General features: G+C 63.9%; 54 protein-coding genes, 1 other RNA gene and 1 pseudogene (1 of these 56 cut by a window edge). 11 read left to right on the forward strand and 45 right to left on the reverse strand.

Annotated features, from left to right (window positions below; translation table 11 throughout):
- A pseudogene (locus BLR71_RS17885) lies at window positions 1–357 on the forward strand (hypothetical protein); the annotation flags it as partial.
- A gap of 135 nt (window positions 358–492) precedes the next feature.
- Here the strand turns inward: BLR71_RS17885 and murB are convergent.
- From murB to BLR71_RS07190, 9 genes are read right to left on the reverse strand one after another with little or no spacing between them, the layout of a single operon-like run.
- A complete protein-coding gene (gene murB, locus BLR71_RS07150) occupies window positions 493–1,527 on the reverse strand; it encodes a UDP-N-acetylmuramate dehydrogenase (RefSeq protein ID WP_092524579.1) in 1,035 nt (344 codons plus the stop codon).
- Window positions 1,524–2,000 carry a low molecular weight protein-tyrosine-phosphatase gene (locus BLR71_RS07155; protein ID WP_092524581.1) on the reverse strand — a complete coding sequence of 159 codons (477 nt, stop codon included), beginning with the start codon at window positions 1,998–2,000 and terminating at the stop codon, window positions 1,524–1,526. Before BLR71_RS07155 ends, murB begins: the two co-directional genes overlap by 4 nt.
- 1 nt (window position 2,001) lies before the next feature.
- Window positions 2,002–2,823: a 3-deoxy-manno-octulosonate cytidylyltransferase gene (gene kdsB, locus BLR71_RS07160; protein ID WP_092524583.1), complete on the reverse strand. Its 822-nt coding sequence runs from the start codon at window positions 2,821–2,823 to the stop codon at window positions 2,002–2,004.
- Window positions 2,820–3,041, reverse strand: coding sequence for a Trm112 family protein (locus BLR71_RS07165; RefSeq protein ID WP_092524585.1), 222 nt, complete (start codon window positions 3,039–3,041; stop codon window positions 2,820–2,822). The genes kdsB and BLR71_RS07165 overlap by 4 nt, the downstream gene beginning before the upstream one ends.
- Window positions 3,041–4,102 (reverse strand): tetraacyldisaccharide 4'-kinase, encoded by a 1,062-nt coding sequence (gene lpxK / locus BLR71_RS07170; protein WP_092524587.1) that lies wholly within the window; start codon window positions 4,100–4,102, stop codon window positions 3,041–3,043. The genes BLR71_RS07165 and lpxK overlap by 1 nt, the downstream gene beginning before the upstream one ends.
- A complete protein-coding gene (msbA, locus tag BLR71_RS07175; protein WP_092525071.1) occupies window positions 4,099–5,835 on the reverse strand; it encodes a lipid A export permease/ATP-binding protein MsbA in 1,737 nt (578 codons plus the stop codon). The genes lpxK and msbA overlap by 4 nt, the downstream gene beginning before the upstream one ends.
- On the reverse strand, window positions 5,835–6,263 hold the full coding sequence (locus BLR71_RS07180; RefSeq protein ID WP_092524589.1) for an ExbD/TolR family protein: 429 nt from the start codon (window positions 6,261–6,263) through the stop codon (window positions 5,835–5,837). The genes msbA and BLR71_RS07180 overlap by 1 nt, the downstream gene beginning before the upstream one ends.
- Window positions 6,260–6,922 carry a MotA/TolQ/ExbB proton channel family protein gene (locus BLR71_RS07185; RefSeq protein ID WP_175491627.1) on the reverse strand — a complete coding sequence of 221 codons (663 nt, stop codon included), beginning with the start codon at window positions 6,920–6,922 and terminating at the stop codon, window positions 6,260–6,262. The genes BLR71_RS07180 and BLR71_RS07185 overlap by 4 nt, the downstream gene beginning before the upstream one ends.
- Before the next feature lie 50 nt (window positions 6,923–6,972).
- Window positions 6,973–9,375, reverse strand: coding sequence for a DNA internalization-related competence protein ComEC/Rec2 (locus BLR71_RS07190; protein WP_245696373.1), 2,403 nt, complete (start codon window positions 9,373–9,375; stop codon window positions 6,973–6,975).
- 128 nt (window positions 9,376–9,503) lie between these two features.
- On the opposite strand from BLR71_RS07190, the gene BLR71_RS07195 reads away from it, so the two are divergent.
- Entirely contained in the window at window positions 9,504–10,061 is a 558-nt protein-coding gene (locus BLR71_RS07195) for a DUF2062 domain-containing protein (protein ID WP_092524591.1), read from the forward strand.
- Window positions 10,062–10,157: 96 nt separating this feature from the next.
- Here the strand turns inward: BLR71_RS07195 and BLR71_RS07200 are convergent, their stop codons facing one another.
- Together BLR71_RS07200 and BLR71_RS07205 are read right to left on the reverse strand one after the other, a co-directional pair.
- The gene (locus tag BLR71_RS07200) at window positions 10,158–10,886 is read right to left on the reverse strand and encodes an ABC transporter ATP-binding protein (RefSeq protein ID WP_092524593.1); all 729 of its coding nucleotides are present in this window, start codon (window positions 10,884–10,886) and stop codon (window positions 10,158–10,160) included.
- A gap of 8 nt (window positions 10,887–10,894) precedes the next feature.
- On the reverse strand, window positions 10,895–12,136 hold the full coding sequence (locus BLR71_RS07205; protein ID WP_092524595.1) for a lipoprotein-releasing ABC transporter permease subunit: 1,242 nt from the start codon (window positions 12,134–12,136) through the stop codon (window positions 10,895–10,897).
- Between the two features lie 180 nt (window positions 12,137–12,316).
- On the opposite strand from BLR71_RS07205, the gene BLR71_RS07210 reads away from it, so the two are divergent.
- Window positions 12,317–13,429 (forward strand): agmatine deiminase family protein, encoded by a 1,113-nt coding sequence (locus BLR71_RS07210; protein WP_092524597.1) that lies wholly within the window; start codon window positions 12,317–12,319, stop codon window positions 13,427–13,429.
- Window positions 13,430–13,433: 4 nt separating this feature from the next.
- Window positions 13,434–14,348: a carbon-nitrogen hydrolase gene (locus BLR71_RS07215; protein WP_092524599.1), complete on the forward strand. Its 915-nt coding sequence runs from the start codon at window positions 13,434–13,436 to the stop codon at window positions 14,346–14,348.
- Between the two features lie 226 nt (window positions 14,349–14,574).
- On the opposite strand, the gene BLR71_RS07220 is transcribed toward BLR71_RS07215, so the two are convergent.
- The 4 genes from BLR71_RS07220 to BLR71_RS07235 all read right to left on the reverse strand — a co-directional run bounded on the left by BLR71_RS07220 (window position 14,575) and on the right by BLR71_RS07235 (window position 20,047).
- Window positions 14,575–15,522 carry a Nudix family hydrolase gene (locus BLR71_RS07220; protein ID WP_092524601.1) on the reverse strand — a complete coding sequence of 316 codons (948 nt, stop codon included), beginning with the start codon at window positions 15,520–15,522 and terminating at the stop codon, window positions 14,575–14,577.
- 82 nt (window positions 15,523–15,604) lie between these two features.
- Window positions 15,605–16,828, reverse strand: coding sequence for a bifunctional glutamate N-acetyltransferase/amino-acid acetyltransferase ArgJ (argJ, locus tag BLR71_RS07225; RefSeq protein ID WP_092524603.1), 1,224 nt, complete (start codon window positions 16,826–16,828; stop codon window positions 15,605–15,607).
- A gap of 48 nt (window positions 16,829–16,876) precedes the next feature.
- Window positions 16,877–19,615 (reverse strand): preprotein translocase subunit SecA, encoded by a 2,739-nt coding sequence (gene secA, locus BLR71_RS07230; protein ID WP_092524605.1) that lies wholly within the window; start codon window positions 19,613–19,615, stop codon window positions 16,877–16,879.
- Between the two features lie 87 nt (window positions 19,616–19,702).
- Window positions 19,703–20,047 carry a hypothetical protein gene (locus BLR71_RS07235; protein ID WP_092524607.1) on the reverse strand — a complete coding sequence of 115 codons (345 nt, stop codon included), beginning with the start codon at window positions 20,045–20,047 and terminating at the stop codon, window positions 19,703–19,705.
- Window positions 20,048–20,111: 64 nt separating this feature from the next.
- On the opposite strand from BLR71_RS07235, the gene BLR71_RS07240 reads away from it, so the two are divergent.
- Window positions 20,112–20,615, forward strand: coding sequence for a DUF721 domain-containing protein (locus tag BLR71_RS07240; RefSeq protein WP_092524609.1), 504 nt, complete (start codon window positions 20,112–20,114; stop codon window positions 20,613–20,615).
- 298 nt (window positions 20,616–20,913) lie between these two features.
- Here BLR71_RS07240 and lpxC read toward each other — a convergent pair whose 3' ends face one another.
- From lpxC to rsmI, 17 genes are all read right to left on the reverse strand, one after another.
- The gene (gene lpxC, locus BLR71_RS07245; protein WP_092524611.1) at window positions 20,914–21,825 is read right to left on the reverse strand and encodes a UDP-3-O-acyl-N-acetylglucosamine deacetylase; all 912 of its coding nucleotides are present in this window, start codon (window positions 21,823–21,825) and stop codon (window positions 20,914–20,916) included.
- A gap of 115 nt (window positions 21,826–21,940) precedes the next feature.
- Entirely contained in the window at window positions 21,941–23,116 is a 1,176-nt protein-coding gene (gene ftsZ / locus BLR71_RS07250) for a cell division protein FtsZ (RefSeq protein WP_092524613.1), read from the reverse strand.
- Between the two features lie 33 nt (window positions 23,117–23,149).
- Window positions 23,150–24,421, reverse strand: a complete 1,272-nt coding sequence (gene ftsA / locus BLR71_RS07255) for a cell division protein FtsA (RefSeq protein ID WP_092524615.1) — start codon at window positions 24,419–24,421, stop codon at window positions 23,150–23,152.
- Window positions 24,422–24,635: 214 nt separating this feature from the next.
- Window positions 24,636–25,346: a cell division protein FtsQ/DivIB gene (locus BLR71_RS07260; protein WP_092524617.1), complete on the reverse strand. Its 711-nt coding sequence runs from the start codon at window positions 25,344–25,346 to the stop codon at window positions 24,636–24,638.
- Between the two features lie 6 nt (window positions 25,347–25,352).
- On the reverse strand, window positions 25,353–26,297 hold the full coding sequence (locus BLR71_RS07265; RefSeq protein ID WP_092525078.1) for a D-alanine--D-alanine ligase: 945 nt from the start codon (window positions 26,295–26,297) through the stop codon (window positions 25,353–25,355).
- A gap of 14 nt (window positions 26,298–26,311) precedes the next feature.
- Window positions 26,312–27,724, reverse strand: a complete 1,413-nt coding sequence (gene murC / locus BLR71_RS07270) for a UDP-N-acetylmuramate--L-alanine ligase (RefSeq protein WP_092525080.1) — start codon at window positions 27,722–27,724, stop codon at window positions 26,312–26,314.
- A 43-nt stretch (window positions 27,725–27,767) separates the two neighbouring features.
- Window positions 27,768–28,823, reverse strand: a complete 1,056-nt coding sequence (gene murG, locus BLR71_RS07275) for an undecaprenyldiphospho-muramoylpentapeptide beta-N-acetylglucosaminyltransferase (RefSeq protein WP_245696383.1) — start codon at window positions 28,821–28,823, stop codon at window positions 27,768–27,770.
- Between the two features lie 25 nt (window positions 28,824–28,848).
- Entirely contained in the window at window positions 28,849–30,090 is a 1,242-nt protein-coding gene (gene ftsW, locus BLR71_RS07280; protein WP_092524621.1) for a putative lipid II flippase FtsW, read from the reverse strand.
- The gene (gene murD, locus BLR71_RS07285; RefSeq protein ID WP_092524623.1) at window positions 30,087–31,469 is read right to left on the reverse strand and encodes a UDP-N-acetylmuramoyl-L-alanine--D-glutamate ligase; all 1,383 of its coding nucleotides are present in this window, start codon (window positions 31,467–31,469) and stop codon (window positions 30,087–30,089) included. Before murD ends, ftsW begins: the two co-directional genes overlap by 4 nt.
- Window positions 31,469–32,551, reverse strand: coding sequence for a phospho-N-acetylmuramoyl-pentapeptide-transferase (gene mraY, locus BLR71_RS07290; protein WP_092524625.1), 1,083 nt, complete (start codon window positions 32,549–32,551; stop codon window positions 31,469–31,471). The genes murD and mraY overlap by 1 nt, the downstream gene beginning before the upstream one ends.
- Before the next feature lie 9 nt (window positions 32,552–32,560).
- A complete protein-coding gene (locus BLR71_RS07295) occupies window positions 32,561–33,931 on the reverse strand; it encodes a UDP-N-acetylmuramoyl-tripeptide--D-alanyl-D-alanine ligase (RefSeq protein ID WP_092524627.1) in 1,371 nt (456 codons plus the stop codon).
- Window positions 33,928–35,466, reverse strand: coding sequence for a UDP-N-acetylmuramoyl-L-alanyl-D-glutamate--2,6-diaminopimelate ligase (locus BLR71_RS07300; RefSeq protein ID WP_092524629.1), 1,539 nt, complete (start codon window positions 35,464–35,466; stop codon window positions 33,928–33,930). Before BLR71_RS07300 ends, BLR71_RS07295 begins: the two co-directional genes overlap by 4 nt.
- Window positions 35,467–35,481: 15 nt before the next feature.
- Complete coding sequence (locus BLR71_RS07305) at window positions 35,482–37,212, reverse strand: peptidoglycan D,D-transpeptidase FtsI family protein (RefSeq protein ID WP_092524631.1); 1,731 nt, start codon at window positions 37,210–37,212, stop codon at window positions 35,482–35,484.
- Window positions 37,209–37,526, reverse strand: a complete 318-nt coding sequence (ftsL, locus tag BLR71_RS07310) for a cell division protein FtsL (RefSeq protein WP_092524633.1) — start codon at window positions 37,524–37,526, stop codon at window positions 37,209–37,211. The genes BLR71_RS07305 and ftsL overlap by 4 nt, the downstream gene beginning before the upstream one ends.
- Before the next feature lie 70 nt (window positions 37,527–37,596).
- Window positions 37,597–38,553 carry a 16S rRNA (cytosine(1402)-N(4))-methyltransferase RsmH gene (gene rsmH, locus BLR71_RS07315; RefSeq protein ID WP_175491628.1) on the reverse strand — a complete coding sequence of 319 codons (957 nt, stop codon included), beginning with the start codon at window positions 38,551–38,553 and terminating at the stop codon, window positions 37,597–37,599.
- Between the two features lie 64 nt (window positions 38,554–38,617).
- Window positions 38,618–38,979, reverse strand: an RNA gene (gene rnpB, locus BLR71_RS07320) — RNase P RNA component class A.
- Between the two features lie 64 nt (window positions 38,980–39,043).
- A complete protein-coding gene (gene rsmI, locus BLR71_RS07325) occupies window positions 39,044–39,901 on the reverse strand; it encodes a 16S rRNA (cytidine(1402)-2'-O)-methyltransferase (protein ID WP_092524637.1) in 858 nt (285 codons plus the stop codon).
- A gap of 37 nt (window positions 39,902–39,938) precedes the next feature.
- On the opposite strand from rsmI, the gene BLR71_RS07330 reads away from it, so the two are divergent.
- From BLR71_RS07330 to BLR71_RS07345, 4 genes are read left to right on the forward strand one after another with little or no spacing between them, the layout of a single operon-like run.
- Window positions 39,939–41,816: a penicillin-binding protein activator gene (locus BLR71_RS07330; protein WP_092524639.1), complete on the forward strand. Its 1,878-nt coding sequence runs from the start codon at window positions 39,939–39,941 to the stop codon at window positions 41,814–41,816.
- The gene (locus BLR71_RS07335; RefSeq protein WP_092524641.1) at window positions 41,800–42,168 is read left to right on the forward strand and encodes a YraN family protein; all 369 of its coding nucleotides are present in this window, start codon (window positions 41,800–41,802) and stop codon (window positions 42,166–42,168) included. The genes BLR71_RS07330 and BLR71_RS07335 overlap by 17 nt, the downstream gene beginning before the upstream one ends.
- Before the next feature lie 24 nt (window positions 42,169–42,192).
- Window positions 42,193–42,786, forward strand: coding sequence for a phosphoheptose isomerase (locus tag BLR71_RS07340; RefSeq protein ID WP_092524643.1), 594 nt, complete (start codon window positions 42,193–42,195; stop codon window positions 42,784–42,786).
- 5 nt (window positions 42,787–42,791) lie between these two features.
- A complete protein-coding gene (locus tag BLR71_RS07345) occupies window positions 42,792–43,367 on the forward strand; it encodes a BON domain-containing protein (RefSeq protein WP_092524645.1) in 576 nt (191 codons plus the stop codon).
- Between the two features lie 276 nt (window positions 43,368–43,643).
- Here the strand turns inward: BLR71_RS07345 and BLR71_RS07350 are convergent, their stop codons facing one another.
- The 8 genes from BLR71_RS07350 to zapE form a co-directional block, all read right to left on the reverse strand.
- On the reverse strand, window positions 43,644–44,138 hold the full coding sequence (locus tag BLR71_RS07350) for a ClpXP protease specificity-enhancing factor (protein WP_092524647.1): 495 nt from the start codon (window positions 44,136–44,138) through the stop codon (window positions 43,644–43,646).
- A gap of 50 nt (window positions 44,139–44,188) precedes the next feature.
- The gene (gene sspA, locus BLR71_RS07355; RefSeq protein WP_092524649.1) at window positions 44,189–44,815 is read right to left on the reverse strand and encodes a stringent starvation protein SspA; all 627 of its coding nucleotides are present in this window, start codon (window positions 44,813–44,815) and stop codon (window positions 44,189–44,191) included.
- Between the two features lie 145 nt (window positions 44,816–44,960).
- Window positions 44,961–45,731 (reverse strand): cytochrome c1, encoded by a 771-nt coding sequence (locus BLR71_RS07360; RefSeq protein ID WP_092524651.1) that lies wholly within the window; start codon window positions 45,729–45,731, stop codon window positions 44,961–44,963.
- Window positions 45,731–46,990, reverse strand: a complete 1,260-nt coding sequence (locus BLR71_RS07365; RefSeq protein WP_092524653.1) for a cytochrome b — start codon at window positions 46,988–46,990, stop codon at window positions 45,731–45,733. Before BLR71_RS07365 ends, BLR71_RS07360 begins: the two co-directional genes overlap by 1 nt.
- A complete protein-coding gene (gene petA / locus BLR71_RS07370; protein ID WP_092524655.1) occupies window positions 46,990–47,586 on the reverse strand; it encodes a ubiquinol-cytochrome c reductase iron-sulfur subunit in 597 nt (198 codons plus the stop codon). The genes BLR71_RS07365 and petA overlap by 1 nt, the downstream gene beginning before the upstream one ends.
- 216 nt (window positions 47,587–47,802) lie before the next feature.
- A complete protein-coding gene (gene rpsI, locus BLR71_RS07375; protein WP_092524657.1) occupies window positions 47,803–48,192 on the reverse strand; it encodes a 30S ribosomal protein S9 in 390 nt (129 codons plus the stop codon).
- Between the two features lie 13 nt (window positions 48,193–48,205).
- Window positions 48,206–48,634, reverse strand: coding sequence for a 50S ribosomal protein L13 (gene rplM / locus BLR71_RS07380; RefSeq protein WP_092524659.1), 429 nt, complete (start codon window positions 48,632–48,634; stop codon window positions 48,206–48,208).
- Window positions 48,635–48,812: 178 nt separating this feature from the next.
- A complete protein-coding gene (gene zapE / locus BLR71_RS07385; RefSeq protein ID WP_092524661.1) occupies window positions 48,813–50,003 on the reverse strand; it encodes a cell division protein ZapE in 1,191 nt (396 codons plus the stop codon).
- A 224-nt stretch (window positions 50,004–50,227) separates the two neighbouring features.
- Here zapE and BLR71_RS07390 point away from each other — a divergent pair, with 224 nt between their 5' ends.
- On the forward strand, window positions 50,228–50,668 hold the full coding sequence (locus BLR71_RS07390; protein WP_092524663.1) for a Z-ring associated ZapG family protein: 441 nt from the start codon (window positions 50,228–50,230) through the stop codon (window positions 50,666–50,668).
- A 104-nt stretch (window positions 50,669–50,772) separates the two neighbouring features.
- Here BLR71_RS07390 and BLR71_RS07395 read toward each other — a convergent pair whose 3' ends face one another.
- The gene (locus BLR71_RS07395) at window positions 50,773–51,561 is read right to left on the reverse strand and encodes a Nif3-like dinuclear metal center hexameric protein (protein WP_092524665.1); all 789 of its coding nucleotides are present in this window, start codon (window positions 51,559–51,561) and stop codon (window positions 50,773–50,775) included.
- Between the two features lie 99 nt (window positions 51,562–51,660).
- On the opposite strand from BLR71_RS07395, the gene BLR71_RS07400 reads away from it, so the two are divergent.
- On the forward strand, window positions 51,661–52,893 hold the full coding sequence (locus tag BLR71_RS07400) for a Do family serine endopeptidase (protein ID WP_092524667.1): 1,233 nt from the start codon (window positions 51,661–51,663) through the stop codon (window positions 52,891–52,893).
- Window positions 52,894–53,079: 186 nt separating this feature from the next.
- On the opposite strand, the gene hisD is transcribed toward BLR71_RS07400, so the two are convergent.
- The 4 genes from hisD to BLR71_RS07420 form a co-directional block, all read right to left on the reverse strand.
- On the reverse strand, window positions 53,080–54,402 hold the full coding sequence (gene hisD / locus BLR71_RS07405; RefSeq protein ID WP_092524669.1) for a histidinol dehydrogenase: 1,323 nt from the start codon (window positions 54,400–54,402) through the stop codon (window positions 53,080–53,082).
- Between the two features lie 171 nt (window positions 54,403–54,573).
- Window positions 54,574–55,215, reverse strand: a complete 642-nt coding sequence (gene hisG, locus BLR71_RS07410; protein WP_092524671.1) for an ATP phosphoribosyltransferase — start codon at window positions 55,213–55,215, stop codon at window positions 54,574–54,576.
- 26 nt (window positions 55,216–55,241) lie between these two features.
- Complete coding sequence (gene murA, locus BLR71_RS07415) at window positions 55,242–56,507, reverse strand: UDP-N-acetylglucosamine 1-carboxyvinyltransferase (RefSeq protein WP_092524673.1); 1,266 nt, start codon at window positions 56,505–56,507, stop codon at window positions 55,242–55,244.
- A 13-nt stretch (window positions 56,508–56,520) separates the two neighbouring features.
- Window positions 56,521–56,610, reverse strand: partial view of a BolA family protein gene (locus BLR71_RS07420; protein WP_092524674.1) — the end only. It continues 165 nt past the right edge of the window; the window shows 90 of its 255 coding nt (coding positions 166–255); its start codon lies off the right edge, out of view; the stop codon is at window positions 56,521–56,523.

Here is a 56,610-nt window from a genome sequence, read left to right on the forward strand (position 1 = left end):
AAGCAAGAGGCGCCGAAGCAGGAGGCTCCGAAGGCCGAAGCGCCCAAGCAAGAGACGCCTAAGCAAGAGGCACCGAAGCAGGAAGCGCCTAAGCAGGAAGCGCCTAAGCAAGAGGCTCCGAAGCAGGAGACGCCGCAGGCCGACGCGCCGAAGCAAGAAGCGCCGAAGCAGGAGGCTCCGAAGGCCGAGCAGCCGCAGCAAGCGGCCGGGCCGGAATCCTCTACGCCTGAAACGCCCAAGGCTGAGGCACCAACGCAAGAAGAGCCCAAGGCTCGTCGTCGGCGTCGCGCTCACAACGACCCACGCGAGATCCGTCGTCGCGAGCAGCAAGCCAAAGCCGAAGACGGCCAGTCCTGATCGGATGGCCCGGAAATCCCCGGGCCATCACTGACAGACAGCCAACAAAAACGCCCGCAGGCCAAGCCTGCGGGCGTTTTTTTATGGGCACCGATGGAAACCGCCCCGATTGCTACCCCACTATTCTGACGCTTGTTACTCCCCTTGCGGCTCACTGATACCGACAAGCCTGGGCTCACGCTCGAGCACCACACCAAAGCGCTTCAACACCATTGAGGCGATGCTGTCGGAAAAGTGTAACAGCCCCTCGGCATCGCCGCCGCCATGGTGAACGAGCACCAGGGCCTGGCGATCGTGTACGCCGAAGGCCCCCTCGCGATACCCCTTTAGGCCGCACTGATCGATCAGCCAGCCGGCCGCCAGCTTGAAGCGACCGCCGGGCCGGGAGAAATGCGGCATATCGGGATGGTGTGTCAGCAGCGCTTCGGCCAGTTCGGCCTCGACCACCGGGTTCTTGAAGAAACTACCGGCATTGGCGAGCACCGCCGGGTCCGGCAGTTTCTCCCGGCGCAACGCACAGACCGCCTCGGCGACCTCGAGAGGCGCGGGTGACGGCCCGACACGGCTCGCCAGGTCGCCATAGCCCAGTCGTGGTGATGGTCGAGTGGACAGGCAAAGTTCGAGACGTGTGATCACCACTCGCCCATCGAGGGCACGCTTGAAGAGGCTATCGCGATAGCCAAAGTCGCAGTCGGCGGCCTCGAGCACCTGCTCGCGGCCATCGGCGAGGTGGACGAGATGCACGCGCTCCAGCACGTCCGCCAGCTCGACGCCATAGGCACCGATATTCTGGATCGGTGCGGCACCACACTGACCGGGGATCAACGCCAGGTTCTCGAGGCCCCATAGGCCCTGCTCGGCCAGGCTCATGACCAACTGATGCCAGTTCATGCCGGCATCGACGTGCACCCTTACCGACTCGTCGTCCAAAGTCTCGCAGCGATAGGCGGCGAACTCAGGGTGTATCACCAATCCTGACAGCCAGTCACCGAGAATCAGGTTGCTGCCGCCGCCCAGCACCGTGACCGGCCAGCCGGCCGCGCGGGCCTCCTGTAGCACTGCAGCGAGCTCGGCCGGGGTCGATGGCGCCGAGAAGCGCTCGGCCACGCAGGGTAATCCGAGGGTATTGGCGCCGCTCAGATCATGATGGGCCTGCCAGGTGAGTCTCACGATGTCGAACCCAGCCGCTGGCGCAGGACCTCGACGAGCCCATCGGCGGCGGCCTCGACCAGATCCAGTACTTCGTCGAAGCCGTCGCCACCGCCGTAGTAGGGATCCGGCACCGCCGCACCCGACCGGCCGGCGAAGTCGAGGAAGAGCCCGACTTGGGCATCACAGTCGTCCGGGCGCATCGACAATAGATCTGTCAGGTTGTCGTAATCCATGGCCAGCAGATAATCGAAGCGATCAAAGTCGCTGCGGTCGAGTTGGCGTGCCCGCAGCCCTTTGATATCGATGCCGCGGCCAGCGGCGGCGGTAATAGCGCGGCGATCCGGCGCCTTGCCCACATGCCAGTCGCCGGTCCCGCAGGAATCGACGGCCACGCGCTCGGCAAGGCCTGCCGCCTCGAGCTTGTGGCGCAGCATGCCCTCGGCGGTCGGCGAGCGGCAGATATTGCCGAGGCAGACGAACAGCACGCGCATCTCAACGCTCCTTCTGATTGGGTCGGGTGTTTGCTGATGAGGTGTCTTCTGGCCGGGAAGCGGCGGCGTCCGCGAACAGGGCACGCACGCGCTCGAGGTCGGCCTGGGTATCGACGCCGGCGGGATGCGGCTCGCCGGCCAGGGCGACCTGGATACGGTGGCCGTGTTGCAGGGCACGCAGCTGTTCGAGCTGTTCGAGCTGTTCGAGCGGCGCCGGAGACCAATGGCGATAGGCGGCCAGGAAGCTGGCACGATAAGCGTAAAGGCCTATATGACGCAGCCAGGCGTCATGTTCGAGCAGCTCCGGGCGGCTGGCGAAGGCCTCTCGGTCCCAGGGGATCGGTGCGCGGGAGAAATACAGCGCCCGACCAGCGAAGTCGCGCACCACCTTGACCACATTGGGGTTGAACAGCATCTCGACGTCGCTGATCGACTCGCCCAGGGTTGCGATCGACGCCTCGGGGTCCTCCTCGAGCCGCGCGGCCACCTGGTTGATCAGCGCCGGCGGCAACAGCGGTTCATCACCTTGGACATTGACCAGAATGGCATCATCGTCGAGCCCCAGCCGCTCGGCTACTTCGGCGAGCCGGTCGGTGCCGGAAGGGTGATCGGCAGCGGTCATCACCACCTCGGCACCGGCCGCCTCCGCCGCATCGCTAATGCGCGAATCATCGGTGGCCACCACCACCCTACTGGCCTGGCTGGCCAGGGCCTGGCGCCACACACGCACCACCATGGGCTCACCGGCGATGTCGAGCAACGGCTTGCCGGGTAGCCGGCTGGAAGCGAAACGGGCCGGAATTACGGCGACGAAGTCGCTCATGCCTGCCCCCCTGCCTCGCCACGTTTCGGCGTCGCCTTGCCAAGCTTCTCGTCGGCGTCCATGACCCGTGCTTCCTCGGCCAGCATGACCGGAATATCGTCACGAACCGGGAAGGCCAGGCCATCGAAGTGGCACTTGAGCTCGGCGTGTTCACGGTCGTACTTGAGCTTCCCCTGGCACTGCGGGCAGACCAGCATGGCCAGCAATTCCTTATCCATCATTGTCTTTCCCCTTGCGCGACACGCGTCAGCGCATCCAGTTGCGTGGCAAACCATTCGATAAAGCCAGCCGACGGGCGGGCTTCCACGTCCAGTGCCCAGCAGCGCGCATCGGCGAAGCCACGGCACTTGACGGCATCCTTGGCGGTCATCACCACCGGCGCTTCATCGCCAAACTGCAGATCCTGGGGCGTGAAACGATGGTGGTCAGGCTTGGGGTGCGGCGTCACGCCGAGTCCCAGCCCCTCGAGCGTCGCGAAAAAGCGTGGCGGGTTGCCGATGCCGGCCAGACCATGGACCTGGCGGTCGAAAGGCAGCGGTGAGAGCGGCAGACGCTCGTCGTCGCTCAGCCGCCGCCAGGCAACCGGCGCCAGGGTCATGCTGAAACGATGGGTCGCGGCCTCGGCTCCCGTCACGTCACTACTGTCGGCACCGTTGACCACTAGTGCATCGACGCTTTCAAGCCGGGACAGCGGCTCGCGCAGCGGCCCCGCCGGCAGGCAGCGGCCATTGCCAAAACCACGCTGTCCGTCGACCACGACCAGTTCCAGGTCACGCCCCAGCGCCAGATGCTGCAGGCCATCGTCACTGATCAGAATATCGCAGCCCTCGTCGAGCAGCCGCTCGGCGCCGCGGGCACGCTTAGGGTCGACCACTACCGGCACCCCGGCCTGAGCCGACAGCATCAAGGGCTCGTCACCACAGACCTCGACCGGCGTCTGGGCACTAACCCGCAGCGGATAGTCGGCGCTCTCGCCACCATAACCACGGGAGAGAATCCCGGGACGGTAGCCTCGCTCGGCGAGATAGCGCGCCAGCCAGGCCACCAGCGGCGACTTGCCGGTTCCGCCGAGCGTCAGGTTGCCGACCACCACCACCGGCACGCCGGGATGATGAACCGGCCGCTTACCGGTCTGAAAATCTGCCAGGCGGCGAGCCACCTGGCGGCGATAGAGCGCCTCCAGCGGCCGCAGCATGCCAAGCCAGGCGGCATCGTTGTACCAGGCGGCCAGCAGCGCCTCACCGAAGCGCTCGCTGAACCGATCCCAATAGTGCTTCATGACGTTTCCTGAAACTGCAGCTGATGCAGCGCCGCATAGGCCCCATCGCGGGCGAGCAGCTCAGCATGACTGCCCTCCTCGACGATCTCGCCCTGCTCCATCACCAGAATGCGATCGGCGCGTTCGATGGTGGAGAGCCGGTGGGCAATCACGAAGGTGGTTCGGCCACGACAGACTTCTTCCAGGGCTTTCTGGATATAGCGCTCTGACTCACTATCGAGCGCCGAGGTGGCCTCATCGAGAATCAGCAGCGGTGCGTCCTTGAAGATCGCCCGGGCGATTGCCAGCCGCTGACGCTGGCCGCCGGACAGCATGACGCCGTTGTCGCCGATCTGAGTATCGTAGCCCTTGGGCAGCTCCATGATGAAGTCATGGGCAAAGGCGGCGCGGGCGGCGGCCTCAATGGCGTCCTGATCAGGATCGTCGACACCATAGGCGATGTTCTGGCCGATGGTGGTGTTGAACAAGGTGACCTGCTGGGACACCAGCGCGATCTGCCGGCGCAGGGGGGACAGCTTGAAATCATCCAGCGGTATTCCATCGAGGCTGATTGCCCCCTCGCAGGGCCGATAGAAGCGCGGCAACAGGCTGACCAGGGTAGACTTGCCACTGCCGGAGCGGCCGACGATGGCAATCATCTGGCCCGGCGCCACCTCCAGATCGATACCTTTCAACACCTCGTTCTGGCCCTCGGCGTAGGCGAAACGCACGCCCTGGAAGTGCACCTGCCCCGTCAGACGGCCCGGCTCGGTGGTCCCCTCGTCGGGTTCGGCCGGCTCCTCGATCAGGCCGAATAGCTCGCCAGAAGCGGCAATTCCCTTCTGAATGACGCTATTCACATCGGTGAGCTGACGCACGGGCTTGGCCATCAGCGAGGCAGCAGTAATGAAGGCCACGAACTCGCCAGGCGTCATGTCGTCGAGCAGGGCCGGTGACATGGCAAGCCACACGAGTCCCGCCAGAGCCAGCGCCACCAGTAGCTGGATCACCGGGGTGCTGATGCCCTTGGTCAATGCCTCCTTCATGCTCTGGCGGCGGTTGTCGTCGCTGGCCTTGGCGAAGCGGCGCTTCTCATAGGCCTCGGCGCCGTGGGTACGAACCACGCGATACCCCGACAGCGCCTCGGAAGCCACGTGAGTGACATCCCCCATGGAGCGCTGTATGCGCCGGGAAAGACGCCGAAAGCGTTTGCTGGCATAGCTGACCACCAGCCCGATCAGCGGCGTAACCGCCATGAACACCAGGGTCAGCAGCGCATTGGTCCAGAGCAGATAGCTGAGCAGCCCCAGCACGAAGAGTCCCTCGCGCAGAATCACCGTCACGGCACTGCTCGCTGCCCCGGTAACCTGCTCGACGTGGTAGGTCACGCGCGACACCAGCTGGCCGCTCGAATGTTCGTCGAAGAAACGCCCCGGCAGGTGCAGCATGTGATTGAAGACATCGCAGCGCAGGGAGTGCACCACGTTACGCGCGACCTGGCTCATGAAGTAAGTACCCAGAAAGGTCCCCAGCCCCCGGGCCGCGAACATGCCCACCACGAACATCGGCAGGAACAGCCGGAAGGCCGCATCCGGGTTCTGGATACCATCGATCAGGCGCTTCATCATCTCCGCCAGGGCCGTGCTGGACGCGGCGTAAATGGCATAGCCGACCACCGCCAGCACGAAAGAACGCCAATGGGGCCTGACATAGTCGAGCAGGCGTTTGTAGAGAGCCCATCCTGAATCGTAGATCACGGTGTCTCCGCTTGATTGGAACTGTCATTTGCTTCGCGAGTAGCGATGCGCACACGCGTAATGCCCAGAGCCGCCGCTTGATCAAGAGCGGCCACCACTCGGCGATGGGCGACCCGGCCGTCGGCCTCGATCACCAACCCATGCTCCCGGGCGGCATCGGCCCGGGTGGTCAGCGCCGCGGCTAGATCATGCTGATCGACGGATATTTGATCGAGCCGATAGTCGCCCTCGGCCGTGATCGAAAGCACCACCGGGGCGGTTTCCGCCGGCGCTGCACTGGCGCTTTCGGGAAGCTCGAGTTCCAGCGCCTGGCGGGTCTCGAAGGTGGTCGAGACCATGAAGAAGATCAACAGCAGAAACACCACATCGATCAGGGGTGTCAGGTTGATCTCCACCGGCTCCCGATGACGACGCGGAAACTTCATGCGCCGCGCGCCCCCTGAGCCAAGGAATCGTCGCGCTCGGTGAGATTCAACTCACCCGGATAATGCGCCAAGAATTCCACCAGCTGAGTGGCCTGCTGCTCCATGCGCACGGTGATGTCCTCGACCCGGCGCTGGAAGAAACGGTGAAACATCAGCGACGGTATTGCCACCGTCAAACCGGCAGCGGTGGTCACCAAGGCCTGGGAAATCCCACCGGCCAGCTCTGCGGTACGCCCGGCCCCCTGGGCACTGACCAGCACCGAGAACACCTCGATCATCCCGACCACCGTCCCCAGCAGGCCGACCAGCGGCGCGATCGCGGCGATGGTGCCCAGCGGGCTCAGAAAGCGCTCCATGTCGTGGATCACCGCGACGGCCGCTTCCTGCAGCCGGGCACGCACCTGGTCATGACCGAGCCGGGCATTGCGAAGCCCGGCGGCCAGCACGCCGCCCAACGGTGAGTGGCTTTCCAACCAATAGAGGTTGACCTGCCCCTGAGCAACCAGGGCACAGACCTCTCCGCCCAGCCCCGCCGGGGCAATGCGCGCCGCGCGCAAGGCCCAAAGCCGCTCGATGATGATCACGGTAGCGACCAGGGAGCAGCCCAGCAGCGGCAACATTAACCAACCACCGACCTCTAGTGCACCGAGCATGTCCATATCAGAGTCTCCAAAATGCCATCACCGCCGGGGGCGCTATCGACCATCATCTAGGGGCGAGATTCTACCCCATGGCAGCCGCCATCGACACCGCGTCGCCAGCTCGGTTGGCGCTCGGCGCTCACCAGGGTCTCCTCACCTGGGGCTAAGGTAACCGTCACCGCCCCATCAAGCGCGGTATTCCACAGGCAGCTGCCCTGTCGACGAAAGCGCCGCACCACCTGTGGCGCAGGGTGGCCAAACCGGTTGTCGCGCCCGGCACTGATGATGACCTGACGAGGATTCGTCGCCGCCACGAAGGCCTCACCCGAGCTGGTGCGACTGCCGTGATGCCCGGCAACCAGCACGTCGATACGCGCCGGCAGCACAGGCAGCAAGCGACGCTCCACCTCTCGCCCGGCATCACCGGTGATCAATACCGCCTTGTCGCCCAGGCTCACCAAGAGCACACAGGAGCGGTCGTTCGCGGACCATTCATCAAGGGACCCATCCGGCGGCCAGAGTACCCGGAAATCGATATCGCCACTGCTCCAGCGCTGGCCGGCGACGCAGGGGCGCGCCCGATGCCCGACCGCCTCCCCGCGGGGCGCCAGCCATTCGCCCACCCGGTGATCGGCAAGCGCCGGCACGCCGCCCGCATGGTCCTGATCGCCGTGACTCACCATGACCCGCGAAAACGTCCGCCCAGGAGGCCAGAGCCCGGCCAGCGGCATGAAGCCAGAGCTGAACCGCGGCCCGGTATCGTACAGGAGTCGCGTCGCCTGAATACGACCATCAACATCGCCACTATCCTGGCGAAGGGTATTCCGGCCCTCGTCGGTATCAGGGTGGCGGCCGGTGCGAATCTCGGTGCTGGGCGAGTCTGTCGTCAGTTCGATCGCCTGGCCCTGGCCCACATCATAGACCCGCAGCTGCAGGCTCCCCTGGGCCGGCAGCGGTGGCTCGAGGTTGAGAGACACGGCCACCATCAGCAGTGACACCGCCACCCGCATTGACCGCGTCACTCCCGGCAGCCCCCAGGCCAGAGCGATACCGGCAAGACAGAGTGCCACCGGCAGACGCTGCCAGTCAGGCAACACCAGCAAAGGCATGACCGCCACGGCCTCGGCGAGCCCCGATTGCAGCCAGGCGGCCAGCGCCTCGAAGAGTTGCCAGCCGACATGGGCCAGTGGCGGCACCCCGCTTAGCACCCAGATCAACAGCCCCAGCGGCACCATCAAGACGCTGACCCAGGGCACTGCCAGCAGATTGATGATCGCCGAGCCGGGCGCCAGCCGTCCGAAGGCGATGATCACGGCGGCGGACATTAACGGCGCCAGCAGCAGTTGGGTGCGGACCAGCGCCCAGGCCCAGCCTTTGAGCCCCTGGGGCCGGGAGCGCCCCTGCCAGATCAGGATCAGCCAGGCCACGGCCAGAAAGGACAACCACAGCCCCGGCCGCCAGAGCGATAGGGGGTCGGCCAGCACGACCAGCGAAAACGCTAGCCACCAGGCCTGCCAGGGCCCGGGCGCGTGACGGCCGCAGGCGACCCAGAGGCCGACCAGGGTCATGATCAGGGCACGAAACGCCGGCGGCTCAAGACCCGCCAACCAGGCATAGCCGCTCGCCGCCACGCCCGCCATGACCCAGGGCCAGACCGCCATGCGCCAGCGTCCGGGCGTCACACAGCGCGCCAGACCGCGCATCAGCCATAACACGCAGGTCGCGACCAACCCCACATGCAGCCCCGACACCACCACTAGGTGCGTGGTACCGCTGGCATTCAGAAGCGACCAGTCATCATCATTGAGTCGCTCGGCGGCGCCTAGCGTCAACGCTGCCAGCCAGCGACGCCCCAAGCCGTCGGGATAATGGCGATCGAGAAAGGCCAGGGCCGACTGGCGAAGTGAAAAAGGGGCAACGGCCTGGCGCTCTGCCGGCGGCGAGTGCCGCACATAGCCGGTTGCGCCCAGCCCTTCGCGCCACAGCCAGGCGCGATAGTCGAAGGTGCCGGGATTGGCGAACCCCGATGGCGGCCGCAGCCGCACCGTCAGGCGCCAACGCTCGCCTACCGCCATGGCGGGACCGCCATAAGCCGACAGGCGCACCCGCTTGAGGGTGTCACAGTCGGCAAGGCCAGGCTGCAGGCTATGGCAATGATCGACGGCAAGTCGCAGGCGGCTCGCCGGCTGGCCCTGCTGATAGGAGAGAATGCGCCCCTCGAGCCGGAGATCCTGACCGACAAGGCCTCGGGGCAGTTCGGCGTCCTCGGTCAGCAGCAGCGAGCCGCCGACCACAGTGGCGACGACGAACAGCACCAAATGGAGCCACCAACGAGGCAGCCGTGCCAGGATCAGCAGCCCCGTCACGCCCCAGGCCGCCAAGAGCCCGTCCGGTGCTTGCACGACGAGCCCGGCCCCCACCAGGGCGGCGAGCGCCCACGGCATGCCAAGCCCACTGCCCATGATACGCATGACAGTTCAGGCCCTCCCTGGCCCTGTCTCACCCTCGATCCGGCCGCAGCCGTGGCGAGGGGCATGGCTTGTATGGATAATGGCTGCGGATCCTGTGGTCCTTACCATCCATCGCCTGCGAGCCTGCCATGCCGCGCCGCTTCCTACAGCGCTACATGCCCCATCCCGATACCCTCAAGGGTAATCGCTCGCTGCGCTTTATGCGCCATTTGATCGGCGATGCTTCCCTGTGGATGCTATCGCGCCGCTCAGTGGCCAATGCCTTCATGGTCGGCGTGTTCTGCGCCCTGCTGCCGATTCCTTTTCAGATGGTGCTGGCCGCTGGCGGCGCCTGCCTGCTGCGTTGCAATCTGCCGCTTTCGATCGGGCTCGTGTGGATCACCAACCCTTTGACCATGCCGATCATCTTCTATGGCAACTATCGGCTGGGCGCCTGGCTGCTGGACACGCCGCCCAGAGCGGCACCCGACACCCTCTCGACGCAGTGGATAGCCGAACGGCTGGTCGATATCCTGCCCGCCTTGGCGCTGGGTTCATTGGTCGCGGCGGTGGTCGCCGGCCTTGCCGCCAACGTCGCCATCCGTTTGATCTGGCGCTGGCATGTATCACGCAGCTGGCGGCGACGCCGCAAGCAAAGGCGCCTGCGTGCCGCTCTGGCCGCCAAAGGCCGCAACGGCGAAGGCTGATCACGCCGGCAAACGCGGCCAAGCTACCGGATGGCCAAGCCTGGATAGCCGAGGGTGGCTCTCCAGGCCCAGCCATTGTCGCATCGCTGCCCCGTCTTAGCCGTCCACGGTCAACTGACCGTTATCCAGCTTCATCACCCGATCCTGGTGGGCGGCGAGGTCGGTATCATGCGTCACCACCACGAAGGCACAGGCGGTCGTCTTGGCGAGCTCATCCATCATCGCCAGGATGCTTGCGGCCGTGGTCTTGTCGAGATTGCCGGTGGGCTCATCCATGAGCACCAGGCTGGGATCAGTGATCAAAGCCCGGGCGATCGCCACCCGCTGACGCTCGCCACCGGAGAGCTCACCGGGCTTGTGATCGCTTCGCTTGGCCATGCCGACATGCTCGAGGATCTGTGCGGCACGCTGGCAGGCCTGCTTACGCGACTGACCGCGCACGATCAGCGGCAGCGCCGCGTTTTCCAAGGCAGTCAGCTCGGCCAACAAGTGGTGAAACTGATAGACGAAGCCGATATGGCGGTTACGAAAGCGCCCGAGCTGGCTTTCGCCCAGGTCGGCCAGTGACTGCCCCGCCACCTTGACGGTGCCGGCGCTGGGCCGATCCAGACCGCCCAGCAGGTTGAGCAGGGTCGTTTTGCCCGACCCCGAGCTGCCCACCACGGCCACCCGCTCTCCGGCACGTACCTCGAGCTGCAGGTTCTCGAGCACCGTCACGTCCTGGGGACCCTCACGGTAGGTCCGCGTCAATCCCTGGCATTCAAGCAGTACCTGGCCAGCCTTGGTGGAGGCATGCTCCTCGGTCATGATTGTCTCCTTACTCATCGAGGGCCTCATTCGTAGCGCAGCACGTCAGCCGGCTGGATGCGCGAGGCGCGCCAGGCCGGATACAGGGTAGACAGGAAGGTCAACACGAAGGCCGCCGAGGTAATCACGCCCACATCGGACCATTCCAGACGAGACGGCAGATAGCTGATGAAGTAGACGTTGGCGTCCAGGAAATGGATGCCAGTCGTCGCCTCGAACCAGGCGATCAGGTCGGCAATCGTCAGCGCTAATGTCACCCCGACACCTAGCCCTATCAGGATACCGATGATGCCAATCGCTAGCCCCTGGACGATGAAGATACCCATGATCGAGCCAGGTGTGGCGCCGATGGTACGCAGAATGGCGATATCCGCCTTCTTGTCGGTGACCACCATCACCAGGGTCGAGACGATGTTGAAGGCAGCGACGGCGACGATCACGGTCAGCAGCAAGCCGATCATGCGTTTCTCCATCTGGATCGCCTGGAAGAGGTTGCCGTGGGTCTGGGTCCAGTCGATGCCACGATAGCCTGGCCCCAGCTCATCGATGATCTTGCGGGTCTCGCCATGGGCAGCGAAGAGATCATCGAATTCCAGTCGCAGCCCTCCGACGGCATCGCCCATCCTGGCCAGGGTCTGCATATCGGCGATATGGGCATAGGCCAGGCTGGCGTCCAGGTCGGCCCCGACGCTGAAGATCCCGCTCACGGTGAAGCGCTTCAGGCGTGGGAAGACCCCGCCAGGGGTGATCGAGGCCTCGGGTACCAGCAGGGTGACGCGGTCGCCGACCCCGATGCCCAGCCGCCTGGCGAGCAGTTCGCCGAGCACGACCTTCCATTCCCCGGCCTTCAGATCATCGAGGCTCCCCTGAACCATATTCTCATCGATGATCGACACCTTGGCCTCGGCCTGTGGGTCGATGCCATTGACCATGGCGCCCTCATTGCGCCCGCCGATCGAGAACATACCCTGCTGCTGCACGAAGGGCGCGGCGCCGATCACCCGCTCGCGCTCCATGAGCCGGTCGGCCAGGGGCTTCCAGTCGGTCATCCCCGAGGGCGCCTCGATACGGGTATGGGGCACCATGCCCAGCACTCGGGAGCGCAGTTCGTGATCGAAGCCGTTCATCACCGACAGCACCAGGATCAGCACGGCAACGCCGAGCATCAATCCCAGCATCGAGGTCAGGGAAATGAAGGAAATAAAGTGATTGCGTCGCTTGGCGCGCACGTAGCGCAGCCCAAGCATAAATGGCAGACGGTCGAGCATCGCGATCGGTTCCTTGTCAGCGGGCGCTCATGGTACGGTTTTTTGCCTGGCGACGCATGCGCGCCGCGAGAAGCAAGGCGATTATCCTGCGATGGATCCCTTGCATCCCGACAGCGCCCACCCTACATTGCGCCGTCCCCGGGGCAAGGCCCCGATGAGCATACCCGTGAGAAGACTGCGATGGCTAACCGCTTGTTCCCCGAATGGCATCAACAAGATGCCGTGCAACTGACTTGGCCGGGTGCCGACAGCGACTGGGCCCCCATGCTGTCGCGCATCGAAGCCACGCTTGAGCGCATGGTCACGGCCATCGCCCGCTACCAGCAAGTGCTAATCAGCGTCGCCGATACCGCGACCCGGGAGCGGCTGGCGGCCACCTTTACCCAGCTCGGCGTCCCCGCACAAAGGCTCAGGCTCTACGTGGTGCCAAGCGATGACAGCTGGGCGCGGGATCATGGGCCGATCGGCATCGAGCGCGATGGCCGCCTGACCCTGCTCGACTACCGCTTCACCGGCTGGGGCGGCAAGTTTCCCGCCGCCCGAGACGATGCCCTGAACCGGGCACTGGCCGATCAGGGCGTCTTCGCCGCCCCACTCGAATCCCAAGCCCTGGTACTGGAAGGTGGCGCCATCGAGAGCGATGGCGAAGGCACGCTGCTAACCACCGAGGCCTGCCTGCTCAACCAGAACCGTAACCCAGCGCTGGACCGAGCGGCGATCGAGGCCCGTCTAGGCGAAGACTTCGGCGTCACCCGGGTGCTGTGGCTCGCCCACGGACATCTAGAAGGCGATGACACCGACAGCCACGTCGATACCCTGGCACGCTTCTGCGACCCGCAGACGATCGCCTATGTACGCTGTGATGACCCCGAGGATGCCCACTACGCGGCGCTTAGCGCCATGGAAGATGAGCTCAAGGCGCTGCGCCAGGCCGACGGTTCGCCCTACCGGCTGATCCCGCTGCCTTGGCCACGGCCCTGCTTCGATCCCGAGGACGGCCACCGCCTGCCGGCTACCTACGCCAACTTCCTGATCATCAATGGTGCCGTGCTGGTGCCGGTCTATGGCGATGCGGCGGACAGCACCGCGCTTGCCGCACTGGCCACCGCCTTCCCCGAACGCGACCTAGTGCCCATCGACTGTCATGAGGTCATCCGCCAGCACGGCAGCCTGCATTGTCTGACCATGCAGTTACCCAAGGGCAGCTTGGCCGCCGCTCACCTTGCCGGCGCCGCCAGCCACGACGCCTGTAACGATGCTGACAACGACGCAACCGCTGACGTTCAGGAGTGATCGCATGACCCAGACCCTCACCGTTGGCCTGGTCCAACAGCGCGCCTGGCCCGACAAGGCAAAAAGCCTGGATGAGACCGAAGCGGGCGTCCGCGAACTCGCGGCCCAGGGCGCCGAGCTGGTGCTGCTTCAGGAGCTGCATGCCAGCCACTATTTCTGTCAGTACGAGGACCCGGCGGTATTCGATCTGGCCGAGCCGCTCGACGGCCCGACCGGCAGGCGACTGGCGGCACTGGCCGCCGAACTCGATATCGTGCTGGTCGGCTCACTGTTCGAGCGCCGGGCCACCGGGCTCTATCACAACACCGCCGTGGTCTATGACCGGGCCCAGGGGGCCGTTGGCCACTACCGCAAGATGCATATTCCCGACGACCCTGGCTTTTACGAGAAATTCTACTTCACCCCGGGTGACGCCGAGGGCGTCAATGCCGGAGACAAGCTGGGGGGATTTGCGCCCATCGATACCTCGGTGGGACGCCTGGGGCTGCTGGTGTGCTGGGATCAGTGGTACCCGGAGGCGGCGCGCCTGATGGCCCTGGCCGGCGCCGAGCTGCTGCTCTACCCCACCGCCATCGGCTGGACGCCCGCCGACGACGATGCCGAGAAAAACCGCCAGAAGGACGCCTGGACGCTCATCCAGCGGGCCCATGGGGTTGCCAACGGTCTACCGGTGGTGGTCGCCAACCGGGTCGGCCATGAGCCCGATCACAGCGGCGCCAGCGACGGCATCGACTTCTGGGGAGGCAGCTTCGTCTGCGGCCCCCAAGGAGAGCTGCTGGCCCATGCCGGCGAGGACAGCCAGCGGCTGCTGGTCGAAGTGGATATGCACCGTGCCGAGGATACCCGGCGCATCTGGCCCTTCCTGCGCGACCGTCGCATCGACGCCTACGGCGACCTGACGCGACGCTATCGCGACTAGGCGAGGGCTACGGGCACGCGGCTACCCCGAGGACAAACGTTCGCGGAAGCGCTATGAACCCTTCCATGGGCGCTACCGATGCCATCCCTGGCATCGGACCTCCGCTACAGCCTGTCCCCGGCGCCGCTCACTCGAAACCCTGATCGCCCCCTCTATGAGGAAACCCCCACGGGCAAGGTCCATGGGGGTTTTCTTAGAGCTTCCGGCTTCAAGCTTCCGACTGGGGTTACTTCCAGAAATCACGAATCGAAGCGATCCCCTGCGCACCCACGGCTCTAGCATGGTTGGCATCGAAGCGGGTCATGCCACCCAGTGCAAAGACCGGCATCGCCGCCGTTTCCACCAGCTGCTGGAAGTCGTGCCAGCCAAGCGGCGCCGCATCCGGGTGAGTCGGCGTGGTGCGCAACGGCGAGAGCGTCACGAAATCACAGCCGATTCGAGCCGCCTGCTCCAACTGCTCACTGTTGTGGGTCGAGGCGGACTGCCACTTGCCCTGGGCCAAGGGACGGCGCTCGAGACTCATCAGCCGCTCGCTGGTCAGATGAATGCCGTCGGCATCCACCTTGTCGAGAAGCTCGGGCTCGCCATTGAGCAGCAGGCGCGCTCCATGCTGGCGGCACAGCGTCAGAGCCCGCTCGGCGCGCGCCAGATAGGCATCGCGATCCAACTGTTTGGCGCGCAGTTGAACCAGACGCACCTTGTCCTCGACCAGCGCCCGCTCGAGCTTGGTGAAGAAGACCTCTTCATCCTCCTCTTCGGCAGTGATCAGGCACTCGGTAGGCAGGATCACCGCGCGCAGGATCGGCAGGTTGGCCGCCGGGAAGGGATAATTGAACAGGTCATTCTTGTCGACCCAGCGCACGGCCTGGCCCTCACGACCGAACGGCTCGCCGGCAAAGGCATGCACCTGCCATACGTCGAGCAGGATATGCTTGTCGGGATACTCGTGATTGACCCGGATCAACGGCTGGGCACGCTGAATCTCGACGCCGAGCTCTTCATGCAGCTCGCGCTTCAGGGCCTCGAAGCCGGTTTCATAGGGCGCCAGCTTACCGCCGGGAAATTCCCAAAGACCGCCCTGATCGACGTTAGAGGGGCGCCTGGCGATCAACACCTGGGTCGTATCCTCGCTGACGATGGCGGCGGCAGCCACATGTACCCTTCTCTTGACCATTGTGTGTATTACCTTTCAAACATGAATAACGCGCGACCCGAGGCGCCCCGACTGAAGGCGCCCCGGCAACAGCAGGCCAGACCTAGCTGCGGTAGTCGGCGTTGATGGAGACATAGTCGTGGGATAGATCAGACGTCCAGACGGTAGCCTCGGCGTCACCGCGTCCCAAGCGAATGCGGATGGGAATCTCCTCGCCCGCCATCACGGCGCTGCCGGCAGCTTCCGTGTAGCCGTCGGCGCGTCCGCCCTGTTCGACCAGGCGCACATCGCCCAGGTCGATCACCACTCGGTCAACGTCGAAGTCCGCCACCGGGGCACGCCCCACTGCGGCCAGAATGCGTCCCCAGTTAGCATCCGAGGCATAGAGCGCGGTCTTGACCAGTGGCGAGTGCGCGACCGTGAAGGCTACGTCCAGCGCTTCTTGCCGCGAGGCGGCCTCTTCGACGTGAAGAGTGACGAACTTGGTCGCCCCCTCGCCGTCGCGGATGATCGCCTGGGCAAGCTCGACAAGCACCTCATCGAGGGCAGTACGGAAGGCCTCGAGCGCTTCGTCACTCTCGAGCGTCGCGCCCTGCCCGGTGGCCACCAGCATGCAGGCATCGTTGGTGGAGGTATCGCTGTCCACGGTGATGCAATTGAAGGAGCGGCTGACCCCTTCACGCAACATGGCCTCGAGCCGCTGCTGGGAAATGGCAGCGTCGGTCGCCACGAACCCAAGCATGGTGGCCATATTGGGCTGAATCATCCCCGACCCCTTGCTGATGCCGGCGATGTTGACCGTCTCACCATCGATGGTGAGCGTGCGGGTCGCGCCCTTGGGGCGGGTATCGGTGGTCAAAATACCCTCGGCGGCCGCTTCCCAGCCATCTTCGCGAAGCGCTTCGAGGGCCTGGGGCAATGCTCCCAATAAGCGCTCCATGGGCATCGGCTCACCGATCACCCCGGTCGAGAACGGCAACACCGCCTCACCCTCAACGCCGGCCAGTCGCGCGAGCTCGTCGCAGCTGGCCGTGGCATCACGCATGCCGGCGGCCCCCGTGCCGGCATTGGCATTGCCGGTATTGATCACGAAGTAGCGCGGGGCCAGGCCCTGCTCGCAGCGCATCGCCAGGTGGCGCTTGGCCACCTGAACCGGTGCGGCACAGAAGGCATTGCGGGTGAAAGTGCCCGCGACGCTGGCACCCTCCGGCACATCGATCACCACCAGATCGCGACGCCCCGGTTTCTTGATACCCGCACTAGCGGTGCCAAGACGCAGACCCTTGATCACCGGCATCTGCGGAAAGACCGTTTCACCCACTGCCATGCATTTACTCCCTCATTCGTTGCCCGCCGGCGGCGACGCCGGCAGCGATCAGTTAAGCGTGCCGTGACACTGCTTGTACTTCTTGCCGGACCCGCAGGGGCAAGGCTCGTTACGCCCCACCTTGGGCCCTTCGCGGCGCACCGGGCGCCCATCGCCACCCTCAGCGGGCTGCTCGTCAGGCGCCTCAGCGGTGCCTGCCACCGCCTCGTCATGGCGGCTGGCGGCGCTGGCCTGCTCGCGCGCCAGCGTCTCACGGCGCTGCTGTTCGAGTTCCTCGACCTCTTCCTGACGACGCACCTGGACATGGCTCAGGATGCGCGTGATATCGGCCTTGATGTTGCTCAAAAGCCCCTGGAACAGCTCGAAGGCTTCGCGCTTGTATTCCTGCTTGGGGTTCTTCTGGGCGTAACCGCGCAGGTGGATACCGCGGCGCAGGTGATCCATCGACTGAAGATGCTCCTTCCAGCGAGTATCCAGCACCTGCAGCATCACCTGCTTCTCGAAGCGACGCATCAGGGGTTCGCCGACGGCGGCCACCTTCTCCTCGTACAGCTTGCGGTGTGCTTCATGCAGACGCTCGCGCAACTGCTCTTCGCTCAGGCGGGCATCCTCGGCGGACCATTGCGTCACCGGGGTATCGAGGTTGAACTCGGACTTGAGGTGGCCCTCCAGCCCGCTCAGGTCCCACTGCTCGGGCAGGCTCTGGGGCGGCACGAAGTCGCTGATCGCCTCGTCCAGTACCTCATCGCGAATGCCCAGCACATTCTCGGTGACTTCTTCCGCCTCGAGGATGTCGTTGCGCTGCTCGTAAATCACGCGACGCTGGTCGTTGGCCACGTCGTCGTATTCGAGCAGCTGCTTACGGATATCGAAGTTGCGACCCTCGACTTTCTTCTGGGCGCGCTCGACGGCATTGGAGACCATCTTGTGCTCGATGGCTTCACCCCGCTCGAGCCCCAGCGCCTGCATCAGCCGCTGAACCCGGTCGGAGCCGAACAGACGCATCAGGTTGTCTTCTAATGACAGGAAGAAGCGCGTCGAGCCCGGGTCACCCTGACGGCCGGAGCGACCGCGCAGCTGGTTGTCGATGCGCCGCGACTCATGGCGCTCGGAACCGACGACGTGCAGGCCACCGGCGGCCAGCACGGCATCATGACGTTCCTGCCAGGCGGCCTTGATGGCTTCAACCTTGGCCTCGTCGGGGTTGTCGAGTTCGGCGACCTCGGCCTCCCAGCTGCCGCCCAGCATGATGTCGGTGCCACGGCCGGCCATGTTGGTGGCGATGGTCACCGCACCGGGGCGCCCGGCCTGGGCGATGATCTGGGCCTCGCTCTGGTGCTGCTTGGCGTTGAGTACGTTGAAGCTCATACCGGCCTTGCGCATCAGCCCGGCCAGGTACTCCGAGGTTTCGATCGAGGCGGTACCGACCAGCACCGGGCGACCGGCCTCGGTCTCGGCCTGTACATCCTTGATGATCGCCTCGAACTTCTCTTCGGCGGTCATGTAGACCAGATCATTCTGGTCACGACGGATCAGCGGCCGGTTGGTGGGAATCACCATCACATCCAGGCCATAGATCTGACGGAATTCAAAGGCCTCGGTATCGGCGGTCCCGGTCATGCCGGAAAGCTTGTCGTAGAGGCGGAAATAATTCTGGAAGGTGGTCGAGGCCAGCGTCTGGCTCTCGCGCTGCACGGTCACCCCTTCCTTGGCCTCGACCGCCTGGTGCAGGCCCTCGGACCAGCGGCGGCCCGGCATGCTACGCCCAGTATGCTCGTCGACGATCACCACCTGGCCGTCATCGATGATGTAGTCGATGTCGCGCTGGTAGAGATGACGCGCCCGCAGCGCCGAATGCATGTGTTGAAGCAGGTTGAGGTTCTGAGCAGCGTAGAGGGAGTCATCCTCACCCAGCAGCCCTTCGCCGCGCAGCAGTGCCTCGACCTTGTGGTGCCCTTCCTCGGTAATCTCGACCTGCTTCTGTTTCTCGTCGAGGATGAAATCACCAGTCGGCGGCATTTCATCGTCTTCGCTGTGCTCGCCTCGCACCAGGTCGGTCGCCAGGCGATCGACCACCTTGTAGAGCTCGGTGTTCTCTTCCACCGGGCCGGAGATGATCAGCGGCGTGCGCGCCTCATCGATCAGGATGGAGTCGACCTCATCGACGATGGCGAAGTGCAACCCACGCTGAACCTTGTCCTCCAGTGAGAAGGCCATGTTGTCGCGCAGATAGTCGAAGCCGTACTCGTTGTTGGTGCCGTAGGTAATATCGCAGGCATAGGACTGGCGCTTTTCATCGGAATTCTGGCCGGAATAGATCGACCCCACCGATAGATCCAGGCTTTCATACAGCGGACGCATCCATTCGGCGTCACGGCGCGCTAGATAGTCATTGACCGTCACCACGTGCACGCCCTTGGCAGGCAGCGCATTCAAGTAAACGGCAAGGGTGGCCACCAGCGTCTTGCCCTCGCCGGTTTTCATCTCGGCAATGCGGCCGGTGTTCAGCGCCAGACCACCGATCATCTGGACATCGAAATGGCGCATGCCCATGACACGCTTACTGGCCTCACGCACCACGGCGAAGGCCTCGGGCAGCAGGGCGTCGAGTGATTCACCCGCCGCCAGACGCTCGCGGAACTCGCCCGTCTTGGCGCGGAGGGCGTCGTCATCGAGGGCCTCGAACTGCGCCTCCATGTCGTTGATCTTGGCAACGACCTTGCCAAAGCGTTTGACCTCGCGGTCGTTCTTGGAGCCGACCACTTTGCGCAACAAATTATTGATCATGAAACGTCCGTTCTCTACCCAGTATCCGAATTCGGCCCTGGTACCTCATCAGGCACGGGCCCACTAACCGCCCAGGGGGCGGGCATATCAGACGACTGGGCAAGGAGGGCCACGGCGGGTCAGCACATCATGAGCGGCGGCGGGAACCCGCACCACCTGAGGTGGCAGTGGACGATGCGGCAACTGAAGGCGCCAGCGGCGCAGCGGCCGCCAGCGGCGCTGGCTCGCCTGGCGGCGGCTTTCAGCGCGAATGACCGCCGGCGCCAGCCAACAGATATGCACCACCCGTTCGACCAAGCGCACGCCATCGGCTTGCACCAGGCCCGCTGGCAACAGACAGCCCACCAGCAAGCCTGCCAACCACCAACGGGTGCGACGACGCGAGGCCGTATCGGCAGGCCGACTTGGGCTAGCGTTAGTAGAGCCGTTCATGCTGTTGGAGGTCTCGCGGGCATGATAGATTGCCGGTTATCGATTGGCGTCAAAAGTGCAGCCCATGAGTATAAAGGTTAAGCGTTTCCGCGCCCAGCCCGTCACGTCGCTGCTCGGCGGCCGTGGTGAACTCGGCGGCCTGATGCGTATGGCCAGCCTGATTGACCGGGCCCAGCAGGAACTGCGCGAACATCTTCCCGAGGAAGTCCGCGAACATGTGTTCGTGGGCGGCTACCGGGACGGCAAGCTGACCCTGATTACCGATCGCGCGGTCTGGCTCACCTGGCTGCGCTACGAACAGCCCCGATTACTGGAGCTGCTGAAACGTCGGCCGGAATTCGAGGCTGTGCTGGGCTTCACGCTCAAGGTCCGCCCGGTACGCCCGCCCAAGGCCCCGCCGCGCCATAGCAGGCGGCTTTCGACCAGTGCCGCCGGAGAAATTGCCAGCTGCGCCGAAGATACAGAAGATCCACGACTGAAACGCGCCCTCGAGCGCCTGGCCTCCCACGCCGACGACCACGATACGCCCAAGAACAGCGACACCGATAGCGACACGAACAACGACTAGTCAGCCGGGCTAGCCCGCCCCGGACGGCCCTCCAACACGTACTATCTATTCATCCTATTTCGCCCTATTCGTCTCGCCTCATCACGCGCCCGCCTATCCCCGAGCCCCATCCTGCAAGCTGTCGCTCGCACCCCGCCCTTATCGGCGTGTGCACGCGATGTACTCGGAGTGCCGCCTACCAGGAACCCACAAAAAACGCCGCTTCCCGTGAGGGGAGACGGCGTCAAGCAATATCGTCAGCCATGGCTATCTTGCCTGCCAGAGCGACGACTCGGCGAAGGGGCGCATGCCCCGGGCGTCAGGCCATGGCCGGCGCCGCGTAGGAGATCGGAGAGGTCTGATGAGCATCCTCGAAGGTCACCAGCTCCCAGGCGTCCGTCTGCGCCAGCATGGCACGACAAAGCTGGTTGTTGAGCGCGTGGCCGGACTTCACACCGCGGAACTCGCCGATCAGGCTGTGACCGAGCTGATAGAGATCGCCGATGGCGTCCAGCACCTTGTGCTTGACGAACTCGTCGTCGTAGCGCAGCCCACCATCGTTGATGATGCGGTAATCATCCACCACCACGGCGTTATCCAGGCTGCCGCCCAGCGCCAGATTCTGGGAGCGCAGGAATTCCAGGTCACGCATGAAACCAAAGGTGCGTGCGCGAGACACTTCCTTGACGAAGGAGGTGGTGGAGAAATCCACGACCGCGGTCTGGTTGCGCAGCTCCGAGACGGGGTGATCGAAATCGATGGAGAAGGAAACCTTGAAGCCGTGATGCGGAAGGAAAATGGCTTCCTTGTCACCATCGCGGACCACCACTTCGCGCTTGATGCGAATGAAGGTCTTGGCCGCCGCCTGCTCTTCGATGCCAGCCGACTGGATCAGGAACACGAAGGGACCCGCGCTGCCGTCCATGATTGGCACTTCACCGGCGCTCAGTTCGACAAAGACGTTGTCGATCCCCAAGCCCGCGAAGGCAGACATCAGGTGCTCGACCGTCGCCACCTTGACGTCACCCTGAGACAGGGACGTACAGAGCGCGGTATCGGTCACCAAGTTGGCGTTCGCCGGGATCTGCACCTCGGGGGAGAGATCGGTACGAACGAAGATGACGCCGGTATTGACCGGTGCCGGACGTAGGGTCAAACAGACCTTTTCGCCCGAGTGTAGACCCACGCCAGTGGCGCGAATGGTGTTCTTGAGAGTACGTTGCTTAATCATGGGCAGTCGCCGAGCCGTGATATGTAGTTATCAAACAGTGTTCACTATACCATCGAACGAATGTTTCAACAAAGAAAACTCACCCCGGCGAACGCTATGTCAACAATAGATTGCCTCAATCGGCCTGACGACGCAGAAATGCCGGGATATCCAGGTAGTCATCCATGTCCTTGGCCTTGCGCTGGTCGGCGCGGGCCTTGGCGGCTTCCTGGTCGGCCGTCTTAGCGGCCTGCTGGCGCATCACTGCCGGCTGTTGCTGCAGCGTGCGGTAATCGGAGGCCTCCGGACGTGACGCTGACGTTTCACGCGGCGCGGAGGCTGCCTTGGGGGCACGGCCATCGAGGCCCGCTGCCACCACGGTGACCCGCAGCTCGTCGGACATTTCCATATCGATGGAAGTTCCGACCACGATGGTGGCGTCCTGAGAGGCAAACTCCTGGACGGTCGCACCCACGTCATTGAACTCGCCGATGGACAGATCCGGGCCAGCCGTGATGTTGACCAGAATACCGCGAGCACCGTGCAGATCGATATCTTCGAGCAGCGGGCTGCGAATGGCCTTTTCAGCGGCCTCACGCGCACGGTTCTCGCCGGTAGCACCGCCCGTCCCCATCATCGCCATGCCCATCTCGGACATCACGGTCCGCACGTCGGCAAAGTCGACGTTAATGATACCGGGGCTGGTGATCAGCTCGGCGATGCCCTGGACGGCACCCAGCAGCACGTCATTGGCGGCGCTGAACGCGGTCAGCAGGCTGGCGCTCTTGCCAAGCACCGACAACAGCTTCTCGTTGGGAATGGTGATCAGCGAGTCGACGTGCTCGGAGAGCTCCTTCATGCCCTCTTCGGCCGCGCGCATGCGCTTGGGCCCCTCGAAGGGGAACGGGCGCGTCACTACGGCGACGGTGAGGATGCCGAGCTCCTTGGCCACCTGAGCGACCACCGGCGCACCGCCGGTACCCGTGCCACCGCCCATGCCGGCGGTGATGAACACCATGTCGGCACCTTCCAGCAGCTCGGCGATGCGCTCGCGATCTTCCATCGCGGCTTGGCGACCCACCTCAGGATTGGCACCCGCGCCAAGCCCCTTGGTGATCTCGCTACCGAGCTGGAGAACGGTCTTGGCGGCGACTCGCTTGAGGGCCTGAGCATCGGTATTGGCACAGATGAACTCCACGCCCTCGATGTTGCTCTCGACCATGTGATTGACGGCATTGCCACCGCCGCCACCAACACCGACCACCTTGATGACCGCACTGCTTGAAGGTGCGTTATCAACCAGTTCGAACATATGCCCCGTCTCCTGGACCGCATGCGGTCCGTGTCAGAAATTTCCTTTGAACCAGCCCTTGATTCTCTCTAGAGCCGGCATCGCTTCCTTGAATCCCCGGGAGACGTCCTCCCTCTTCGGCTGCGCCGAAACGACTCGACCCTGCCCCTGCCTGGCATCACGCATGCCGTAATGTAGCAAACCGACTCCTGTTGAATAAATCGGGTTACGCACCACGTCGGCGAGCCCTCGCACGTTTTGAGGGCAAGCGATACGCACAGGCATGTGGAAGATCTCTTCGGCAAGCTCCACCACGCCTTCCATGCGTGATGTACCACCCGTCAGCACCACTCCAGCCGCTACCAGGTCTTCGAATCCACTGCGGCGCAGCTCTTCTCGGACCAGCGTGAACAGCTCCTCGTAGCGCGGCTCGACCACCTCGGCCAGTGCCTGTCGCGACAGGTCACGTGCCGGACGATCGCCGACGCTGGGCACCTTGATCATCTCATCGCTTGCCGCCAACTGGGTCAGCGCGCAGGCATACTTGACCTTGATGTTCTCGGCGTACTGGGTCGGCGTACGCAACGCCATGGCGATGTCATTGGTCACCTGATCACCGGCAATGGGAATGACCGCCGTATGGCGAATCGCCCCCTCGGTGAAGACCGCGATATCGGTGGTTCCACCACCAATATCGACCATGCAGACACCAAGCTCGCGCTCATCTTCGGTGAGCACCGCATGGCTTGATGCCAGCTGCTCCAGAATGATCGCATCGACTTCGAGTCCGCAGCGCCGCACGCATTTCTCGATATTCTGGACAGCATTGAGCGCTGCCGTTACCAGATGCACCCGCGCCTCTAGGCGCACACCCGACATCCCCAGCGGCTCACGAATCCCCTCCTGAGTATCAATAGCAAACTCCTGAGGCAGCACGTGCAACACGCGCTGGCCTTCGGATATCGCTCTGGCCCGAGCGGAGTCAATCACCCGCTCGATATCAGAAGAAGACACTTCACGATCCTTGATGGCGACCACGCCATCGGAGTTCATCGAACTGATATGGCTACCGGCAATACCGACATACACCGAATGAATGTCGCAGCCGGCCATTAACTCGGCTTCCTCGACGGCCCGCTGAATCGATTGAACGGTCGATTCGATATTGATCACCACGCCCTTCTTCATCCCCCGGGAGGGATGCGATCCGATGCCGGCAATTTCGATGCCGCCATCGTCGCTGGGCTGACCGACGATCGCCACCACCTTGGATGTTCCGATATCCAGCCCGACTACCATATTGGAAGCGTTGGATTGTCCTGCCATGGGTCGGGAATACTCCTAGAAACTGTCCGGATGATCATCCGTGAATCTACAAAAAAGTTACATTGGGGCAATTATAGGAACAAGTACCCCACTTTCACCACCCCACCATAAAAAACCTGCCCCACAATAAGCGGTTTTTTCACGGAAAGAAATACCTAGAACTCCCAGCTGGCGGGAGCTGCACCGAAAAAAGGTGCTTGGCCTCATTAAATCTTCACGGCTCGACGGGTGCGGTCTCACCATGCCAGGCAACCGCTACGCCGTTGGGGTATCGCAGATCGATGTAGCGAATTTGCGACGCCTCGCTTCCCAATTGACGTCGCCAAGCGGACTCGAGTCGTGCCAGACGCGCATCCCGATCACTGCGACCGAGCATGATCCAGACACCGCTACCAAACTGCATGCGCCAGGCTCCTCGAGGTTCGAGGCGCAACTGGCGAATATCGACGCCCAGCGTCGCGAGCTGCTGCTGCAAACGGTCATAATAGGCGAGCACTTCCGCCCCACTTCCATCCGGACCGGCCAAGTCAGGCAGTCCCTCGGGGGGAGCCACAGAGCCAAAAGCGAAGGGCTCGCCGCGGGAATTGAGCAGTTCATCGTCGTGCCAGCGTGCCACCGGCTCCTGCTCGAAGAGCTCGAGGGTCAGGGCATCAGGCCAGCGACGCGACACCCTCACCTCATCAAGCCAACCGATATCGCGCACGCGCTGACGCAGCTCGCCGAGATCCAATGATAACCAGGATTGCCCTTCGACCAGCGGTGCCAGTTGGTCCCTCAGGTAGTCGGCGCTAACGTGGTCGAGTTCGCCGCGGATCGACACGCGCTCGATGGGGCGATCCAGCCACAGCCACATCACGCGACCGCCGGCTACCAGCAGCACGATAAACAGAATCAGACCCAGCCATGGCCCTCGGGAGCGTTCCATTGCCGGTCAGATTTCCCGCGCAGCGTTAAGGCTGCTTTCGAGAATGCGCAGCACCAGTGCATCGAAGCCAACACCTGCATGCGCCGCCGCCTGCGGCACCAAGCTATGATCGGTCATGCCCGGCACGGTATTGACTTCGAGCAGCCAGAACTGCCCGTCGGCATCACGCATCATATCAACGCGCCCCCACCCCTTAGCGCCGATAGCCTCGAAGGCGCGACGGCTCAAGTCGCCAAGCGCCGCTTCGTCTTCGCTAGAGAGCCCGCAGGGCAGGTGGTACAGGGTCTCGTTGGAAAGGTACTTCGCCTCGTAGTCATAGAAGCCGCTAGGGACTTCGACCCTGATCGCCGGCAGCACGCTGTCGCCAAGCAACGACACCGTATACTCAGGCCCTTGAACGAAGCGTTCCGCCATCACGGCCGCATCGAAACGCGAGGCGTCACGGTACGCTGCCTCGAGGGCTTCGGGGCTCTCGACGATGGAGATGCCAATCGTCGAGCCCTCATGCACCGGCTTGACGATCAACGGCAGACCCAGCGTCTCGCAGACGGACTGCCAGTCGGAGGCGGCATTCAGGGTCAGACTCTCTGGCGTGGGCAGCCCGGCATTGTGCCAGACGGCCTTGGTGCGCTGCTTGTCCATGCCCAGCGCCGAGGCCAGTACACCGCTGCCGGTAAAGGGGATCTCGAGCAGCGATAAGGCCCCCTGCAGGGTGCCGTCTTCGCCGACACCGCCGTGCAGGGCGATGAAGACCCGGTCCGGCGCCAGCGCCTGCAGGCCAGGAAGGCCACTCTCGGCCAGATCATAACCAATCGCATCGACGCCGCTGCGCTTGAGAGAGGCAAGGATTGCACTGCCGCTGATTAGCGACACCTCACGTTCGGCGGATGCACCCCCATAAACGACCACCACCCGACCAAAGCGCTCGGCGCCCACGTCTGGCTTCGTCATCATTGCATCATTGGTCATAGCACCACCTTATCGAGCTCGAGGCGTTGTTCGGCGAGACCCAGCGCGATTCCACCGACATCGCCGGCACCCTGGGTGATGAGGATATCGTCGGGACGCAGAATGCGCTTGAGCAGGTCGGGCAGTTCCGCCTTGTGCTCGACGAACAGCGGGTCGACCCGGCCACGCTGGCGAATCGAGCCGGCCAGGGTCTTGCCCTCGGCGCCGGGAATCGGCGTCTCGCCAGCGGCATAAACATCCAGCAATACCAGCGTATCGACCCCAGATAGCACTCGCACGAAGTCCTCGTACAGGTCACGGGTCCGCGAATAGCGATGCGGCTGATAGACCATCACCAGTCGCCGCTCGGGCCAGCCGGCACGGATCGCCCGAATCACCATGTCCACTTCTCGGGGATGGTGGCCGTAATCATCGACCAACATGACCTCGCCCTCACCGCTCGGCGCCGGAAATTCACCATGCACCTGGAAGCGGCGCCCGACGCCAGCAAAGCTGGCCAGGCCGCTGAGGATAGCGGCGTCGGAGACACCGGCATCGCAGGCAACAGCGATCGCCGCCAGGGCATTGAGGGCATTGTGTTCACCCGGCATCGCCAGGCGTACCGCCAGCGGCGACTGGCCGTCCGGGCGCAGCGCGGTGAAACGCACTTCACCGGCCTCCTGGACGAACTCGGTGATGCGGTAGTCGGCGTCTTCGCTGAAGCCGTAAGTGACGAACTGGCGATGCACCTGGCCCAACAGCCCACGCACGTGTTCATCGTCGATGCATAGCACGGCCAAACCGTAGAAGGGTAGATTGTGCAGAAACTCGACGAAGGTGCCCTTGAGGCGTTCGAAGTCTCCGCCATAGGTGCTCATGTGGTCGGCATCGATGTTGGTGACGATGGACACCATCGGCTGCAAGTGCAGGAAGGAAGCATCCGATTCGTCGGCCTCGGCGACCAGATAATCACCTTCGCCGAGGCGCGCATTGGTACCAGCGCTGGTCAGCTTGCCACCAATCACGAAGGTCGGATCCAGCCCGCCCTCGGCCAACAGCGTCGAGGTGATACTGGTGGTCGTGGTCTTGCCATGGGTGCCGGCCACCGCGATGCCGTGGCGAAAGCGCATCAGCTCGGCGAGCATCTCGGCGCGACGCACCACCGGCACACGGTGTTCCTGAGCCCAGCGAATCTCGGGGTTCGACGGGTCGATGGCGGTGGACACTACCACCACATCGGCCTGCTCGACGTTCTCGGCGGCGTGCCCCAGCGCCACGCGGATGCCGCACTGGCGGAGATGCGCCACCACCGTGGATTCCTTCACATCGCTACCGCTGACCTGGTAGCCCTGGTTGACCAGCACCTCGGCGATGCCGCACATGCCGGCGCCGCCGATGCCAACGAAATGAATGCGTCGGATGCGACGCATGCCGGGCCCACGGACGTCACCGCCAACCAGCGGGGATTGCTTGCTATCGTTCACTGTCTATCTCCATGCAACCAGCCACCAGGCGATCGACGGCATCCAGCCGAGCATTGGCTCGGGCGCGGCTCGCCATAGTGGCCAGGGTATCGGGGACCAAGAGCGTCTCGAGCCGCGCGGCAAGCGCGGCCGGCGTCAGCTCGGCCTGAGGCATCAATTCACCGGCGCCGACATCCAGCAGCACCCGGGCATTGGCGGTCTGATGATCATCTACCGCATGCGGAAAAGGGACCAGCAGCGCAGGCTTGGCCGCCGCTGCCAGCTCGGCCACGGTCAGGGCACCGGCACGACATACCACCAGATCGGCCCAGTCATAGGCTTCAGCCATGTCGTCGATAAAGGCGCTGACCTCGGCGGTCACGCCCTGCTCGGCATAGCTTTCGCGAGTTGCCGTGTCCTTGTCGCGCCCAGCCTGATGACGCACCTCGGGTCTTTGTTCCGCCGCGAGCTTGGCCAACGCCGCCGGTAGCTGATCGTTGAGCGCCTTGGCGCCCAGCGACCCCCCCACCACCAGCAGGCGCAGCGGGCGGCTGCGCAGCGTGGCCACGTCGCGGGGAGTTTCACCCAGAGCGGCAATATCGGCGCGCACCGGGTTGCCGATCACCTCGGCGCGACCGGGGAAAGCCCCCGGAAAGGCGGCATAGACCCGTCGCGCTAGCCGCGAAAGCGCCTTGTTGGTCATGCCTGCCACGGCATTCTGTTCGTGGATCAGCAGCGGACAGCGGGTCAGCCAGGCGGCCAGGCCGCCCGGGCCGCTGGCAAAACCGCCCATTCCCACCACAAGGTCCGGCTTGAAACGGGCGATCACGCCCCTGGCCTGCCAGATGGCCCGGCTCAGCCGCCAGGGGGCCGACAGCCAACCCGCCGGCCCGTTGCCGCGCAGGCCGGCGATGTCGATATGGTGAAGAGCAATGCCGGCCTCGGGGACCAGGCGATTCTCGATACCCCGCGGGCTGCCAAGCCATTCGACGCGCACGCCACGGGCTTCGAGGCCGCGGGCCAGCGACAGTGCCGGAATCACATGCCCGCCGGTGCCGCCGGCCATGATCAGCACCCGCTCAAGTCTTGATTCAGTCACGCGCGCTCTCCCTGCGGGTCGGTGTCTGGTTGGGCTTGGCCCTGCTCGACGAGGACGTCTTGTTCGACGTGGACTTGGGTGCCGTCGGGCTCGCTCGGCGCACGGCCTGGCGAGTCTCGATATCGACCCTGAGCAGCAGCGCCACCATGACAGCGCTGATCACCAGGCTCGAGCCGCCGTAGCTCAGTAGCGGCAGGGTCAGACCCTTGGTCGGCAGCATGCCGGTACTCACCGAGATATTGATAAAGGCCTGGGCGCCGATAATCAGGGCAATACCGTAGCTGAGATAAGCAGCGAACGGCAATTTGGCAAGCTCTGCGCGCCGGCCCACCGCCAGCGCCCGGATGACCAGCAGCGCGAAAAGCCCGACCACCGTGATGGCGCCAATCAAGCCCAGCTCTTCGGCAATGACCGCGAAAACGAAATCGGTATGTGCCTCCGGCAGATAGAAGAGCTTTTGTACGCTGTTACCCAGCCCCAGGCCAAACCAATGGCCACGGCCATAGGCGATCAGCGCTTGAGTCAGCTGGTAGCCGCTGGCGAACTGGTCCGCCCAGGGGTCCGAAAAGCTGGTCAGCCTCGCCATGCGGTAGGGTTCGGCGATGGCCAGCAGAAGCCCAAGCCCCGCCAACAGCACCAAGAGCAGCAGAAAGCGCCACATCGGTGCTCCCGCCATTAGCAGCATGCCCATCACGCAGCCGGTGATCACCACCACCGAGCCATAGTCGGGCTCGAGAATCAGCAGAAAGGCGATCACGCCCGTCACCAGCAAGGGCCGCAGGAAGGCACCCCAGGTCTTGCGTACCATCGGCAAGAAGCGCTCGAGATAGCCGGCCATGTAGGCGATCATGCACAGCTTGGCGATCTCGGAGGGCTGCAAGTTGAGAGGCAAACCGGGGATCGATAGCCAGCGGGTACTGCCGTTGACCTCACGGCCGACGATAAGCACCACCAGCAATAAAAAGACGGCGACGCCCAACAGCAATTGGCCATTGACCCGCCACCAGCCCAGCGGCACCCACAGCACCGCATAGCCCACCGCGATCGCCATGACCACGAAGAGTCCATGGCGAATGCTGAAGTAGAAGGGATTACCGGTAAGCCCCGACGCGACTTCACTGGACGCCGAGGTGACCATCACCCAGCCCACCAACATCAGCGATAGGGCCGACAGCAACAACCAACCATCGAAGGGCTGGTGTGCGGTGGACAAGCGCTCGCGAAGCCCTTTCATTCGCCCTCTCCCAGCGTCGTCAGCACCCAGTCACGGAAGGCATCTCCGCGGGCCATGTAGTTGGGGAACTGATCGAGGCTCGCACAGGCCGGCGACAGCAGTACCGCATCCCCGGGCCGGGCAACCGTATGCGCCCGCTTCAGGGCAGAGACCAGATCATCGACTCGGGTCACGGTTACGCTCTCGTCCAGCGCCGCCGCCAAACGCTCGGCATCGGCGCCAAACACCACCACTTCACGAGCATACCGGGAAAGCGGTGCGGCCAGAGGAGAAAAATCGGCCCCCTTGCCCACGCCACCTGCCAATAGCACCAGGCGACCCTCGAGTGTCGGTCCCAGGCCGCCGATGGCCGCCAGGGTGGCGCCCACATTGGTGCCCTTGGAATCATTGATCCAGAGGATGTCATTGGCCTTGGCTACCAGTTCGCCGCGGTGGGCAAGCCCAGCGAAACGCTCGAGCACGGTGCGCATGGCCACAAGCGGCAGTCCCAGGCGCTTGCCCATGGCCATCGCGGCCAGGGCGTTGGCCTGATTGTGACGTCCGGGCAAGCGCACGGCGGCAGCCGGCATCAGAGGGATGTCGCCATGCATCAGCCAGGGCGCAGGGCCCTGGCCGTCATCATGGGGCGCAATCCCCCAGTCATCACCGGCCGGCGCCCCGATCGTGAAGCGATCCAGTGCCGGCAGCACAGACTCAGGCCAGGTCATGGAATCATCGGCGTTGACGACGCCATGCGCCGCCCCGCGGAAGATCGCCAGTTTGGCGGCGCGATAGCCCGCCATATCGCCATGGCGATCCAGGTGATCTTCGCAAAGATTGAGAAAGGCCGCCGTCTCGGCGCCGAGCCAAGGCGTGGTTTCGAGCTGGAAGCTCGACAGCTCCAGCACGTAGAGCTCGGCATCGGGCACCTCTGCCAACAGATCCAGCGCCGGCGTGCCCAGGTTACCGCCCACCGCGACGCACCTGCCGGCCTCCAGGGCCATATCGCCGAGCAAGGTGGTCACGGTGGACTTGGCGTTGGCGCCGGTAATGGCGGCGATCGGCGCACGGGCGGCACGCACGAAGAGCGCAATCTCGCCGACCAGGAGCGGCCGCCCGTCCTGATCGACGGCCGAAAGCGACGGCAGGCCCGGGGTTTTCGGGTCGACGCCAGGGCTCAGCACCACTTCGGTGGCCGCCGACATGTCGAGCGCGTCGAGCGGCCCGCAGTGGATAGCCACGCCAGGATGCTCCGCTCGCACGGCATCGAGGCCGGGCGGGACGTCACGGGTATCGGCCATCATGAAGGGAGTGCCCAGACGCGACAGATGGCGAGCGATGGCGCGGCCCGACACGCCGAGCCCCACCACCAGGGTCACCCCCTTGGGGACCACAACCATCAGCGCACCTTCAGCGTCGCGAGTCCCATCAGCACCAGCACCACGGTGATGATCCAGAAGCGCACGATCACCCGCGGCTCGGGCCAGCCCTTGAGCTCGAAGTGATGGTGCAGAGGCGCCATGCGGAAGATGCGCCGCCCGGTGAGCTTGTAGGAACCGACCTGCAGAATCACCGACACCGTCTCCATGACGAAGACACCGCCCATGATGAACAGCACGATCTCCTGGCGCACGATCACCGCCACGACGCCCAGCGCCGCGCCAAGTGCCAGGGCGCCCACGTCACCCATGAAGACCTGGGCCGGATAGGTGTTGAACCACAAAAAGCCGAGACCGGCACCGGCAATCGTGCCGCAGAACACGGCGAGCTCACCGGCACCGGGAATCAGCGGGATATGCAGGTAGTTCGCGAAAACGGTGTTGCCGCTGGCGTAGGCGAATACGGAAAGGCCCATGGCTACCAGCACGGTGGGCATGATCGCTAGGCCGTCCAGGCCGTCGGTCAGGTTGACGGCATTGGAGCTGCCGACGATCACCAGATAGGTCAGCACCACGAAGAACAGCCCCAGCGGCACCACCACATCCTTGAACAGCGGCACGATCAGGCTGGTCTCGACCGGGCTCGCCGCCGTCAGATAGAGCAGGACCGCGGCGCCCAGGCCAATCACCGACTGCCAGAAGTACTTCCAGCGGGCCGGCAGACCCCGGGGATTCTTCTCGACCACCTTGCGGAAGTCATCGACCCAGCCGATAGCGCCGAAGCCCAGGGTGACGCCGAGCACAATCCAGACATAGTGATTGGTCAGATCGCCCCACAGCAGGGTGCTGACCGCCATCGCCATCAGGATCATCGCCCCGCCCATGGTGGGCGTGCCGGCCTTGGACAGGTGGGACTGCGGGCCATCGTCACGCACCGCCTGACCGATCTGGCGCTCGACCAGACGACGGATCATCATCGGCCCCAACCACAGGCACAGCAGCAGGGCCGTCAAGGTCCCCAGAATCATGCGCAGGGTCAAGTAACTGAAGACGTTGAAGACGTTATTGTAATGCGCCAGTAGCTCGGCAAGAAAAAGCAGCATGGGTCGCGTTCACCTTGATGCATCCAGGCGCAGCTCGGCAATCAGACGTTCCATGCCGGCGCTGCGCGAGCCCTTGACCAGTACGCTGGCCCCGGGCGGAAGATGGTTGTGGGCATGGCGTGCAAGCGCCTGCCAATCATTGAAATGACACCCGCCTTCACCGAAGGCCTGGCTCGCCGGCTCGGCCGGCGCGCCCAGAGTGCCGAGGAAGTCGATCCCTCGTTCCCGCGCATGGCGTCCAATGTCGGCATGCAGCCGCTCGGACGCCGTTCCCAGTTCACCCATGGCCCCCAGCAGACACCAGCGGGGGCCCGGTAGCTCGGCCAGCAGGTCTATCGCCGCCTTCACCGCACCGGGGTTGGCATTATACGTATCGTCGAGCAAACGTGAATCGCGGATTCCCGGCACCACCATCAGGCGACCGGGCATCGGCATTGCCGCTGACAGGCCCGCCATCAGCGAAGCCACATCGAGCCCCATGGCCAGGGCGGCCGCTGCGGCCGCCAAGGCGTTGGCCACATTATGACGTCCAAGCAGCCCAAGCTGCACGCGACCCAGCGAGCGCCCATCAACGAGCAGCGTGAACGCATAGCGCCCCTGGTCATCGCATAGCAGATCGGATGCCCGAACCCGCGCGCCTTCCCCGAAGCCGAAATCCAGCACCTCGCGGGGCTCGGCCAGGCGACGCCACAGCGGATAGAAGACATCGTCGCGATTGAGCACGGCCACCCCGTCGGCGCCGAGGCCAGAGAGGATTTCGGCCTTGGCCTGGGCGATATATCCCATGCCACCGAACTCGCCCACATGGGCGCCGGTGACGTTGGTAATCACCGCCACCTGAGGTGCTGCCAGGAGCGTCGTCCAGGCGATCTCACCGAGATGATTGGCGCCCAGCTCGAGCACCGCATGGCGATGTTCGGGGGTGAGGCCCAGCAGGGTCAGCGGTGCGCCAATGTCATTGTTGAGGTTACCGCGGGTCGCGAGCCCCTTGCCGCCTGCCGAAAGCAGCGTGGCCAGCAGCTCCTTGACCGTGGTCTTGCCGCTGTTGCCGGTCACGGCCACCAGCGGCCCGCCCCAGGCCTGGCGGCGAGCCTTGGCCAGCACGCCCAGCGCCAGCCGGGTATCGGCGACCACGAGCTGGGGCAGCGGGTCTTCGACCGGCCGTGACACCACCGCGGCCAGCGCCCCGGCTTCCCGGGCCTTGGCAAGATAATCATGAGCATCGAAACGCTCACCGACCAGCGCCACTAGCACCTGACCCGGCGCCAGCGCCCGGGTATCGGTGGTGATGCCGGCCACCTTTGACTCAGGCTCGACCGGACAGGGCGTGCCCAACAGCTCGGCAAGCGCACCCAGTGTCTCTAGGCCAGCGCCGCTCATGAGCGCGACTCCGGCGCCGCATCCCCGGGCAAGCTCGCCAGGGCATCCAAGGCATTGCCGACCTCTTCGACATCGGAGAAGTCATGGCGCACGCCAGCAATTTCCTGGTACGTCTCGTGCCCCTTGCCGGCGATGAGTATCACGTCGTCCGGACCAGCGGCCTCGAGACAGGCGCGAATCGCCGCGCGACGCCCATCGATACACCAGGCCACGTCGCGCTGAGCCGGTTCGAGCCCCTCGAGGATCTGAGCCCGGATCGTTGCCGCCTCTTCGCCTCGCGGGTTGTCGTCGGTGATCACCAGGCGGTCAGCGTGGGCAGCGGCCGCGCGAGCCATCAGCGGCCGCTTGCCGCGATCACGATCACCGCCGCAGCCAAACAGGCACCACAGCTGGCCGGACTTGCCCAGGTGTGCCCGCAGCGCGGCCAGGGCATTGTCCAGCGCATCCGGCGTATGGGCGTAATCGATCACCACCGACGGCTGACCGGGACGGGTGAGCAGCTGCATGCGCCCCGGCACCGGGGTCAGCTTGCCTGCGGCCACGCTGATATCTTCAAGGGATTCGCCGAGGCCATAGAGGGTGGCCATCGCCAGCAGGACGTTATCCAGGTTGAAGCGTCCCATCAGTGACAGCGCCAGCGCGAACTCCCCGTCCGGGCTGGCGATCAGGGCGCGCTGGCCGTCGGGACGCGGTTCCCAGTCGAGCACCCTGAAGGTGGTGGCCTCATCCTTGCCGGCGGCCAGCACCCGCACGCCCTTGGGCAGTCCGGCCAGCATCAGCCTCGCCAGCGAATCATCGCCGTTGACCACGGCCAGTTCGAGCTCCGAGCGCTTGAAGAGCCTTGCCTTGGCGGCGGCATAATCGGCCATGCCGCTGTGATAATCCAGGTGATCACGGCTCAGGTTGGTGAACACCGCGGCCTGCACCCGACAGCCCTCGAGGCGCTGCTGATCGAGGGCATGAGACGACACTTCCATGGCCACCCGATCAATGCCCTGGGCGGCCATCTCACCCAGGCTCTCCTGCAGCGCCAGCGGGCCTGGCGTCGTCAGGCCGCTATCCGCCAGAGCCCCGGGACGACCGCTGCCCAGCGTGCCGATCAGCCCGCAGGAACGACCGATCGCCTCGCTCAGGGCGGCGATATAGTGCGTCACCGAGCTCTTGCCATTGGTGCCGGTGACGCCGATCAGCTGCTGTTCCTCGGGCACCTGGAACAGCGCCCGGCCGAGCTCGCCCACGCAGTGCCTGAGGCCTGTCAGCATCAGCACCCGAGGCTCATCGGCCTTCTCGAAAGAAGGCGATTCGGCATCGTCATGGCAAAGCACCAGCGCGGCGCCGGCCTCGAGCGCCTGGGCCAGGTAATCACGGCCATCGACATGCACACCGGGCAGCGCAATGAAGACGTCGCCCGGGGTCACGCGCCGGCTATCCTGGACCAGCCGGCGCGGCCCCTCGGGCTGAGCGGGAAGCGAGCTGGTAATGCCGGGCCAGAAGTCCTCAAGGCTGGTGAGGAGTCGCGAGTTATCGACCTGCATGCGTGTCTCCAGGAATCAAGGGGCGTCGGCGGATGAGAGCGTCTCTTGGTCGGGGGGCACATCGAGCAGACGCAGTGCGTTGCCGACCACGGTGGAAAACACCGGTGCGGCGACCAAGCCGCCATAGTAATCTCCCCCGCGGGGATGGTCGATCATCACGACCGTGACGAGCCGTGGATCCGAGGCCGGGGCGATGCCAACGAAGAGGCCACGATAGGCGTCCTCTTCGTAGCCGCCTCCGGATGCCTTGTGCACGGTGCCGGTCTTACCGGCCACCCGATAACCCGGCACCACGCCACGGTGAGCGCCGGTATCCGGCTGCACCACCTGCTCCATCATGCCGAGTAGCTCATCGGCGACCTGCGGCTCAATGACGACGGACCCTTCGGGCGGTTCATCGAGCTTGAGTAGCGAAGCGGGCAAGCGGCGCCCATGATTGGCGATCGCCGTATAGGCACTGGCTAGCTGCAGAGCCGACACCGACAGGCCGTAGCCATAGGCCAGGCTGGCACGCTGGCTATCCGCCAGACGCACGGGGGCCGGCAGGCTGCCGTCGGCCTCCCCTGGGAAGCCAGTGCCCGGCGACTGGCCGAGCCCCAGACGCCGGTAGGTATCGACGACTGCCGTTTCGGGCAAATCGAGGGCGATCCGGCTCATGCCAATGTTCGAGGACTTCCTGAGAATCCCAGCCATGGACAGCTTGCCGTAGTTACGAAAGTCGCGGATGGTGAAGCGGTTATCCAGGCGCATCCAACCGGGCGAGGTATCGACCACGGTATCGGGCGAATAGCGATCGGTCTCGAGAGCGGCCGACATCGCCAGTGGCTTCATCACCGAGCCCGGCTCGAAGACATCGACGATGGCCTGATTGCGCAGGCTTCTGGGATCGAGGCCGGCACGGTTGTTGGGGTTGTAGGACGGCTGGTTGGCCATCGCCAGCACCTCTCCGGTGCGAGCATCCATCATCACCAGCGTGCCGCCATCGGCATCACGCTCCTGGACGGCCGCCTTGAGTTCTCGGTAGGCCATGTACTGCAGCCGCTGATCCATCGCCAGGACCAGCTCACCGCCGGGGTCGGCCTCCTTGAGGAGGTGCAGATCACGCACCAGGCGGCCGCGACGATCCTTGAGCACCCGGCGCTTGCCCGGTGTGCCAGATAAATAGTTATTGTAGGCAAGCTCCAGCCCCTCTTGCCCACGGTCGTCGACGTTGGTCACGCCGAGCAGCTGGGCCGAGGCCTCACCCGAAGGGTAATAGCGACGATATTCGAGCTGGCGGTAGATGCCCGGCAGGTTGAGATCGAGAATTTCCTGAGCATCCGCTGGCGTCATCTGGCGGCGCAGATACATGAATTCACGCTCGGAATAGCGAGCAATACGCGCATTCAGGTCATCTAGGTCGACATCCAGCGCTCTCGCCAGCACCAGGCGCTGAATATCGTCGGGCGGCAATTCCTGAGGATTGGCCCAGAGGCTGACAACCGGCGTGGAAATCGCCAGCGGCTCGCCGTTGCGATCGGTGATCATGCCGCGGTGAGCGCTGATCGATTCGACGCGCAGGGTGCGGGCATCGCCCTGCCCCTGCAAGAAGGAGCGGTCGATGACGTGCAGATAGGCGATACGCGCGCCGAGCATACCCAAGGCCAGCAGAATCAGCCCCAGCATCAGCCGGTATCGAAAAGCGCCCAGGGGGGCACTGGGCGGCGGACGACGCGGCGTGGCGGCGCGGCGCTGGGTGGTGCTCATGGGCCGATCACCTCTACCCGCTCGATATCGGGAAGGCGCATTTCCAGCCGTTCACTGGCGAGCCGCTCGATGCGTGCCGGGCTCGACCAGGCACTTTCCTCGAGGAGCAGTTGCCCCCACTCGGTCTGTAGCTGGTTCTGCTCGCGCTCGAGCTGCTGGAGGCGGGCGTATTGCACCCGGGTCAAATGACTGGTGGTGGTAACCGCCACGGCACTCACCAAGACCGCCACGATCAGCACTACCACCAGCAAGAGACGCAGCCTCGGAAGTTGGCTCGCCTCCAGGCCTGGCATCCAGACTCGTCCCTGGCTCATGTCGCTCCTTTTAGCTGCTGCGTCTTAGCTGCTGCCGCTTGGCTGCCAGCAAATCGCGGGGCTCACTATGTCATTTCAGCTTGCGTGCTACTCGCATCACGGCGCTGCGGGCACGGGGATTCGCCTCGACCTCGGCGGCACTGGCCCGGCGGGCCTTGCCGACGGCTTCGAGGCGGCGATTGAGCTGATCATCGCGGATCGGCATGCCGCGGGGCAAGTGAGTGTCGCCACGCACGTGCTCGCGAATGAAGCGTTTGACGCGCCGATCCTCGAGAGAATGAAAGCTGATGACCACCAGATGGCCGCCCGGTGCCAAGGCTTCGAGCGCGGCGTCGAGAGCGGCATCCAGTTGGTCGAGCTCGCCGTTGACATGGATACGCAATGCCTGGAAGGCACGCGTCGCCGGATGCTTGCCCTTTTCCCAGGCCGGATGCGCCGTCTTGATGACCTCTGCCAGATCGCCGGTCCGCGTGAAGGGACGCTCCTGACGGCGTTCGACGATGGCCCGCGCCAAACGCTTGGCGAAGCGCTCTTCGCCGTGGGTCTTGAACACCCAGGCAATGTCCTCGGCCTTGGCCCGCGCCAGCCAGTCCGCGGCACTCTCGCCGTGGTCGGGGTCCATGCGCATGTCCAGCGGACCATCGCGCATGAAACTGAAGCCACGCTCGGGATCATCGAGCTGGGGAGAGGACACGCCCACATCGAGCAGGATGCCGGATAGCCGGCCGTGCAGATCATGTGCGTCGGCGATTTCACCGAGCCTTGCGAACTCACCGCGCTCGATGCCGAAGCGGGCATCATCGATGCTGGCCGCCTCGGCCAGCGCCTGAGGGTCACGATCAATGGCCAGCAAGCGCCCTTCCGGCGCCAGGCGCGAGAGGATCAGCCGGGAATGCCCGCCGCGTCCGAAGGTGCCGTCGAGATAGGCACCGGCGGGGTCGACGAGCAGGGCATCGACCGCCCCATCGAGCAGCACGCTTTCATGCACAAAGGAAGACGGGGCCGCGGCGTTCTCAGGTGAGGTCATGCAGGTCTCGATACGAACATAAACACCGGCCGACCATGGCATGGCCAGCCGGTGATGGGGAATGGAAGGGAGTCGGCCGATAAGCCGGGTTCTGTCGTGGACAGTCATTCCTCTAGGAAAGGCGTCGCCGCCTTTCTCAAGCAACCTACCCGAACCCAACGCGGGCCACGCCAATGGGTTCCTATTTGGTCTTGCTCCGAGTGGGGTTTACCGTGCCACGCACTGTTGCCAGGCGCGCGGTGCGCTCTTACCGCACCCTTTCACCCTTACCGGCCTCCCGAAGGAGACGTAGGCGGTCTACTCTCTGCTGCACTGGCCGTCGGCTCACGCCGCCCAGGCGTTACCTGGCACTCTGCCCTATGGAGCCCGGACTTTCCTCCCCCGATGACCCAAGAGGCCCTCGGCGGCGACTGTCTGGCTGACTCCCAGCGGCGAAGAATACCAGCGCAGCCATCCCCCCTCAAGCAATGACTGCCGCCACCGGCGGTCGCTAAGCCTCGTCCTTGAGTGCCTGGGCACGGGCGTACCAGGCCTTCTTGGCGCCTCCGAGTAAACGGGTAGTGATCGCCGCCGCCTGCTTGACGCCCACCCCTTCGGCCAGCAGCGCCTTGAGCAGTGTCTCGGCCTCGACCAGCGCCTCATCGTCCTCCGCCTTCGGCGAGGCCCCGGCCACCATCACCACGAACTCGCCCCGCGCCTGGTCCGGGTCCTCCTCCATGCGTGCCAGCAAGGAGGCGGCATCCCCATCGAGGAAGGTCTCGAAGGTCTTGGTCAGCTCTCGGGCCAGGACCACCCGCCGCGCGCCGAAACTGCCGGCAATATCCGCGAGGGTGTCACGAATACGATGAGGTGATTCATAGAAGACCAGGGTTTCTTCGCGCTCTACCAGCGCCGCCAACCGTCCTCGGCGCCCGCTGCCCTTGGCGGGCAAAAACCCCTGAAAGAGGAAACGATCGGTGGGCAGCCCTGCCGCAGAAAGCGCCGCCACGAAGGCACAGGCGCCGGGAATCGGCACCACTCGATAGCCGCTTTCCCGCAGCTCGCGAACCAGCAGGAAGCCGGGGTCGCAGATCAGCGGCGTCCCGGCATCGCTAATCAGGGCCACATCCTCGCCGGCAGCAAGCCGCGCCTTGAGCTGAGCGACGCGCCCGCTTTCATTATGCTCGTGCAGCGAGAGCATCGGCCGCTCGAGCCCCAGGTGGCGCAGCAGGCGAGCGCTATGGCGGGTATCCTCGGCAGCAATCACAGCGACATCGGCCAGCACCTGACGAGCCCTGGGCGACAGGTCGTCAAGATTCCCAATCGGCGTGGCGACCACGTACAATGCTCCAATATCTGAAACTGTCATTACGATTCCGAAAGCGGGTTATCAAAGGAAGGGATTCATGAACAAATCGTCACGCGGCTTGCTGGCTGCGGCGTTGCTTGCATTGCTGGTCAGCGGCTGTGCCGGCCCCAGCATGATGTCGACCGAGCGTTCGCCGCAGGCGCTGCTCAATCAGGCCGAGCAGCAGGCCCCCGGCCAGGCAGCCGACAGCCGCCTCGAAGCGGCCACCATCCTAGCACGCCGTGGCGAGGCGGCTAAGGCCAAGGAGGTCGCCACCCAGCTCGACGACACCGCCCTCAGCGCCGAACGTCGACAGGAATGGGCACTGCTGCTGTCGCGCCTGGGGCTCGAGGCCGAGGATGCCTGGAGCGTGATTCAGGCCACCGACCTGCTCGAAGAAGGCGCGCAACTGGATCAGGACGCCGCCAATAACCTGCTCTATCGTCGCGGCCTGGCGCTTGGCATGCTCGGCGAGCCGCTGGCTGCGACCCAGGCCATGCTGAAGGCTCAGGCAGCCACTGGCAGCGATATTCCCAACGATGCCATCTGGAAGCAGCTAAACCGCCTTTCCGCACAGGACCTGATGACCCTGCGCGGCAACGCCGATCAGCTGACCCAGGGCTGGCTGTCACTGCTGGAACTACAGCGCCAAAGCGGTGGCGATATCGACAGGCTGCTCGACCGGCTAGCGAACTGGCGCGAGGCCAACGGCAGCCATCCCGCTGCCCGCAAGCCACCCGCCGAGCTGCTGGCCCTGCGCGAACTGCGCGGAACACAGGTCGAGCGCATCGCCATCCTGCTGCCCGAATCGGGTCCGCTGGCGTCCGTCGCCGGGCGCATCCGCCACGGCATCGAAACCCGTCATGATCAGGCCGCTCAACAGGGCGCCGCCACCCCCACGCTGGATTTCATCGACTCGAGCCAAAAAGATCTCGATACCCTGTATGCCGAAGCCACCATGCGTGGCGCCCAGGTCGTGATCGGACCTCTGGCCAAGAGCAAGGTCGAAGCACTGGAAAAGCGTCAGCGACTGCCGCTGCCAACTCTCGCCCTGAACTATGGCACCGCCGAGCGCAACGCCGCCGAAAACCTCTTCCAATACGGCCTCTCCGTCGAGGACGAGGCACGCCAGGTGGCCATCCGAGCCGCGCGCGACGGCCATCGTCGCGCCGCGGCCATGGTGCCCAACAATGACTGGGGACGCCGAGTTGGCTCAGCTTTCCGTGAAAGCTGGGAAGCCCAGGGCGGTGAAATCGGTCATTTGATGCACTACGACCCGGAAGCCCTGGTCAATAACAGCGTCAAACGTCTGCTCGACCTGAGCGGGTCGGTCGACATGATGTTCCTGCTAGGACTGCCGAGCTATGCTCGCCAGGTTCCGCCCACCCTCGACTACCAGAAAAAGCCGGACCTGCCGGTCTATACGACATCTCAGGCCTACGAAGGTCGACCTCAGCCGCGCGCCGATAGTGACCTGAACGGCGTGCGTTTCGTCGAGATCCCCTGGCTGATTCCGGATGCCGCCGTTGGCGGCGTCGAGGCACTGCCCTTCTATGCAAGCTATCGCACCCTGTCAGAAGAAGCCGATGATCCCGGGCTGCTAAAACTGATGGCGATGGGTGTCGACGCCTATGAACTCGGCGTGCGCCTTCCCCAGTTCCAAGCCATTAGCGGCAGCGAACTCGTCGGCGCCACCGGCACTCTGCGCGCCGCCGGTGATGGCCGCATCCAACGCCAGCTGCCTTGGGCGGAGTTCATCGACGGCCTGCCACAGCCACCGCTGGAGCCCGCAGGCCAAGGCGTGATCGGCAGCGACTCAGCCAAGGGAGCTCAGGCCGGGCAAACCAACGCTCAGGGCAATGCCGGTACCAGTGATGGAGAACTTGCCAACGGCGGGCTAGGTGATGGTGATCTGAACGATGGCGACCTCCGCTGACGCAAGAGCGCGCGGCGCCGCCATCGAGGCCCTGGCCAACGACTGGCTCGCCGCGCGCGGTCTTAAGCCGGTAGCACGAAACCAGCACGCCAAGGGCGGCGAGCTGGACCTGGTGATGCGCGAGGGCGATACACTGGTGTTCGTCGAGGTTCGCCATCGCCGCGACAGCCGTCACGGCCACCCGCTGGAAACCGTGACGGCCAGCAAGCAGCGTCGCCTAATCAAGGCAGCGCGTTTTTATCTCGCCCGCAACGGGCTATCATGTCCCTGCCGCTTCGATGTGGTCGCCGTCACTGGCAGCGCTCCCGACCTGGAGTTTCTCTGGGTTAAGGGCGCCTTCGAAGCGTTCTGATCGCTACAGGACCAGGAAGCCAAGATGGATTTCCAATCAAGAATTCTCGGACACTTCAACGCCAGCATCGACACTAAGACCTACGCTAGCGAAGTGTTACCGCCCTTCATTGAGGTCGCCAGCCAGATGATGGTTCAGTGCCTGGTGAGCGAGGGCAAGATCTTGGCCTGCGGCAACGGTGGCAGTGCGGGTGACAGCCAGCACTTCTCCTCCGAATTGCTCAATCGCTTCGAGCGTGAGCGCCCGAGCCTGCCGGCCCTGGCACTGACCACCGACACCTCGACCCTGACCTCGATCGCCAACGACTACAGCTACAACGAAGTCTATTCGAAACAGATCCGCGCCCTCGGCCAGCCCGGCGACGTGCTGCTCGCCATCTCCACCAGTGGCAACTCGGCCAATGTGGTCCAGGCCATTCAGGCCGCCCATGACCGAGACATGACCGTGGTCGCCCTGACCGGCCGCGATGGTGGCGACATGGCATCGCTGCTGGGTCAGGAAGACTGTGAAATTCGCGTGCCCGCCACATCGACCGCACGCATTCAGGAAGTGCACCTGCTGGTCATTCACTGCCTGTGTGATTTGATCGACGAACAACTCTTCGGCCCAAGCGAGTGATCCCCATGCGTAATGCGATTATCCCCACTCTTGTTCTTGCCCTAACCCTCGGCCTTGGCGGCTGCACCACCATTGCCAATGTGGCCAACGATGGCCCGATTGGCGAGAACTATGGAGAGCGCACCCTTGGCAGCAAGGTCGAGGACGAAAGCATCCAGACCAAGGTCAGCGTCAACCTTGGCAAGACCGACGCCCGCCTGTCCGATGCCCGCATCAACGTCGACGTCTTCAATAGCGTGGTCCTGCTGACTGGCCAGGTGCCGAGCGAGGAACTCAAGAACGAAGCCTCGACCGTTGCCGAACAGGTGCGCAACGTGCGCCAGGTACATAACCAGCTGACGGTCGCCGCTAATCTGCCGATGAGCCAACGCCTAGCGGACGGCTGGCTAGCCACGCGCCTGAAGACCAACCTGGCGACCAACGAAAGCATCGACTCGAGCCGCGTCAATATCGTGGTGGAAAACGCAAGCGTCTATCTGATGGGACTGGTGACCCGCGCCGAAAGCGAGCGCATCGTGTCCGCCGTGTCCGCGGCGGGCGGCGTGCAACGCATCGTCAAGGTCTTCGAATACCTCGACTGACGCGCGCCAGAGCAGCACACGCAAACGCAAAACGGCAGGCCCTGGGGCCTGCCGTTTTGCGTTCAACAGCCTTTTATTCAAGAGCGGCGCTTGAAGGACATAGTCGAGGGGCACACAAAGCCCTTAATCGACGGGCTTACGCCAAGGGCTCATTCGAAGCGCTGATTCGAAGAACTTGTTCGAAGCGCTTGTTCGAAGCGCTTGTTCGAGGCGCTTGGCCGAAGAGCTGACTCGAGGGAAAGTGACCGCCCTCTCGAGAAAAAGCATTCGCTGCGACTACTTGATGACTCGCAGCGATGGACGACCCTTGGGCGGCGCCTTAGGAGCGTCCTCGTCGTCGCTGCCGACTTCATCCCCGGTATCCTCGACGCTCGACAGTGCCGGGCGTTCTTCGGATGCCGCTTCATCGCTCTCGGCGCCATTCTCGGCGTCGCTCTCTTCCGCTTCATGCTCCGGCATCACCGGCTCATGGCCGAACACCATGCCCACACCGTTTTCGCGAGCATAGAGCGCGATCAGCGCTTCGATCGGCACCATCACCCGCATGGGCTTGCCGCCAAAGCGAGCGCTGAAGCTGATCGCATCATTTTCCATGAACAGCTCTTCAACGGCCTGGGGCGCAATATTCAGCACGATCTGGCCGTTCTGCACGAACTGCTCTGGCACCTCGACGCCGGGCTGCTTGGCATCGACGACCATATGAGGCGTCTGATCGTTGTCCAGGAGCCATTGATACAGGGCCCTGGCGAGATAGGGGCGACTCGATAGCATCTCGGGCCTCCATTGTCTGTGGCCCGGGCCATTTGGCCCGGCCCGTGGTATCAGGTACGCATCTCGCGCTCGGCTTCCGACAGCGAGGCCTTGAAGGACTCACGCTCGAAAGTGCGCTCCATGTAATTCATCAGCGGCTTGACCTGCTTCTCGGGCAGCTCGATCCCGAGTACCGGCAATCGCCACAGAAGCGGTGCCAGGCAGCAATCCACCAGCGAGAACTCCTCGCTCATGAAGAACGGCATATCCTCGAAGATCGGCGAGATTCCGACCAGACTCTCACGCAGCTCTTTTCGCGCCTTCTCGGCATCCTTCTTGCTGCCCTGCTGGATCTGCTCGATCAGCGGGCACCACTCCCGCTCGATGCGATGCATCCACAGGCGACTCTGCGCCCGGGCGACCGGGTAGACGGGCAGCAGCGGAGGATGGGGAAACCGCTCATCCAGATACTCCATCATCACCTTGGACTCGTAGAGCACCAGATCACGATCCAGTAGCGTCGGCACGCTATTGTACGGATTGAGATCCGCCAGCTCTTCGGGATGGCTGTCTTCCTTGACGTCCAGGATGTCGACGGCAACCCCTTTTTCTGCCAGCACGATTCTCACGCGATGACTGAAGTGATCATCGCTACCGGAGTAGAAGGTCATCGACGACCGCTTGGCCACAACACCCATTTAACATTCCTCGCAACAGTTCGAGCCTGGATGATAACACGTTGACCGCGCTTCCAGGCGCCGGGACCCGCGAAACGGGTCATGGAAAATAGACAAGGGCGCATGCCCAATGGCCATGCGCCCCCATTCACCCACCAAGTCTTAATCAGTGGATGTCGCGCCAGTACTCACGCTTGAGCAGATAGGCAATGACGCCGAAGATGAATATAAAAATCAACACCTTGGGCCCCAACGCCTGTGCCTGAAGCTTTGAAGGCTCACCGACGTAGGCCAGAAAATTGGTCAGATCATAAACCGCCCGATCAAACGCCGCCGGCTCGAGCATACCTGCCTGAGTCACCTTGAGCACTTCGCAGGACTGGTACTTGCCCGTCAGCGGATCGGGCTCATGCCCGGGCACTGGCCGATCAGTCTCGGCGCAGACCATCTCCTGAACGCCCTGCAATGGCTCCAGCGCATTCGGCATGCCCACCAGCGGAAACACCGTATTATTCACGCCCAGCGGGCGCTCCGGGTCCTTGTAGAAGCTGCGCAGGTAGGTATAGATCCAATCCGTACCGCGCAGACGCGCCTCGAGTGTTAGATCCGGCGGCGCGGCACCGAACCAGGAAACGGCATCGCCCTCTTGCATGGCGTTGCGCATCTGGTCATTGAACGCCAGGTCGTCGGAGAATATCAGCTTCTCCTCGACCAGATCCGCAGGAATATCCAGATCCTCGGCGGCACGTGAGTAGCGCTGATACTGCAGAGAGTGACAGCCCATGCAGTAGTTGGTAAATAGCTTCATGCCATTCTGAAGCGATGCCTTGTTGGACAGGTCCGGCACCATCTCGTCGAGATGGGGTTCATTTCCCCCCGCCGCAAACCCGGTCATCGGCATCAACGCCAGGAGCAAGGCGAACACGAGCTTTTTCATTAGCCAGTCACCCTTTCCGGTACGGGCTTGGTGGTCTCCAGGCGCGTGTAGATCGGCATCAGCAGGAAGAAGGCGAAATACAGCACCGTGCAAATCTGAGCCACCAGGGTCCGGGTCGGCGTCGACGGCAGTACGCCGATGGCGCCAAGCACCATGAAGCTGATCACGAACAGCGCCAGCATGATTCTCGACAGCCAGCCCTTGTAGCGCATGGAGAGCACGGGACTCCGGTCCAGCCAGGGCAGCACGAAGAGAATCGCAATCGCACTCCCCATGACCATCACCCCCAGGAATTTGGAGTCCAGACCGAACACCGAGAAGGTGACGGCGCGCAGCATCGCGTAGAAAGGCGTGAAGTACCACACTGGCGCGATATGGTTGGGGGTCTTCAAGGGATCGGAGGGCTCGAAATTGGGCCGCTCCAGGAAGTATCCCCCCCCTTCCGGGAAGTAGAAGACCACCACACAGAACACGAACAGGAATACCGCCACGCCCACCAGGTCCTTGACCGTGTAGTAGGGATGGAACGGAATGCCGTCGAGCGGCTTGCCGTTCTCGTCTTTCTTGGCCTTGATGTCGATGCCATCGGGATTGTTGGACCCCACCTCGTGAAGCGCCAGGATATGCAGCACCACCAGGCCGAGAATCACGATCGGCAAGGCCACCACATGCAGGGCAAAGAAGCGATTCAGGGTGATCCCGGAGACCAGGAAATCACCGCGAATCCACTGTGTCAGGTCAGCCCCAACCACCGGAATGGCCGAGAACAGCGAGATGATGACCTGCGCCCCCCAATAGGACATCTGCCCCCAAGGCAGCAAATACCCCATGAAGGCTTCCGCCATCAGCGCGAGATAGATAGCCATGCCGAAGATCCACACCAGCTCCCGGGGCGCCTTGTAGGACCCATAGAGCAGCGCGCGGAACATGTGCAGGTAGATCACCACGAAGAATGCCGTGGCCCCGGTGGAGTGCATATAGCGAATCAGCCAGCCGAACTCGACATCTCGCATGATGTACTCGACCGACGCAAAGGCCCCTTCCGCTGAGGGGTTGTAGCTCATGGTCAGCCACACCCCGGTCAATATCTGATTGACCAGCACCAGTAGGGCAAGCGAGCCGAAGAAGTACCAGAAATTGAAATTTTTGGGTGCATAGTACTTGGCCAGATGCTCTTCCCACATCTGGGTGGCGGGAAAGCGATCATCGATCCAGCGCATGATGCCGCGTTCTGCCTTGGCGCGATTCGGATTCCCCATCAGGCCGCCCCCTCGTCTTCGCCAACAACGATGATATTGTCATTGTCATAGCGATGCGGTGGCACTTCCAGGTTCAAAGGCGCCGGCACCCCGGTGAACACCCGGCCCGCCAGATCGAAGCGCGAGCCATGACAGGGACAAAAATAGCCCCCCGGCCAGTCATCGCCAAGATCGGCGGCAGCGGGCTCGGGCCTGAAGGTAGGCGAGCAGCCAAGATGCGTGCAGAGACCCACCAGCACCACAACCTTAGGCTTAATGGAGCGTAGCTCGGGGTCTACGTAGCTAGGTTGCTGCGGCGCCGAGGACTCGGGATCACGCAGGCGGGCAGGATCGATGCTCTTGATCTGTTCAATCATGGCGTCGTCGCGCCGCACCACCCAGACGGGCTTGCCGCGCCATTCGACGGTCATCTGCTGGCCGGACTCGAGCTTGGATACATCCGCCTCCACCGGCGCCCCTGCCGCACGCGCCTTGGCACTGGGTTGCCAGGAAGCAATGAAAGGGACAGCGACACCCACCGCCCCTACCGCCCCGACGACGGTCGTAGCAGCGACGAGAAAGCGGCGCCGCCCCTTGTTCACGCCCTTATCCGCCATCTTGTGATGCTCCCTGTCCAATCACCCGCTGCCTGACTGTGCCAGAGACCGTCAAGACCCACGGATAAGATGATCTTCATGTTAGGTAAGCGCCTGAACTAACACAAGCGAAAGCCTCACCACATGACGCAGCATAGCTGACTCAAATCATTGAACGGGCATAAAAAAACGCCCGACCCCATAGGGGCCGGGCGTTCTGCCACATTCTCGAAGCGTTTAACGCTTGGAGAACTGCGGGCTGCGGCGTGCTTTGCGCAGGCCGACTTTCTTACGCTCGACTTCGCGGGCGTCACGAGTGACGTAGCCAGCTTCACGCAGTGGCTTGCGGAAGTCTTCGTTGTACTGCATCAGCGCACGGGTGATGCCGTGGCGAATCGCGCCGGCCTGAGCCGAGCCACCGCCGCCTTTGACGGTCACGTAGACGTCGAACTGGTCCAGAGTCTCGGTCAGCTCGAGCGGCTGACGGACGACCATGCGGCCAGTAACACGACCGAAGAACTCGTTGAGTTCACGGCTGTTGACGGTGATTTTGCCGGTGCCCGGCTTGAGGAAGACGCGCGCGGTGGACGTCTTGCGGCGACCGGTACCGTAATACTGTTGAGTCATGGCAATCTACCCCTTAGATGTTCAGTTCTTGCGGCTGCTGGGCGGCATGCGGATGCTCGGTACCGGCATAGACCTTGAGTTTCGAGTACATGGCGCGACCCAGCGGGCCTTTCGGCAGCATGCCCTTGACGGCAGACTCGATGACGCGCTCGGGAGCGTGACCGATCATCTTCTCGAAGTTCATGGAGCGCAGGCCACCCGGATAACCGGTGTGACGGTAGTAGTTCTTGGCCTGTGCCTTGTTGCCGGTGACCGTCACCTTTTCGGCGTTGACCACGACGATGTAATCGCCGGTGTCGACGTGCGGGGTGTATTCCGGCTTGTGCTTGCCACGCAGGCGGCGAGCAATCTCGGTGGCCAGGCGACCGAGGGTCTTGTCCGTAGCGTCGACGACGTACCAGTCGCGCTCGACGGACTGCGGCTTAGCAGAAAACGTCTTCATGGGTTGAATCACCAATTGTCGCATGGGGCAGGACCAGAACGTCTAATGACGCCGCCTACCATCCCTATTTTTCTTGGTTGTCGAGCGCTTGCCAAAGCGGCAAAACGAGCGACAACGTTCGAGCGAGCGCGCAGTGTACACGACTCGCTCGATCAGGTTAAGAGTCCACGGGGGAAATTCATGGTTTATGAGGCAGCGCAAGATACTCGTGGGACTGCATTTCCTGCAGCCTTGAGAGGGTGCGGTCGAACTCGAAACTCAGGCTGCCTTCGGTGTACAGAGACTCGACAGGCACCTCGGCCGACATCAGCAGCTTCACGGCCCGGTCATAGAACTCGTCGACCATATTGATAAAGCGTCTTGCTTGGTCGTCGCTGCCCCGTCCCATCCGCGGCACGCCGGACACCAGCACGGTATGGAACTCGCGGGCCAGCTCGATGTAATCATTCTGGCTGCGGGGGCCGTCACACAGCTCGGCGAAGTCGAACCACACCACATCTTCATGCAGACGGCGCGAACGCAGCAGACGATGGTTGATTTCGATGCGCTCGCCCTGCTCGCCATCGTGGCCGGCCACCTCGCGAAAACTGCGTTCCAGCTCGTCATCGGCGGCCTCATCCAACGGCGAGTGGAAGATGGCAGCACGCTGCAGGGCACGCAGCCGGTAGTCAACCCCCGAGTCGACGTTGACCACCTCGCAATGGCGCTCGAGCAAATCGATGGCGGGCAGGAAGCGCGCTCGCTGCAGGCCATCCTTGTATAGCTCGGACGGCACGATATTGGAGGTCGTCACCAGCACCACACCGTGCTCGAACAGCGACTCGAGGAGGGTCGCAAGAATCATGGCGTCGGTGATGTCCTTGACGAAGAACTCGTCGAAACAGATCACCCTCGCCTCACGGGCGAACTTGGCGGCGATCAGCTTCAGCGGATCCTTCTCGCCCTTGTAGTGCTCGAGTTCATTGTGCACGCGCTGCATAAAGCGATGAAAATGCGTGCGCATCTTCTCGGAAAAGGGCAGCGCCTCGTAGAAGGTATCGACCAGATAGGTCTTGCCGCGCCCCACTCCGCCCCAAAAGTACAGGCCCATTACCGCAGGCGGCGCCTCGAAAGGCGAAGCGGTCGGCTTGGCGCCAAACAGGCCGGCGACACGGGACTTGAGCCCCTTGCGCTCATCGGCGGGGAGGCGCGGCGCCCGCTGGGGGGTTGCCAGCAGATCGTCATAGAGCCGCTGCAGGTGGCGAACCGCCTCCTCCTGAGCCTCGTCGTAAGCGAACCCCTCGCGCTCCAGGTCGGCCTGGTAGCGAGCCAGGGGCGTGCCCGCTTTAGCGGATGCAGAAGAATCGGCGGAAGTCGTTGTCGCACACATCAGCGTCTTGGCTACCTCGGACGGCGGTGATCGAAAACGAACATTATACGTATCGAGACGTCGAGCGCACAGAGCCGCCATGATGGCAGCTCTGTGCATTGACCTGAGTCGCGCTCTCCCTCATATAATGGGGTCAGGGGAGGCGCAGGTTGCGACCTCGGATAACGCGCCACCCCGGCGGTCAAGTACCAGTGCCGGGAATACAGAACCATAAGGGGAACGACGTGTACGAGAGCAACATCGACTGGATCCTGGCCCTGGCCTGTGGGCTTGCCGGCATCGGCATCGGTGCGCTGGGCTACCATCTGCTCAACGCCAACGTGGCGCGCAACCAGAAGGTTCGCCAACGCCTGGCCGAGACCGAACTCGAGCTTAACCAGGTCAAGGACTCACTGAACGACCATTTCGTCAGAGCCGCCGACCTGGTGGCTAGCATTCAGCGTCAGAGCCGCGAGCTGGAACAACAGCTGGCACTGGGCGCCGACCAGCTTGGCCAAGACCAACAGGTCAAGCGCCGCCTCCACTCGGAGAACGAAGAGCCGGAGCCTGATGAAGCCCTGGACACGCCGCGCGACTACGCCGACGGCGGCCGCGGCACTCTCTCCGAGGACTTCGGCCTGCAGCGTGGCGACGAGCAAAACCCCGCTCAGCCCCCCCGCTACTGAATAGCGCTGACGCCTAGCGACGCAAGCGAGACTCGTAGAGTAAACACACAAGCGCCGGCCTAGAAGGCCGGCGCTTGTATTTGTGGGGCATTTTGACGGCAGCGTCAGGCCGGATTGTCGATATCCACGAAACGGTGGGTGACGCCGTACTCGGCGGCCAGCCACTCCCCCATGGCCTGAACGCCGTAGCGCTCGGTGGCATGATGGCCTGCCGCCAGGTAGCCGATGCCCAGCTCACGAGCCAAGTGAGTGGTCCGCTCGGAAATCTCGCCCGAGATGAAGACATCAGCGCCCGCCGCATGGGCCGCGGTGATCATGTCCTGAGCCCCACCGGTGCACCAGGCGATTCGCCTGACCGGGCCATGGTGCCCTTCTATTAAAAGCGGCTCACGCCCTAGTTGCTTGGCGACATGCTTCGCCAAACCGCGCTCGTCGAGGACCTGGCCATCGCCACCCGAGCCAGCCAGCGCTTCGCCAGGACGCCCCAGCCACACAAGCCCCTCACCCAGTTCACCGTCGGCGCAGCCATCAGCGACGAGGCCCAGCCGCTCGGCCAAGCAGGCATTGTTGCCAAGCTCGGGGTGAGCATCCAAGGGCAGATGATAGGCCAGCAGGTTAATGTCGTTGGCCAGCAAGGCCGCCAGCCGTCGCCGCTTCATCCCGACGACCTCGACCGGCTCGTTTTTCCAGAAGTAGCCGTGGTGAACCAACAGCAGATCCGCCTGCCAGGCAATCGCTTCATCGACCAGCGCCTGACAGGCGGTGACGCCCGTCATCACGCGGGCCACTTGGCTGCGCCCCTCGACCTGCAGGCCATTGACGGTGTAATCCTTGAAGCGTGCGGCTCGCAAGCGCTCGTCGCAGGCCGTGACCAAGGCATCGCGAGATATCATTCGGGCCTCCGGGCATCGATACATGAGCAATGATACAATTCCGCCATTGTACCGGCTGAGTCGGCCCCCAGCGACCGCCAGCGATGACAAGGAATCTTCATGCGTCGTTTTCTCCTGCCCCTCGTCTGGCCGACCGTGGCCGGTGTTCTGGTTGCCATCGTACTGCTGCTTGCTTTTCCGCAGCTCAGCGGTCGCGATCCTTCCGTATCGTCCCCCACCGTCAACTCGGCCCCCATACAGCAGACGGCGACGCCTCCCGAGGTCAAACGCCCGGCGCCCGAGGTCAAGAATGCGCCAGCATTGTCGCGAGATGCCGGCCCGGTGAGCTATTCAGAGGCGGTGGAGCGAGCGGCGCCCGCCGTGGTCAATATTTACTCTTCGCGCATTGTCGAAAGTGAGCAGCACCCGCTGATGTCGGACCCCTTCTTCCGCCAGTTCTTCGGCAAGGACACGCCAAGCCGCCAGCGCATGCTCTCGAGCCTGGGGTCAGGGGTCATCATCAGCGATGAGGGCTACGTGCTGACCAACCATCATGTCATCAAGGGGGCCGATCAGATCCAGGTGGCGCTGCGCGACGGTCGCGAGACCCTCGCCGACGTCATCGGAACCGACCCGGAGAGCGACCTGGCCGTGCTGCACATCGACCTCGAGGATCTGCCGGTCATCGCGATCTCCGACTCGACGCAGGCCGCTGTAGGCGATGTCGCCCTGGCCATCGGCAACCCCTTCGGCGTCGGCCAGACCGTCACCATGGGTATCGTCAGTGCCACGGGCCGCAGTCACCTGGGCCTGAATGCCTACGAGGACTTCATTCAGACCGACGCCGCAATCAACCCGGGCAATTCCGGCGGCGCGCTGATCAATCCCGAAGGCGCGCTGATCGGCATCAACACCGCGATCTTCTCCCGCTCCGGCGGCTCACAGGGCATCGGCTTCGCCATTCCGGCCAACCTGGCACGGCAAATCCTCAACGAGCTCGTCACCCAGGGCCGAGTGATTCGCGGCTGGCTAGGCATCGAAGCTCAGGAAATGACCCGCGAGCTGGCGGCCTCCTTCGGACTGGACTCCGTTGCCGGCGTCGTGATCTCGGGGATAGTCCCCAATGGACCCGCAGATGAAGCCGGCCTGGAGCCCGGCGACGTGCTAATCAAAGTCGACGGACGCACCATCCGCGATGCCCGGGCGGTGATGACCGATATCGCCGCCATCTCACCCGGCACCCAACTGCCGCTAAGCCTGGTGCGCAACGGCGAGCGCATGGACGTGACCCTCGAGGTGGGCGAGCGTCCCACCGCCGAGACCCGCCAACCCCAGGCCCAGCCTCAGTCATAACCGCAGTGATAGCCTCTTGGCGACCAGAGGCGCGGTCTTACGGGGAAATTGCCTGACGCGGCCGGCCGACCATATCGGCACGGCCGCATGGGCGCTTTCTCAACAGGACGACAGACACTAGCCGGATACGAAAAAGGCCCCGCCTGAGCGGGGCCTTTTTGAAGCGCAACGAAGCGTCGAGTGGCGTCAATCCTTGATGCGATACTCGGCAGAGCGCGCGTGTGCGGTGAGCGATTCGCCCCGTGCCAGCACCGACGCCGTGCGCCCAAGCACCGAGGCGCCGTCCGCCGAACATTGAATGATCGACGAGCGTTTCTGGAAGTCATAGACCCCCAGCGGCGAAGAGAAGCGCGCGGTACCGGAGGTCGGCAGCACGTGATTCGGGCCGGCGCAGTAGTCGCCCAGGGCCTCGGCGGTATAGCGGCCCATGAAGATCGCGCCGGCATGACGAATCTCCGGCAGCAGCGCTTCGGGGTCCGCTAGCGAGAGTTCGAGGTGCTCGGGAGCGATACGATTGATCAGCGCCACGGCCTCGTCGCGGTCACGACAGGTGATCAGCGCCCCGCGCCCGGCCAGAGAGTCACGAATGATCGGCTCACGCTCCATGGTCGGCAGCAGGCGGCTCATGGCCTCCTCGACCGCTGCCACATGCTCGGCGTCCCAGCTAACGAAGATCGCCTGAGCGTCCTCGTCGTGCTCGGCCTGGGAGAAGAGGTCCATGGCCAGCCAATCCGGGTCGGTGGCGCCATCGGAGATCACCAGAATCTCCGAGGGACCGGCGATCATATCGATACCCACTTGGCCGAATACCGCCCGCTTGGCGGTGGCCACGTAGATGTTGCCGGGCCCGACGATCTTGTCGACCCGCGGCACCGTCTCGGTACCGTAGGCCAGTGCCGCCACCGCCTGGGCGCCGCCCAGGGTGAATACCCAGTCGACGCCCGCCAGGTGAGCCGCCGCCAGCACCAGCTCGTTGAGGATGCCGTCCGGCGTGGGCACCACCATCACGATCTCGCGCACGCCGGCAACATGGGCCGGGATGGCGTTCATCAACACCGACGACGGATAGGCCGCCTTGCCACCGGGCACGTAGATGCCGGCGCGATCCAAGGCCGTGACCTGCTGACCCAGCACGGTGCCGTCGCTCTCGGTGTATTGCCAGGAACCCGGCTTCTGGTGCTCGTGATAGACCCGCACGCGCTCGGCAGCCGCCGCCAGGGCCTCACGCTGCTCGACAGGCAGCCCTTCGAAGGCCTGGCGCAGCCGCTCGGCGCCCAGAGTCAGCTCATCCATGCCTTTGGCCGACAGGCGGTCGAAGCGATTGGTGTATTCGACGAGGGCCGCATCGCCGCGCTCACGCACGCCGCGCAGGATTTCTTCGACCCGCGACTGCACCTCGGCGTCGGACACGCCTTCCCAGGCCAACAGCGCCTCGAGGCGGGCATCGAAATCGGCGTCCTGGGTGGACAGCCGGGAGATGTCGAGGGAAGTGGCAACGGAATCGGTCATGATGCTCTCTACACAGACGATGGAATAAGGGTGAGACGCCAAGCATGAGTCGCCGCCCTCTGAGTGACAAGGGAGGCGATGCTATGAGGCCGAGACACGCAGGCTATCGTGTCCGCCAGCGAGGCGCAGGCCTGGCAGGCTCCGCACTCGATCTAGTGCGGCAAAGGCGACCTATCCGCGACGGCTGGTCACCGCTTCACGCAGCCGGTTGAGCAAGGGCTTCAGGCGATCGTGCTTCATGGTCATCGCGGCCTGATTGACCACCAAGCGGGTGCTGATATCGGCGATTTTCTCCCGGGGCTCCATGCCGTTGGCACGCAGCGTATTGCCGGTATCGACGATGTCGACGATCTCATCGGCCAGGTTCATCAGCGGTGCCAACTCCATGGCGCCGTAGAGCTTGATAACCTCGGCCTGGATACCCTGTTCGGCATAATAGCGCCGCGCCACCGAGACGAACTTGGTGGCCACTCGACGACGGGCGTGGGCCGGCTCGGCGCCGGTGATGCCCGCGGTCATCAGCTTGCAGCGCGCGATCTCGAGATCCAGCGGCTCGTAGAGCCCCTCGGCGCCATGCTCGAGTAACACGTCCTTGCCGGCGATCCCCAGGTCGGCAGCGCCGAGCTGCACATAGGTCGGCACATCGGTCGCGCGAATCACGACCAGCTTGACGTCCGGCAGGTTGGTATCGAACAGCAGTTTGCGACTCTTGCTCAGGTCTTCGGCGGGCCAGATGCCGGCATCCGCCAGCAGCGGCAGGGTCTCGTCGAGAATACGGCCCTTCGAGAGGGCCAGGATCAGTTGCTTGGACATGATGGGATTCGCAATTCCTTGGATGACTAGCCGGGCACGCGACGGATCTTACCGCCCAGCAGCTGCAGCTTTTCCTCGATGCACTCATAGCCGCGGTCAATGTGATAGATGCGATCGACCATGGTCTCGCCATTGGCGATCATCGCCGCCACCACCAACGAAGCCGAGGCGCGCAGGTCGGTGGCCATGACCGGCGCACCCGAAAGCTGATCGACGCCAGTAACGACCGCGGTGTTGCCCTCGAGGGCAATCTTGGCGCCCATGCGGTTGAGCTCTTGGACGTGCATGAAGCGATTCTCGAAGATCGTCTCGACGACCCGGCCGGTACCTTCGGCCACGGCATTCATGGCCACGAACTGGGCCTGCATGTCGGTGGGAAATGCAGGGTACGGCGCGGTGCGCACATTAACCGCCTTCGGGCGCTGCCCCTTCATGTCGAGCTCGATCCAGTCCTCGCCAACGGTGATGTGGCCGCCCGCTTCTTCGAGCTTGGCCAGCACCGCCTCGAGGATATCGGCCCGGGTGCGGCGCACCCGGACCCGGCCACGAGTCAGAGCAGCCGCCACCAGGAAGGTACCGGTCTCGATGCGATCAGGCATGATGTCGTGATAGCAGCCATGCAGGCGCTCGACACCTTCGACGGTGATGGTATCGGTCCCCTGACCGCGAATCCGTGCGCCCATCTTAATCAGGCATTCGGCCAGATCGACGATCTCGGGCTCTTTGGCGGCGTTCTCGAGCACCGTGGTGCCCTCGGCAAGCGTAGCGGCCATCAGGAGATTCTCGGTGCCGGTCACGGTCACCACGTCGAAGAAGATCGTCGCACCCTTGAGACGCCCACCCGGCGCCGTGGCACGAATGTAGCCGTTCTCGACATTGATGTTGGCACCCATCGCCTGAAGGCCACGGATATGCAGGTCGACCGGGCGCGAGCCGATGGCACAACCACCGGGCAGAGAGACATCGGCCTTGCCGAAGCGCGCCAGCAGCGGCCCCAGCACCAGAATAGAGGCGCGCATCTTCTTGACTAGGTCATAAGGCGCGTGGCACTCGGTGACCTCGGAGGCATCGAGCTGGATGGCCATCTTGTCGCCCATCACCAGATCGACTCCCATGCGTCCAAGCAGCTCGAGGGAGGTCGTGATGTCCTGCAGATGCGGCAGGTTACCAAGCGTAACCGGCCCTTGAGCCAACAGTGACGAACACAGGATCGGCAGGGCCGAGTTCTTGGCACCGCTGGCCCACACCTCGCCGTCGAGGGGGCCATTGCCGGTAATGATCAACTTATCCATGAAAGTCCGTCACTCAAGCCCCAGCATTTTCGGCGGCAGTCTGCCACTGGGTGGGGGTATAGGTCTTGATGCTGACGGCATGCAGAGCGCCGCTGGCAATTTC

Source organism: Onishia taeanensis (assembly GCF_900100755.1).
Taxonomy (GTDB): Bacteria; Pseudomonadota; Gammaproteobacteria; order Pseudomonadales; family Halomonadaceae; genus Onishia; species Onishia taeanensis.

Coding starts and splice junctions, on each gene's coding strand:
- BLR71_RS07155 (WP_092524581.1), bottom strand. CDS start 2,000: ATGCGCGTGCTGTTCGTCTGCCTCGGCAATATCTGCCGCTCGCCGACC.
- kdsB (WP_092524583.1), bottom strand. CDS start 2,823: ATGAGCGACTTCGTCGCCGTAATTCCGGCCCGTTTCGCTTCCAGCCGG.
- BLR71_RS07165 (WP_092524585.1), bottom strand. CDS start 3,041: ATGGATAAGGAATTGCTGGCCATGCTGGTCTGCCCGCAGTGCCAGGGG.
- lpxK (WP_092524587.1), bottom strand. CDS start 4,102: ATGAAGCACTATTGGGATCGGTTCAGCGAGCGCTTCGGTGAGGCGCTG.
- BLR71_RS07180 (WP_092524589.1), bottom strand. CDS start 6,263: ATGAAGTTTCCGCGTCGTCATCGGGAGCCGGTGGAGATCAACCTGACA.
- BLR71_RS07185 (WP_175491627.1), bottom strand. CDS start 6,922: ATGGACATGCTCGGTGCACTAGAGGTCGGTGGTTGGTTAATGTTGCCG.
- BLR71_RS07190 (WP_245696373.1), bottom strand. CDS start 9,375: ATGCGTATCATGGGCAGTGGGCTTGGCATGCCGTGGGCGCTCGCCGCC.
- BLR71_RS07195 (WP_092524591.1), top strand. CDS start 9,504: ATGCCGCGCCGCTTCCTACAGCGCTACATGCCCCATCCCGATACCCTC.
- BLR71_RS07200 (WP_092524593.1), bottom strand. CDS start 10,886: ATGAGTAAGGAGACAATCATGACCGAGGAGCATGCCTCCACCAAGGCT.
- BLR71_RS07205 (WP_092524595.1), bottom strand. CDS start 12,136: ATGCTCGACCGTCTGCCATTTATGCTTGGGCTGCGCTACGTGCGCGCC.
- BLR71_RS07210 (WP_092524597.1), top strand. CDS start 12,317: ATGGCTAACCGCTTGTTCCCCGAATGGCATCAACAAGATGCCGTGCAA.
- BLR71_RS07215 (WP_092524599.1), top strand. CDS start 13,434: ATGACCCAGACCCTCACCGTTGGCCTGGTCCAACAGCGCGCCTGGCCC.
- BLR71_RS07220 (WP_092524601.1), bottom strand. CDS start 15,522: ATGGTCAAGAGAAGGGTACATGTGGCTGCCGCCGCCATCGTCAGCGAG.
- argJ (WP_092524603.1), bottom strand. CDS start 16,828: ATGGCAGTGGGTGAAACGGTCTTTCCGCAGATGCCGGTGATCAAGGGT.
- secA (WP_092524605.1), bottom strand. CDS start 19,615: ATGATCAATAATTTGTTGCGCAAAGTGGTCGGCTCCAAGAACGACCGC.
- BLR71_RS07235 (WP_092524607.1), bottom strand. CDS start 20,047: ATGAACGGCTCTACTAACGCTAGCCCAAGTCGGCCTGCCGATACGGCC.
- BLR71_RS07240 (WP_092524609.1), top strand. CDS start 20,112: ATGAGTATAAAGGTTAAGCGTTTCCGCGCCCAGCCCGTCACGTCGCTG.
- lpxC (WP_092524611.1), bottom strand. CDS start 21,825: ATGATTAAGCAACGTACTCTCAAGAACACCATTCGCGCCACTGGCGTG.
- ftsZ (WP_092524613.1), bottom strand. CDS start 23,116: ATGTTCGAACTGGTTGATAACGCACCTTCAAGCAGTGCGGTCATCAAG.
- ftsA (WP_092524615.1), bottom strand. CDS start 24,421: ATGGCAGGACAATCCAACGCTTCCAATATGGTAGTCGGGCTGGATATC.
- BLR71_RS07260 (WP_092524617.1), bottom strand. CDS start 25,346: ATGGAACGCTCCCGAGGGCCATGGCTGGGTCTGATTCTGTTTATCGTG.
- BLR71_RS07265 (WP_092525078.1), bottom strand. CDS start 26,297: ATGACGAAGCCAGACGTGGGCGCCGAGCGCTTTGGTCGGGTGGTGGTC.
- murC (WP_092525080.1), bottom strand. CDS start 27,724: ATGCGTCGCATCCGACGCATTCATTTCGTTGGCATCGGCGGCGCCGGC.
- murG (WP_245696383.1), bottom strand. CDS start 28,823: ATGGCCGGCGGCACCGGCGGGCATGTGATTCCGGCACTGTCGCTGGCC.
- ftsW (WP_092524621.1), bottom strand. CDS start 30,090: ATGAAAGGGCTTCGCGAGCGCTTGTCCACCGCACACCAGCCCTTCGAT.
- murD (WP_092524623.1), bottom strand. CDS start 31,469: ATGGTTGTGGTCCCCAAGGGGGTGACCCTGGTGGTGGGGCTCGGCGTG.
- mraY (WP_092524625.1), bottom strand. CDS start 32,551: ATGCTGCTTTTTCTTGCCGAGCTACTGGCGCATTACAATAACGTCTTC.
- BLR71_RS07295 (WP_092524627.1), bottom strand. CDS start 33,931: ATGAGCGGCGCTGGCCTAGAGACACTGGGTGCGCTTGCCGAGCTGTTG.
- BLR71_RS07300 (WP_092524629.1), bottom strand. CDS start 35,466: ATGCAGGTCGATAACTCGCGACTCCTCACCAGCCTTGAGGACTTCTGG.
- BLR71_RS07305 (WP_092524631.1), bottom strand. CDS start 37,212: ATGAGCACCACCCAGCGCCGCGCCGCCACGCCGCGTCGTCCGCCGCCC.
- ftsL (WP_092524633.1), bottom strand. CDS start 37,526: ATGAGCCAGGGACGAGTCTGGATGCCAGGCCTGGAGGCGAGCCAACTT.
- rsmH (WP_175491628.1), bottom strand. CDS start 38,553: ATGACCTCACCTGAGAACGCCGCGGCCCCGTCTTCCTTTGTGCATGAA.
- rsmI (WP_092524637.1), bottom strand. CDS start 39,901: ATGACAGTTTCAGATATTGGAGCATTGTACGTGGTCGCCACGCCGATT.
- BLR71_RS07330 (WP_092524639.1), top strand. CDS start 39,939: ATGAACAAATCGTCACGCGGCTTGCTGGCTGCGGCGTTGCTTGCATTG.
- BLR71_RS07335 (WP_092524641.1), top strand. CDS start 41,800: ATGGCGACCTCCGCTGACGCAAGAGCGCGCGGCGCCGCCATCGAGGCC.
- BLR71_RS07340 (WP_092524643.1), top strand. CDS start 42,193: ATGGATTTCCAATCAAGAATTCTCGGACACTTCAACGCCAGCATCGAC.
- BLR71_RS07345 (WP_092524645.1), top strand. CDS start 42,792: ATGCGTAATGCGATTATCCCCACTCTTGTTCTTGCCCTAACCCTCGGC.
- BLR71_RS07350 (WP_092524647.1), bottom strand. CDS start 44,138: ATGCTATCGAGTCGCCCCTATCTCGCCAGGGCCCTGTATCAATGGCTC.
- sspA (WP_092524649.1), bottom strand. CDS start 44,815: ATGGGTGTTGTGGCCAAGCGGTCGTCGATGACCTTCTACTCCGGTAGC.
- BLR71_RS07360 (WP_092524651.1), bottom strand. CDS start 45,731: ATGAAAAAGCTCGTGTTCGCCTTGCTCCTGGCGTTGATGCCGATGACC.
- BLR71_RS07365 (WP_092524653.1), bottom strand. CDS start 46,990: ATGGGGAATCCGAATCGCGCCAAGGCAGAACGCGGCATCATGCGCTGG.
- petA (WP_092524655.1), bottom strand. CDS start 47,586: ATGGCGGATAAGGGCGTGAACAAGGGGCGGCGCCGCTTTCTCGTCGCT.
- rpsI (WP_092524657.1), bottom strand. CDS start 48,192: ATGACTCAACAGTATTACGGTACCGGTCGCCGCAAGACGTCCACCGCG.
- rplM (WP_092524659.1), bottom strand. CDS start 48,634: ATGAAGACGTTTTCTGCTAAGCCGCAGTCCGTCGAGCGCGACTGGTAC.
- zapE (WP_092524661.1), bottom strand. CDS start 50,003: ATGTGTGCGACAACGACTTCCGCCGATTCTTCTGCATCCGCTAAAGCG.
- BLR71_RS07395 (WP_092524665.1), bottom strand. CDS start 51,561: ATGATATCTCGCGATGCCTTGGTCACGGCCTGCGACGAGCGCTTGCGA.
- BLR71_RS07400 (WP_092524667.1), top strand. CDS start 51,661: ATGCGTCGTTTTCTCCTGCCCCTCGTCTGGCCGACCGTGGCCGGTGTT.
- hisD (WP_092524669.1), bottom strand. CDS start 54,402: ATGACCGATTCCGTTGCCACTTCCCTCGACATCTCCCGGCTGTCCACC.
- hisG (WP_092524671.1), bottom strand. CDS start 55,215: ATGTCCAAGCAACTGATCCTGGCCCTCTCGAAGGGCCGTATTCTCGAC.
- murA (WP_092524673.1), bottom strand. CDS start 56,507: ATGGATAAGTTGATCATTACCGGCAATGGCCCCCTCGACGGCGAGGTG.